The sequence below is a fragment of the Sutcliffiella horikoshii genome (assembly GCF_020524325.1).
Lineage (GTDB): Bacteria > Bacillota > Bacilli > Bacillales > Bacillaceae_I > Sutcliffiella_A > Sutcliffiella_A horikoshii_D.
On the sequence record NZ_JAIVKY010000009.1, the window covers coordinates 230687 to 286515 of the forward strand.

Annotated in this window: 70 protein-coding genes and 1 riboswitch (1 of these 71 cut by a window edge); of the genes, 16 read left to right on the forward strand and 54 right to left on the reverse strand. The window is 41.4% G+C overall.

Going from position 1 to position 55829, the window contains the following annotated elements:
- On the reverse strand, positions 1–29 hold the 5' portion of the coding sequence (locus LC091_RS15700; RefSeq protein ID WP_226682967.1) for an alkaline phosphatase D family protein. 1861 nt of this gene lie to the left of the window's left edge; the window shows 29 of its 1890 coding nt (coding positions 1–29); it begins with the start codon at positions 27–29; the stop codon falls past the left edge of the window.
- Positions 30–374: 345 nt separating this feature from the next.
- Between LC091_RS15700 and LC091_RS15705 the strand changes: the two genes are divergently transcribed.
- Entirely contained in the window at positions 375–932 is a 558-nt protein-coding gene (locus LC091_RS15705) for a nitroreductase family protein (protein ID WP_226682968.1), read from the forward strand.
- Between the two features lie 131 nt (positions 933–1063).
- Here LC091_RS15705 and LC091_RS15710 read toward each other — a convergent pair whose 3' ends face one another.
- Positions 1064–1459: a hypothetical protein gene (locus LC091_RS15710; protein WP_226682969.1), complete on the reverse strand. Its 396-nt coding sequence runs from the start codon at positions 1457–1459 to the stop codon at positions 1064–1066.
- 134 nt (positions 1460–1593) lie between these two features.
- Positions 1594–2448 (reverse strand): dimethylarginine dimethylaminohydrolase family protein, encoded by an 855-nt coding sequence (locus LC091_RS15715; protein WP_226682970.1) that lies wholly within the window; start codon positions 2446–2448, stop codon positions 1594–1596.
- 136 nt (positions 2449–2584) lie between these two features.
- Here LC091_RS15715 and LC091_RS15720 point away from each other — a divergent pair, with 136 nt between their 5' ends.
- The 5 genes from LC091_RS15720 (at position 2585) to LC091_RS15740 (ending at position 7023) form a co-directional block, all read left to right on the forward strand.
- Entirely contained in the window at positions 2585–2833 is a 249-nt protein-coding gene (locus LC091_RS15720; protein WP_226682971.1) for a hypothetical protein, read from the forward strand.
- Between the two features lie 104 nt (positions 2834–2937).
- Positions 2938–3567 carry a LysE family transporter gene (locus LC091_RS15725; RefSeq protein WP_226682972.1) on the forward strand — a complete coding sequence of 210 codons (630 nt, stop codon included), beginning with the start codon at positions 2938–2940 and terminating at the stop codon, positions 3565–3567.
- A gap of 382 nt (positions 3568–3949) precedes the next feature.
- On the forward strand, positions 3950–4363 hold the full coding sequence (gene gvpU / locus LC091_RS15730; protein ID WP_226682973.1) for a gas vesicle accessory protein GvpU: 414 nt from the start codon (positions 3950–3952) through the stop codon (positions 4361–4363).
- A gap of 93 nt (positions 4364–4456) precedes the next feature.
- Complete coding sequence (locus LC091_RS15735) at positions 4457–5641, forward strand: MFS transporter (RefSeq protein ID WP_226683097.1); 1185 nt, start codon at positions 4457–4459, stop codon at positions 5639–5641.
- A gap of 20 nt (positions 5642–5661) precedes the next feature.
- Positions 5662–7023 (forward strand): amino acid permease, encoded by a 1362-nt coding sequence (locus LC091_RS15740; protein WP_226682974.1) that lies wholly within the window; start codon positions 5662–5664, stop codon positions 7021–7023.
- A gap of 136 nt (positions 7024–7159) precedes the next feature.
- Here LC091_RS15740 and LC091_RS15745 read toward each other — a convergent pair whose 3' ends face one another.
- Both LC091_RS15745 and LC091_RS15750 read right to left on the reverse strand, forming a co-directional pair.
- Positions 7160–7372 carry a hypothetical protein gene (locus LC091_RS15745; RefSeq protein ID WP_226682975.1) on the reverse strand — a complete coding sequence of 71 codons (213 nt, stop codon included), beginning with the start codon at positions 7370–7372 and terminating at the stop codon, positions 7160–7162.
- A gap of 443 nt (positions 7373–7815) precedes the next feature.
- Positions 7816–8361, reverse strand: coding sequence for a flavodoxin family protein (locus tag LC091_RS15750; RefSeq protein WP_226682976.1), 546 nt, complete (start codon positions 8359–8361; stop codon positions 7816–7818).
- A gap of 123 nt (positions 8362–8484) precedes the next feature.
- Here LC091_RS15750 and LC091_RS15755 point away from each other — a divergent pair, with 123 nt between their 5' ends.
- Positions 8485–9369 carry a LysR family transcriptional regulator gene (locus tag LC091_RS15755; RefSeq protein ID WP_226682977.1) on the forward strand — a complete coding sequence of 295 codons (885 nt, stop codon included), beginning with the start codon at positions 8485–8487 and terminating at the stop codon, positions 9367–9369.
- A 229-nt stretch (positions 9370–9598) separates the two neighbouring features.
- Here LC091_RS15755 and LC091_RS15760 read toward each other — a convergent pair whose 3' ends face one another.
- The 3 genes from LC091_RS15760 to LC091_RS15770 all read right to left on the reverse strand — a co-directional run bounded on the left by LC091_RS15760 (position 9599) and on the right by LC091_RS15770 (position 11495).
- Positions 9599–10411, reverse strand: a complete 813-nt coding sequence (locus LC091_RS15760; protein ID WP_226682978.1) for a GNAT family N-acetyltransferase — start codon at positions 10409–10411, stop codon at positions 9599–9601.
- Positions 10399–10893, reverse strand: coding sequence for a DinB family protein (locus tag LC091_RS15765; RefSeq protein ID WP_226682979.1), 495 nt, complete (start codon positions 10891–10893; stop codon positions 10399–10401). The genes LC091_RS15760 and LC091_RS15765 overlap by 13 nt, the downstream gene beginning before the upstream one ends.
- Before the next feature lie 89 nt (positions 10894–10982).
- Positions 10983–11495, reverse strand: coding sequence for a hypothetical protein (locus LC091_RS15770; protein WP_226682980.1), 513 nt, complete (start codon positions 11493–11495; stop codon positions 10983–10985).
- 575 nt (positions 11496–12070) lie between these two features.
- On the opposite strand from LC091_RS15770, the gene ptsG reads away from it, so the two are divergent.
- Together ptsG and LC091_RS15780 are read left to right on the forward strand one after the other, a co-directional pair.
- Complete coding sequence (ptsG, locus tag LC091_RS15775) at positions 12071–14128, forward strand: glucose-specific PTS transporter subunit IIBC (protein ID WP_226682981.1); 2058 nt, start codon at positions 12071–12073, stop codon at positions 14126–14128.
- Positions 14129–14228: 100 nt separating this feature from the next.
- Complete coding sequence (locus LC091_RS15780; protein ID WP_226682982.1) at positions 14229–14579, forward strand: DUF2200 domain-containing protein; 351 nt, start codon at positions 14229–14231, stop codon at positions 14577–14579.
- Between the two features lie 404 nt (positions 14580–14983).
- On the opposite strand, the gene LC091_RS15785 is transcribed toward LC091_RS15780, so the two are convergent.
- From LC091_RS15785 to LC091_RS15930, 30 genes are all read right to left on the reverse strand, one after another.
- Positions 14984–15289 (reverse strand): DUF4190 domain-containing protein, encoded by a 306-nt coding sequence (locus LC091_RS15785; RefSeq protein WP_226682983.1) that lies wholly within the window; start codon positions 15287–15289, stop codon positions 14984–14986.
- Positions 15290–15365: 76 nt separating this feature from the next.
- Positions 15366–15575 carry a hypothetical protein gene (locus LC091_RS15790; RefSeq protein ID WP_226682984.1) on the reverse strand — a complete coding sequence of 70 codons (210 nt, stop codon included), beginning with the start codon at positions 15573–15575 and terminating at the stop codon, positions 15366–15368.
- Positions 15572–16309: an alpha/beta fold hydrolase gene (locus tag LC091_RS15795; protein ID WP_226682985.1), complete on the reverse strand. Its 738-nt coding sequence runs from the start codon at positions 16307–16309 to the stop codon at positions 15572–15574. The genes LC091_RS15790 and LC091_RS15795 overlap by 4 nt, the downstream gene beginning before the upstream one ends.
- 737 nt (positions 16310–17046) lie before the next feature.
- Positions 17047–17541, reverse strand: coding sequence for a hypothetical protein (locus LC091_RS15800; protein WP_226682986.1), 495 nt, complete (start codon positions 17539–17541; stop codon positions 17047–17049).
- A gap of 378 nt (positions 17542–17919) precedes the next feature.
- On the reverse strand, positions 17920–18192 hold the full coding sequence (locus LC091_RS15805) for a hypothetical protein (RefSeq protein ID WP_226682987.1): 273 nt from the start codon (positions 18190–18192) through the stop codon (positions 17920–17922).
- Positions 18193–18218: 26 nt separating this feature from the next.
- Entirely contained in the window at positions 18219–18506 is a 288-nt protein-coding gene (locus tag LC091_RS15810; protein ID WP_226682988.1) for a hypothetical protein, read from the reverse strand.
- A gap of 5 nt (positions 18507–18511) precedes the next feature.
- Positions 18512–19408: an ABC transporter permease gene (locus LC091_RS15815; RefSeq protein WP_226682989.1), complete on the reverse strand. Its 897-nt coding sequence runs from the start codon at positions 19406–19408 to the stop codon at positions 18512–18514.
- Positions 19409–19411: 3 nt separating this feature from the next.
- Positions 19412–20350: an ABC transporter permease subunit gene (locus LC091_RS15820; protein WP_226682990.1), complete on the reverse strand. Its 939-nt coding sequence runs from the start codon at positions 20348–20350 to the stop codon at positions 19412–19414.
- A 337-nt stretch (positions 20351–20687) separates the two neighbouring features.
- Complete coding sequence (locus tag LC091_RS15825; RefSeq protein ID WP_226682991.1) at positions 20688–20927, reverse strand: hypothetical protein; 240 nt, start codon at positions 20925–20927, stop codon at positions 20688–20690.
- Between the two features lie 326 nt (positions 20928–21253).
- On the reverse strand, positions 21254–21739 hold the full coding sequence (locus tag LC091_RS15830) for a GNAT family N-acetyltransferase (RefSeq protein WP_226682992.1): 486 nt from the start codon (positions 21737–21739) through the stop codon (positions 21254–21256).
- A gap of 4 nt (positions 21740–21743) precedes the next feature.
- Positions 21744–22505 carry an SDR family oxidoreductase gene (locus LC091_RS15835; protein ID WP_226682993.1) on the reverse strand — a complete coding sequence of 254 codons (762 nt, stop codon included), beginning with the start codon at positions 22503–22505 and terminating at the stop codon, positions 21744–21746.
- A gap of 24 nt (positions 22506–22529) precedes the next feature.
- Complete coding sequence (locus LC091_RS15840; protein WP_226682994.1) at positions 22530–22703, reverse strand: hypothetical protein; 174 nt, start codon at positions 22701–22703, stop codon at positions 22530–22532.
- A gap of 89 nt (positions 22704–22792) precedes the next feature.
- On the reverse strand, positions 22793–23305 hold the full coding sequence (locus LC091_RS15845; RefSeq protein WP_226682995.1) for an AAA family ATPase: 513 nt from the start codon (positions 23303–23305) through the stop codon (positions 22793–22795).
- A 2-nt stretch (positions 23306–23307) separates the two neighbouring features.
- A complete protein-coding gene (locus LC091_RS15850) occupies positions 23308–23832 on the reverse strand; it encodes a YcxB family protein (RefSeq protein ID WP_226682996.1) in 525 nt (174 codons plus the stop codon).
- A 75-nt stretch (positions 23833–23907) separates the two neighbouring features.
- The gene (locus LC091_RS15855; protein ID WP_226682997.1) at positions 23908–24204 is read right to left on the reverse strand and encodes a TFIIB-type zinc ribbon-containing protein; all 297 of its coding nucleotides are present in this window, start codon (positions 24202–24204) and stop codon (positions 23908–23910) included.
- 102 nt (positions 24205–24306) lie between these two features.
- Complete coding sequence (locus tag LC091_RS15860; RefSeq protein ID WP_226682998.1) at positions 24307–24867, reverse strand: GNAT family N-acetyltransferase; 561 nt, start codon at positions 24865–24867, stop codon at positions 24307–24309.
- Positions 24864–25076 (reverse strand): hypothetical protein, encoded by a 213-nt coding sequence (locus LC091_RS15865; protein WP_226682999.1) that lies wholly within the window; start codon positions 25074–25076, stop codon positions 24864–24866. Before LC091_RS15865 ends, LC091_RS15860 begins: the two co-directional genes overlap by 4 nt.
- A gap of 11 nt (positions 25077–25087) precedes the next feature.
- On the reverse strand, positions 25088–25639 hold the full coding sequence (locus tag LC091_RS15870; protein WP_226683000.1) for a GNAT family N-acetyltransferase: 552 nt from the start codon (positions 25637–25639) through the stop codon (positions 25088–25090).
- A complete protein-coding gene (locus tag LC091_RS15875; RefSeq protein WP_226683001.1) occupies positions 25636–26304 on the reverse strand; it encodes an HAD family hydrolase in 669 nt (222 codons plus the stop codon). The genes LC091_RS15870 and LC091_RS15875 overlap by 4 nt, the downstream gene beginning before the upstream one ends.
- 25 nt (positions 26305–26329) lie before the next feature.
- Positions 26330–26542 (reverse strand): hypothetical protein, encoded by a 213-nt coding sequence (locus LC091_RS15880; RefSeq protein ID WP_226683002.1) that lies wholly within the window; start codon positions 26540–26542, stop codon positions 26330–26332.
- A gap of 34 nt (positions 26543–26576) precedes the next feature.
- On the reverse strand, positions 26577–27092 hold the full coding sequence (locus LC091_RS15885) for a DUF4269 domain-containing protein (RefSeq protein WP_226683098.1): 516 nt from the start codon (positions 27090–27092) through the stop codon (positions 26577–26579).
- A gap of 95 nt (positions 27093–27187) precedes the next feature.
- The gene (locus LC091_RS15890; RefSeq protein WP_226683003.1) at positions 27188–27598 is read right to left on the reverse strand and encodes a GNAT family N-acetyltransferase; all 411 of its coding nucleotides are present in this window, start codon (positions 27596–27598) and stop codon (positions 27188–27190) included.
- 358 nt (positions 27599–27956) lie between these two features.
- Complete coding sequence (locus LC091_RS15895; RefSeq protein WP_226683004.1) at positions 27957–28361, reverse strand: hypothetical protein; 405 nt, start codon at positions 28359–28361, stop codon at positions 27957–27959.
- A 143-nt stretch (positions 28362–28504) separates the two neighbouring features.
- Complete coding sequence (locus LC091_RS15900) at positions 28505–30493, reverse strand: phospholipase D-like domain-containing protein (RefSeq protein ID WP_226683005.1); 1989 nt, start codon at positions 30491–30493, stop codon at positions 28505–28507.
- A gap of 206 nt (positions 30494–30699) precedes the next feature.
- Positions 30700–31974: a DUF5667 domain-containing protein gene (locus LC091_RS15905; protein WP_226683006.1), complete on the reverse strand. Its 1275-nt coding sequence runs from the start codon at positions 31972–31974 to the stop codon at positions 30700–30702.
- A 63-nt stretch (positions 31975–32037) separates the two neighbouring features.
- A riboswitch (cyclic di-GMP riboswitch) is annotated at positions 32038–32112 on the reverse strand.
- 159 nt (positions 32113–32271) lie between these two features.
- Positions 32272–32916 (reverse strand): peroxiredoxin-like family protein, encoded by a 645-nt coding sequence (locus tag LC091_RS15910; protein ID WP_226683007.1) that lies wholly within the window; start codon positions 32914–32916, stop codon positions 32272–32274.
- A 133-nt stretch (positions 32917–33049) separates the two neighbouring features.
- Complete coding sequence (locus LC091_RS15915; RefSeq protein ID WP_226683008.1) at positions 33050–33922, reverse strand: AraC family transcriptional regulator; 873 nt, start codon at positions 33920–33922, stop codon at positions 33050–33052.
- A gap of 136 nt (positions 33923–34058) precedes the next feature.
- On the reverse strand, positions 34059–34682 hold the full coding sequence (locus tag LC091_RS15920) for a Type 1 glutamine amidotransferase-like domain-containing protein (protein WP_226683009.1): 624 nt from the start codon (positions 34680–34682) through the stop codon (positions 34059–34061).
- A 62-nt stretch (positions 34683–34744) separates the two neighbouring features.
- The gene (locus tag LC091_RS15925) at positions 34745–35344 is read right to left on the reverse strand and encodes a hypothetical protein (RefSeq protein ID WP_226683010.1); all 600 of its coding nucleotides are present in this window, start codon (positions 35342–35344) and stop codon (positions 34745–34747) included.
- A gap of 24 nt (positions 35345–35368) precedes the next feature.
- Entirely contained in the window at positions 35369–36079 is a 711-nt protein-coding gene (locus LC091_RS15930) for a GNAT family N-acetyltransferase (RefSeq protein WP_226683011.1), read from the reverse strand.
- Positions 36080–36181: 102 nt separating this feature from the next.
- Between LC091_RS15930 and LC091_RS15935 the strand changes: the two genes are divergently transcribed.
- Positions 36182–36592, forward strand: coding sequence for a DUF4181 domain-containing protein (locus tag LC091_RS15935; RefSeq protein ID WP_226683012.1), 411 nt, complete (start codon positions 36182–36184; stop codon positions 36590–36592).
- Between the two features lie 256 nt (positions 36593–36848).
- Here the strand turns inward: LC091_RS15935 and LC091_RS15940 are convergent, their stop codons facing one another.
- The gene (locus LC091_RS15940) at positions 36849–37700 is read right to left on the reverse strand and encodes an STAS domain-containing protein (protein ID WP_226683013.1); all 852 of its coding nucleotides are present in this window, start codon (positions 37698–37700) and stop codon (positions 36849–36851) included.
- A 522-nt stretch (positions 37701–38222) separates the two neighbouring features.
- On the opposite strand from LC091_RS15940, the gene LC091_RS15945 reads away from it, so the two are divergent.
- Positions 38223–38669, forward strand: coding sequence for a hypothetical protein (locus LC091_RS15945; RefSeq protein WP_226683014.1), 447 nt, complete (start codon positions 38223–38225; stop codon positions 38667–38669).
- 66 nt (positions 38670–38735) lie between these two features.
- Positions 38736–39203: a hypothetical protein gene (locus LC091_RS15950; RefSeq protein WP_226683015.1), complete on the forward strand. Its 468-nt coding sequence runs from the start codon at positions 38736–38738 to the stop codon at positions 39201–39203.
- Here the strand turns inward: LC091_RS15950 and LC091_RS15955 are convergent.
- The 5 genes from LC091_RS15955 to LC091_RS20540 form a co-directional block, all read right to left on the reverse strand.
- Positions 39200–39733, reverse strand: a complete 534-nt coding sequence (locus LC091_RS15955; RefSeq protein ID WP_226683016.1) for a GNAT family N-acetyltransferase — start codon at positions 39731–39733, stop codon at positions 39200–39202. The two genes, LC091_RS15950 and LC091_RS15955, sit on opposite strands and share 4 nt — an antisense overlap.
- 5 nt (positions 39734–39738) lie before the next feature.
- Positions 39739–40335, reverse strand: a complete 597-nt coding sequence (locus LC091_RS15960) for a GNAT family N-acetyltransferase (protein WP_226683017.1) — start codon at positions 40333–40335, stop codon at positions 39739–39741.
- A gap of 437 nt (positions 40336–40772) precedes the next feature.
- Positions 40773–41492: a YebC/PmpR family DNA-binding transcriptional regulator gene (locus LC091_RS15965; protein WP_226683018.1), complete on the reverse strand. Its 720-nt coding sequence runs from the start codon at positions 41490–41492 to the stop codon at positions 40773–40775.
- Between the two features lie 52 nt (positions 41493–41544).
- A complete protein-coding gene (locus LC091_RS15970; RefSeq protein WP_226683019.1) occupies positions 41545–42489 on the reverse strand; it encodes a LysR family transcriptional regulator in 945 nt (314 codons plus the stop codon).
- A gap of 104 nt (positions 42490–42593) precedes the next feature.
- Positions 42594–42851, reverse strand: a complete 258-nt coding sequence (locus LC091_RS20540) for a hypothetical protein (RefSeq protein WP_226683105.1) — start codon at positions 42849–42851, stop codon at positions 42594–42596.
- Between LC091_RS20540 and LC091_RS15980 the strand changes: the two genes are divergently transcribed.
- A complete protein-coding gene (locus LC091_RS15980; RefSeq protein ID WP_319003680.1) occupies positions 42751–43998 on the forward strand; it encodes a uracil/xanthine transporter in 1248 nt (415 codons plus the stop codon). The two genes, LC091_RS20540 and LC091_RS15980, sit on opposite strands and share 101 nt — an antisense overlap.
- Positions 43999–44277: 279 nt before the next feature.
- Entirely contained in the window at positions 44278–44589 is a 312-nt protein-coding gene (locus LC091_RS15985; protein ID WP_226683020.1) for a hypothetical protein, read from the forward strand.
- A 271-nt stretch (positions 44590–44860) separates the two neighbouring features.
- On the opposite strand, the gene LC091_RS15990 is transcribed toward LC091_RS15985, so the two are convergent.
- From LC091_RS15990 to LC091_RS16015, 6 genes are read right to left on the reverse strand one after another with little or no spacing between them, the layout of a single operon-like run.
- Complete coding sequence (locus LC091_RS15990; RefSeq protein ID WP_226683021.1) at positions 44861–45241, reverse strand: VOC family protein; 381 nt, start codon at positions 45239–45241, stop codon at positions 44861–44863.
- Positions 45242–45276: 35 nt separating this feature from the next.
- Positions 45277–45978 carry a hypothetical protein gene (locus LC091_RS15995; RefSeq protein WP_226683022.1) on the reverse strand — a complete coding sequence of 234 codons (702 nt, stop codon included), beginning with the start codon at positions 45976–45978 and terminating at the stop codon, positions 45277–45279.
- Positions 45938–46498, reverse strand: a complete 561-nt coding sequence (locus LC091_RS16000; RefSeq protein WP_226683023.1) for a GNAT family N-acetyltransferase — start codon at positions 46496–46498, stop codon at positions 45938–45940. The genes LC091_RS15995 and LC091_RS16000 overlap by 41 nt, the downstream gene beginning before the upstream one ends.
- A 12-nt stretch (positions 46499–46510) precedes the next feature.
- The gene (locus LC091_RS16005; protein ID WP_226683024.1) at positions 46511–47290 is read right to left on the reverse strand and encodes a Cof-type HAD-IIB family hydrolase; all 780 of its coding nucleotides are present in this window, start codon (positions 47288–47290) and stop codon (positions 46511–46513) included.
- Between the two features lie 30 nt (positions 47291–47320).
- Positions 47321–47680 carry a YybH family protein gene (locus LC091_RS16010; RefSeq protein WP_226683025.1) on the reverse strand — a complete coding sequence of 120 codons (360 nt, stop codon included), beginning with the start codon at positions 47678–47680 and terminating at the stop codon, positions 47321–47323.
- Entirely contained in the window at positions 47619–48956 is a 1338-nt protein-coding gene (locus LC091_RS16015) for a GNAT family N-acetyltransferase (RefSeq protein ID WP_226683026.1), read from the reverse strand. Before LC091_RS16015 ends, LC091_RS16010 begins: the two co-directional genes overlap by 62 nt.
- 170 nt (positions 48957–49126) lie before the next feature.
- On the opposite strand from LC091_RS16015, the gene LC091_RS16020 reads away from it, so the two are divergent.
- Entirely contained in the window at positions 49127–49891 is a 765-nt protein-coding gene (locus LC091_RS16020) for a DeoR/GlpR family DNA-binding transcription regulator (protein WP_226683100.1), read from the forward strand.
- A gap of 259 nt (positions 49892–50150) precedes the next feature.
- Here LC091_RS16020 and LC091_RS16025 read toward each other — a convergent pair whose 3' ends face one another.
- Positions 50151–50693 (reverse strand): GNAT family N-acetyltransferase, encoded by a 543-nt coding sequence (locus LC091_RS16025; protein WP_226683027.1) that lies wholly within the window; start codon positions 50691–50693, stop codon positions 50151–50153.
- Between the two features lie 362 nt (positions 50694–51055).
- Between LC091_RS16025 and LC091_RS16030 the strand changes: the two genes are divergently transcribed.
- Positions 51056–52912 (forward strand): M4 family metallopeptidase, encoded by a 1857-nt coding sequence (locus LC091_RS16030; protein WP_226683028.1) that lies wholly within the window; start codon positions 51056–51058, stop codon positions 52910–52912.
- 44 nt (positions 52913–52956) lie between these two features.
- Here the strand turns inward: LC091_RS16030 and egtD are convergent, their stop codons facing one another.
- From egtD to LC091_RS16045, 3 genes are read right to left on the reverse strand one after another with little or no spacing between them, the layout of a single operon-like run.
- Positions 52957–53919, reverse strand: coding sequence for an L-histidine N(alpha)-methyltransferase (gene egtD / locus LC091_RS16035; protein WP_226683029.1), 963 nt, complete (start codon positions 53917–53919; stop codon positions 52957–52959).
- Entirely contained in the window at positions 53916–55178 is a 1263-nt protein-coding gene (egtB, locus tag LC091_RS16040; RefSeq protein WP_226683030.1) for an ergothioneine biosynthesis protein EgtB, read from the reverse strand. The genes egtD and egtB overlap by 4 nt, the downstream gene beginning before the upstream one ends.
- 24 nt (positions 55179–55202) lie before the next feature.
- A complete protein-coding gene (locus tag LC091_RS16045) occupies positions 55203–55829 on the reverse strand; it encodes a flavodoxin family protein (protein WP_226683031.1) in 627 nt (208 codons plus the stop codon).

The window sequence follows — 55829 nt, forward strand, 5'->3', positions numbered from 1 at the left end:
GCTTCAAATTCCCTTCTGCCATTCTTCAATGCTGTTTCCTCCTTCTAAGTTGGATTCATAAACAGAATAAAGGGGAAAAGTAAATGTGGTTTGAATTATCTGTTACAGATAAATTAAAAGCAGATTACAGGAGTGGGTTGTGGGGACAGGCACGATGACCCATTTACACTTTAAAGCACTAAACAACAATATGCAAAACAAAGAAAAAAATGTGCTGGGGGCTATTATTCCTACCTTAACCCGGCACCTCACAAGTAACACTTTCTCCTTTCCTGCCATAGATATGGCATAAAATAATAATCTATACTACAATGTAATTGAGAATGATAATCACATACAATGACTACTACAGGAATGACAAAGGGGATGATTTAATGAAATCTAATATATCAAGTTTAGCTCAAACTATTCGCGAGCGACGTTCTATAAAAACTGGCTACACCAACAAAGAAGTGACACAGGAGACCGTTCTAGAGCTCCTGAACAATGCAGTCTGGGCACCAAACCATGGACTTCGTGAGCCTTGGCGTTTTATTTTTGTTTCTTCAAGTGAGAAAAACGGATTTGTGGAAAAACTGGTGAAAACCTTTCCTCCAGAGATGCAGGAAAATAGAAGGAATTATTTTAATCAACCGGCATCCTTCTTGATCGTAGTGATGGAGGAAGACCCGAGGCAAAAGCAATGGGAGGAAAACTTCGGGGCTGTAAGCTGTCTTATCCAGAACTTCCAGCTACTTGCTTGGGAGAAGCAGCTTGGCGTTGTCTGGAAAACCAATCCACATATATACGATCCTAAGGTTCATAAAATTTTAGGCGTACAGCCTGGAGAGAAAATAGCTGGATTTTTGCATTTGGGATACTTTGAACAAGTGCCGCCAAAACGTGAACGAAAGTCCGCGGAGAGCAAATTTACGTTGTTTAAAAATAGTTAGTTGACTTGAAAAGACGCTTCCCTTTACTAAGAGGAAAGCGTCTTTTGACTTTGAGTATTGTTTTTTCCTGTGGTATTTAAGGTGGGAGTAAACACTTAGAGGTTTTGTTAGAGGATTATGCAGGGGCCACCTTAATTTTTAATATTACTTTTCATTATGAAAATCTCTTTTTCGAGTCTGTTTACTTTATTGTCTAGGAAGTCGACCTCAGTTATCCTGGACTCATTCGTTAATTCATATTGATTTCCCATTCCGTCAAGCTTTGCGTCAACTTTATCAAATCTCTCGTCAACAACATTAAAACGCTCATGCATTTCTGACTTCATGCCAGTCATTTCTGATTTCATACTACCGATTTCTGACTTCATGCCTGCCATTTCCGACTTCAGACTGCCGATTTGGGACTTAACGCCACCCATTTCCGACTTCAAACTGCCGATTTGGGACTTCATGCCACCAATTTCCGACTTCAAGCCTTTAACTTCTGAATCCAAACCTATTAGCAATTCCAAAATTTTCTTTTCCATATTATCACCTCCTCCTCTCATTATAAATGTTAGGGGGAAAAGAAACACTGTTTATACGAAAAATCCATTTTCCAATTTTAGAAACGGCATGACAGAGACCCACTGTCAAAAGTGGGTCATCGTGCCTGTCCCCTCTACCCACGAAGTATTGGCAACGTACAACAGCGAAAAGATCCTCCAGATTTAATAATTTCAATGATATCCACTTCTATTACTTCAAAGCCCCTCTTCGTGAGTTCGGCGTTCACCTTTGGATTTACGGGTAGGCTGAAGATTTTTTGGTTGCCGATGTTGAGTACGTTTGTGCCAAGGGTGAACTGTTCTTCTTTTGTTACTTCAATGAGTTCAAACCGTGAAGAGAGAATGTCTATTTCTTGCTGTGTAAATGCTTCTGGATAGTAGAGTGCTTCTGTTGGTGAAATAATATTGAACACGCAATCAAGATGTAAGTATTTTTCCTTGAATGGCACTTTCACGACTTCATAATGGGGAAGAATGCTTTGGAGATGTTTGATTGCATCCTCGTTTGTCCGGTTACTTAGCCCGACATACACCGTTTCTCCATTAATCATGACGTCTCCGCCTTCAATCATGTCCCCTTTTAAATTCAAATAAGAGATTTCCTGCTGTTCCAGCATACTTTTTAGGACTTCTTCTTCGCCCTGTCTTATTTTATTGGCCATTTCCGCAACAAATAGAATATTCCCAAGGGTGAAGCCAATATCGCGGGTGAAAACTTGCTCTGGGAACATTTTGATGGCAGGCAGGAGGATCACTTCCACTCCATGCTCCTCCAATGTTTCTACAAATTTTTTATGTTGTGCCATGGCAATTTCAATATGAATTCCTTCATTTTTAAATTTTTTCTGCGTTTCATTTATGACCTCACGAATGGTCATGTACTCTGGCTTGCACAAGATCACTTTTTGCAACACATCATACTCACTACTAGCATGCGGCTTGACCGGACTTTTAGAAAATAAAGACATACAAATACCCCCATCACAAAATATTGTTTTTATTGTTACCTAGTGAAAGGATTTTTAATTGGCAAAGAAGACGATTTTAATTTTCGGGTTAATGACATAGAATAACGATACATTATTGTTAGTAAGGAGATTGAACATGGACCAACACCAAGAAGAAAATTTGAAGAGAGCTTTAGAAAAAGCAGATAAGGCTGTGTATGCTTCACAATTAGAAAGCAACTCCGATAACATCGGCTATTCCCATCAGGCAATTGAACGTGTGGAGCAAGCGTTAAAGGATGCACCGGAAAACTCCTCGCCAACGTCTGAAGCGCAACATGCAAGAGATATGTTACGACGATTGAAAGAAACACAAGCTGCTGTGAATGCCATACGAAACGATTAGTCCTCGGAGCTCCTTACTTCTAGGGCTCTTTTCTTATGAAAAAATGTGGTACAACCCTTCCTCATTGAATAGAAATGTAAGGAGATGACGGGGAGGGCTATTCTATGAATTCTATTTTTACTTATATATTTTTAGGGGTGTCACTGGCGGCACCGATTGGACCGGTCAATGCTGCGCAGTTGGATAAAGGATTGCGACTTGGTTTTGGACATGCCTGGCTTTTCGGCGTAGGGGCACTTGTCGCTGATATATGCTATATGTTGCTTGTTTATATGGGAATGATCCATTTTATCGAACAGCCGATGATGCAAGCATTTCTCTGGCTTTTCGGCTTTTTTGTGCTGACGTATACGGGAATCGAGAGTTTGTTGAAGAGTGGAAAATCCACCTTTGTGGATGGACCTAGAGGAAAAGCAACATTGCTTCGTTCATGGACTTCCGGCTTCCTCCTTTCCATCTCCAATCCGCTTACCATTCTTTTTTGGCTTGGTATTTATGGCTCTGTCCTCGCAAAGAACGCTTCTTCTTTTTCCAGCAGTCAATTGGCTGTTTATAGTGCGGCCATAATTTGCGGGATTCTTCTTTGGGATGTGTTTATGGCTACGATTTCAAGTCTCGCGAGGAACCTTTTGCATACTAATTTTCTTGTGGTAATTTCGATCATATCGTCTTTATCGATGATTGGTTTTGGCATTTATTTTGGTGTGGAGGCTTTTAAGTTGTTGTTTATGTAAAAGATAGGTGGTATGAATGGCTGTATGGGTTCTATGCGACTATATTTTTGTTTTGGCGTGAGCTTCGGGCATATAGAGACCTTCCATTTGACGTTTTACATGTTTCGCATGTGCCTTTGGGCGTATAGAACCCCTTCTATTTGACCTTTTACGCGTTTGAGCAGGGCCTTCGGGCGTATTGAACCCTTCTATTTGACCTTTTACCTACTCTAGCACGGCCTTCGAGCATAAAAAAAGCTTTTGTTAGGAAATCTCCATCATTCCGCCTTCCCTCTCTTTCACTAACCCCACTTGCACAAACTTCCAGAATAACCTACCCCCATTAACCTATACTAACAATGTGCGCGACAAAACGGATTAAGAATAAAAGTGAGGGGTTAACTTGGCAAAAAAAGAGGAAAACGTATCCACCGATGATGCAGTGATGCAGATGCTGCTTGATTTAACAGATAAAGACGGTGTGGAAATTGGAATTACGTTAAACATTAGTGGAGCAGTAGTAGCCGGAACGCTTGTCGGGCCACATACTTATTATGAAGGAATCATCGCCTCAGCAGATGAGGTAGAAAATAGCACCCTCAAGCACGTTCTACATAAAAAATTCACGGACCTTAAAGAGGCCTATATCAGTGAACGGCAAGAGGAAGAGGAGAAGAAAAAGCAGGATATGATTGCTACTTTTATTCATTTAAAAGACGCTGAATATATCTCTGGAAACACGCACTCTTCTATCAAGAGTCATGCATGGTGGCGCGGAAGAATTGATTCCATTGATGGGTTTTCATTTAAGCTTTAAGCAGTTGAAATTATTAATCGTAGACAAGACGATGGAGGGGTAGAGGTGACAAACAAGAAAATCGGACAAGTCAGTGCTTGGTGTATAATAAGCATGGCTTCCATCCCTCTTATTATGACACTGGGCAATTCTATGCTTATTCCTGTTTTGCCAATGCTCGAGAAAGAATTGGACATCTCCTCCTTCCAATCTAGTATGATCATCACTTCTTACTCTGTTGCTTCTATTTTCTTAATACCTATTGCTGGCTATTTATCTGACAGGTTCGGCAGGAAAATGATTATATTACCTAGTTTAATGCTTGCGCTTATCGGGGGATTGATTTCCGGTTTTGCATCTTGGAAAATAGATGACCCCTACATTTGGATTATCATCGGGCGAATCATTCAGGGCGTCGGGGCTGCAGGTGCTACCCCAATCATTTTGCCGCTTGTCGGAGACTTATATCAGGATGACGATGAAAAGACCAGTTCTTGTCTCGGAATCATTGAAACGTCCAACACATTCGGGAAGGTTCTTAGTCCCATTTTAGGTTCGCTTTTAGCAGCTGTCCTATGGTACCTTCCTTTCTTTTCTATTTCTTTTTTTAGTTTAATTTCCATCTTAATGGTCCTTATTTTCATCAAAGTACCTAAGAAAAAAGACAAACCACTTGCACTAAATATTTTCATACAAAACACTAAAAAGATCTTTCAGAAAGAAGGAAAATGGCTTTATACCACCTTCATTATCGGTATTTACGCCATGCTAATCCTATTCGGCTTATTATTTTACCTATCAGACATTCTTGAAAAAACGCATGATTTACACGGTGTAAAAAAAGGATTATATCTAGCCGTTCCTTTATTCACCCTCTGTGTCTCTTCCTATATCACAGGAAAAGTGATCAAAGGCAATATTGAATTAATGAGAAAAATTCTTCTTGTCTCTCTTGGGGTCATAGCTTTAACCATTGTTTTTGTTGAATATCAGCATGAAAAGATTTTTTTGTTGCTCACCATTACGAGCTTTATCGGTATTAGCATTGGGGCGATGCTACCAACGCTAGATGCTTTGATTACAGAAAATGTAGAAAAAGAAGAAAAAGGGACAATCTCATCCCTTTATAGCTCTTCCCGCTTTATCGGAGTAGCTGCGGGTCCACCCATCATGTCCGTTGTAATGAAAAACCATCTACTAACAAGTCTATATATATCTGGTGCCTTGGCAATCATTATTGGAATTCTAGTGTTTATTTTTATCCAAAATGTTAAGCCAAAGAAAAGCACGCTCTGGTAGCCGGTTAAAAGGAGAATCACATGTCAAAAGCCTCTTGCAGTTCCAAACAAACAACAGGTGATTTAGCATGGTGGCAACTGTCACTAATAGGAATTGGTTGCACCATCGGCATCGGCTTCTTCCTCGGATCATCCCTGGGAATCAAACTTGCCGGCGCCTCCATTATCCTTTCCTTTTTGATTGGTGCTGCCGGAACCTATATTGTGTACAGCAGATTAGCCAAATTGACCGTTAACGATCCACAAGAAGGCTCTTTCTGTTACTACGCAGGCAAGGCTTTTGGAAAATGGGCTGGATTCAGCTGCGGGTGGAACTACTGGTGCTCCAACATACTAATAATGGGTAGTCAGCTGACTGCCCTAGGCTTGTTATCTCAATTTTGGTTCCCAGACATTCCGCTTTGGATTTTTTCAGCCGGCTATGCCGTTTTGTCGTTTCTAGTTGTGATGTTAGGGACAAAAGACTTTGATAAAATGGAAGACCTTTTTGCCATCATAAAGGTTGCGGCGATTGTGATGTTCATTGTTATTGCGTTGGGGATTTTTTTTGGCTGGATTAAGGGGAATGGCGGTAGTGCCGGGACAAGTCCGGGAAACTTGCCGAACACTGTAAAAGATTGGATGCCTCTAGGTTTGAAAGGGGTTTGGTCTTCGCTTATCTATGCCTTCTACGCATACGGTGGAATTGAAGTCATTGGACTCATGGCTATGCAACTGAAAAAGAAAGAAGATACCTTAAAAGCCGGAACCATCATGATGTTTTTATTAACGATTCTATATGTAGGCTCTCTTGGACTTGCAGTTAGCCTTGCTGCCTTTGAAAAATTCAATGAAAAAGAGAGCCCGTTTGTGACAGCCTTGACCAATTACGATCTTTCCTTTTTCCCACACGTATTCAACGGAGCCATCATCATTGCCGGCTTCTCCACCATGACCGCAGCACTTTTCGGCGTAACCACCCTTTTGGTGACATTAGCAAAAGACGGAGATGCCCCGAAGCTATTTCAGAAAAAATTACAGTTCAGAGAATTACCACTCCCTTCCCTTTTACTTGGGGTGGTGGGATTAGCCGCATCGGTTGTTTGTGCGTTTGTGCTGCCAGGAAAGGTATTCGAATACATTACCACAGCAGCAGGATTATTATTGTTATATAACTGGATATTCATCTTGCTGTCATTCCTAAAGTTGGAGAAGAAAGGCAAGGTGGTTTCCGTGGTAGGGCTGCTGCTCTTGCTCTTAGCCATAAGCGGAACCCTTGCAGAAAATACAGTGCGAAACGGCTTCTACATCAGTATCCTATTTGTAGCATTGATTGGGGTCGTTGCCTTGATCATGCAGAAGAAATGGAGAAAAGGCGGCGGAAAGAAGTTGAAGTATAGTTGATGAGGGGTGGGTTGGGGGGACAGGCACTGTGGCCCGTTTTGGTTTGGAGTGGCGCGCAGTGTGGTTTTACAAGAGCTACCTTCTTGGGAAAGACCTCTAATTTTTAGTTTTTTTGGTACTGAGGTCTTTAACAGCTTTATAAAGTCCATTCTCCACTACTTTTCTCGCCCCAAAGGTCTTTATCAACCTTATCATGACTTCTCCGCTCCATTTTACTCTTCGTAAAGGTCTTTACAAACCTTCTTATGACCTTCTTCGCCATAGAACTGACAGTTATACTAAACAACATTGCTGCCCCATGATAAAAAAATGGACTCCGAAGAAAAGCAAGAATTCCATAAAAAGTCATCTTCCGATCTAATATTGGCGCTAACACATTTATTTCCTTCTTAATGTATATCCAATAAGTACACCAATTATGGTTCCAATTAATAGAGAGATACCAAGGCCTAAACTTACTTCTCCGTTAAAAAATATCTTATATCCCAATAAGCCCAGTAACGAACCAGCAATCGAGAACACTAAAAATTTGCCTGTATCTTTAATTATCTTTCACTCCTATCAAAAAAATGTTACATATTTTACCTATGTATTAAGTATTTCTATTTTAATTGGGGGATTCCCTTTTATTAAGAAAGAAATTATTGGGGAAGTATTTTAAAAAAAAGAAGAACCGCTCTCCTGCTCAAGTTAGCAACCATTATTTAAAGACAAGTGGCACTAGTTGAGGTTGTAAGAAGCGGTTCTCGATTGGATTGGTAAGGTTAATTCTGTTAGTGATCAAATGTCACATTATTTTACACGTAGTTCTTCGCGAAGCTCTTCCGCTTGAAACAGCGCAACTTTATCTTGGGTGATGTCCCCTGGTTGGTTCCCTTTTCCGATGATATACCCCTTAAATTCCATGCCCATAAACTCAAAAATATAGTTGAATTGCTCCATCATTGGCAGGCCTTTTATAGAAGGAGAATCCCCTCCGACTGCAATCACATAGGCTTCTTTATTAGACATTTGGGTTTTGAAATCCGGAAAATTGTTATCTCGCATCGAATGGGACCAGCGATCAATGAAGTTTTTCATGGTCCCCGACATGCTATACCAATATATTGGCGTGGCAAAAACTAGCGTATCATGCCGAAGAATACGTTCAATCAAAGTATTATAATCATCATTTCGATCCTGAAATCCCTTTTCATCGTGACGCTTATCAATGATTGGGAGGACATTATGTTCGTTTAGGAAAATCTCTTCTACCTCAATACCTTGAGTGGCGTGTTTTGCTAAGGTTTCTGTGTTTCCATTGGGACGAGTCCCCCCATATATTACTGCAATAGACATGTTACCTCTTCCTTTCTACTATGTTGTCTTGGTGTTGGCTTTATTTTATAATGAACGTTAAAATCAATAAAGCTGATAATACCGATAACATCAATCAATAAAATTGATTAGCGAGGTTACACAATGGATATTAAACAATTAATTACCTTCCACCATGCTGCATCCACCTTAAATTTTACGCAAACTGCCAAAATGTTGAACTTTGCACAATCAAGTGTGACTGCTCAAATTAAAGGATTAGAAAAAGAAGTCGGCAAGCCTTTATTTGAGCGATTAGGAAAAAAACTGGTCCTAACGGAAGCTGGGTTACAGTTCAAAAACTATGCAGAAAAAATGATTCGTTTAAGTGAGGAAGCTATTGAGGCAGCACAAGGTGAGGAGGAGTTGACCGGTAGCCTTACCATTGGCGCACAAGAAAGCCAGTGCACATACCGCCTCCCCTCCCTTTTAAAAGACTATAAAGCTTCTTTTCCAAAAGTGAAACTCATTTTTAGACCAGCACATTCCGACGAAATGGCGAGAAAACAACTAATGGATGGGGGACTGGACGTAGCTTTCATAATGGATAAAAGCAGTCATGAAGGATCTTTGAGAATGGAGAAACTTGTGGAAGAGGAACTTAAGCTCGTTATCGCATCAGATTACCCGAAAAAATTACTTACCGTTTCTGACTTAGTTCACGAAACCTTATTACTAACAGAAACTGGTTGTTCCTACAGGGATATGTTCAGGGACTACCTGTCATCAGAGGGGATCTTCCCGTCAGATCAAATTGAATTCGGAAGCATTGAGGCCATCAAGCAATGTGTCATAGCAGGACTAGGTGTCGCACTGCTCCCAAAAATGGTCGTCCAAAAAGAACTAAAAGAAGGGAAAATGCGTGAACTTCCATTCACAGCATCCACCCCTCCTCTATTCACACACTTGGCCTGGCATAAAGACAAACAAATGACTAAACCTCTCGCAGGATTCATAGACCTTGCTAGAGAGAAGATAAAAAGTGGGTAATAGGGACAGGCACCGTGGACCATGGTCCCTCCCCGCAATATTTATAAGCCAAGTTTTCATTTTATCCGCGACTTTTTCCATTTTTTCCGCCAACTTTTCATTTTATCCACTACTTTTTCCGTTTTATCCCCCAACTTTTCGTTTTATCCGCGACTTTGGATAATACATCTTCCCTTCAACACCAAACGACAAACGCCGAGACAATCCACACCTACATCGGCGTTCCAAGTCAAAGTTTCTCCCAAATCGCATTTGTATACGCAACCTTCAACCCGGCTCGCTCCATGTTCTTCTGGCTCACGCTGCCAAAAGCCGCTTGTCCAACCAAATAGCGGCAACCTTCATCAGCCGCCTGTTTCATACGCTTTTGTATCAACGCCGTTTGCACGCCTTTATTTCTAAATTCAGGTACAGTTGCGGAAGCAGCCAATGTCGCGACGTCATTTTTCACATACAAAACACCTATTCCGGCTGCCGCCCCGCCTACACTCGCCAAATAAAAAGTCCAATTGTCACTCTCTGCAAGTACCTTGTTATTAGCCGTCACGAAGTCCTTGAATGCTGCTGGCATCCCGAAACCTCTCGTATATAACTCACCAAAAATATCAAAGTTCTCAAGATTGATTTCTTCAATTTGGACAGAGGTGTCCGCATCACCCATCACACGTTCTTCCGTCGACAATGGGCTGTATAGCGCTGTGTGAAATCCACACTGAAAAAAGCCCAAGGTACTTAGCTTTCGGAAAAGGTCAATAGAGGCATTGCCTGGCGTTACTTCGAACCGAGCGAGAATACCTCTGCTAGTATAAAATTCTAGTATCTCATCCAAATCGTCTATATTCTCTCCGCTAATCCCCTTCACCGTATTGAACGAAGGTCCCGGGATATTTTTCACAGAGAATGCCATGGCGTTTCCAAACCGCTTTAGCTCAACCCCCATTGCGTTTTCATGAAGGCTTGCAACTCTAATTAATCTATCTTCAAGCACATCAATCTCTGACAGCTCCACGATTTTCATAAGGTCTTTTGTTAGGATTGACATGTCTTTACCTCCGGAGCAATCAGGTCAGTGTCCGGTGGGCTATAACCAAGCTGCCGGCCAATTTTTACGATCTGTCCTTTATGGTGGAATTCATGGGTGGTGGTGTGGGTGAAAAGCCAAAGTGTGCTGAAGTCAGATGTTTCATTATTTTTGAAGGTATATGGAATGGTATGTTCCCAGTTCCCTTGAAAACTTACTAAAAACTCCTCCACAAGCTCGTCCGTTTTCCGAAAAAGTTCTCTCATATCTTGAACGGTTTTGATGTCTTCCGCCTCTGTCTTAGCGATTGATTTTCCAAGACCGTGCATCCCCAGCCAAAAGTGATAGCACGTCGCAATATGTACGTGAAGATTTCTGATGGAGTCCCCCCCGAAACTCTCCATCTCTTTGACATAATCGGCTTGTATCATACCCTCACAATATTGAAATAACGTTTCCCTTGTTCGTCGAATCCAATCATACTGACTTTTAAATAACTCCATTTTCACATCTCCCCGAATATATGAAAGAATATTCCGTCTTTATGTTCATAGTAACATACGGGTAGATAGACGGTAATATTTTCTACTAATTATTGAATAATAGAATTTGCGACTCTCACAAGCAATTCTTCTTTTACATATGGCTTTGAAAGTGCGCGAATATATTCGATCATGTAGTAATTTCCTTCAAATTCAAAGGATAGTTTTGAGATAGACGCGTGGTCTTTTCCTTCAATATATGAACCGCTAATGCCCTCCTTAAGAGTAACTTGTTTCGCAATATTTAATGGAATATTTTCCTGCTCTTTTTCCGCAACCCAGACTACCAAAACATCCATATTACTTGAATCAACATATTCGAGTTCTAAACTCCCTTTAAAATACCCTCTGTCATTATATCTCCCAAAAGAATGTGTCGGTTTGAAAGGAAAGGTATCAGGGGGCGTGGCGTTTAGTTTTGTCTTCTTTTCATATTGAGCTGTAGCTTTTTCAACGGTGGTGAAACCAGAATCTAAATAACTCGATGTTATAGAATCGACTTCGATATTTTGGGGGTGCAGAGATGCTACCATTAGCAAGCTGAATAAAAGGAGTTTTGTCATTGGTGTGGCTCCATTCTAGTGTTTTACAACTAGTTTTGCTTTGAATGTCGTCAGGTATTCTAAGAAGGCAAATATAAAAGTTTACCTACATACTATACAAGCGGGGGTACATGTCCACTCATCCAACTAAACGATATGTCTCATACCCAGTTGCTCCAACTAGAAATAAAATAACAGCCGATCCACTGATAAATCTCGTTTTATCAAGAACTCCATCTTCGTTAAAGAAGAAACCTTTAATATTGTGGAATAAGTCAATAAATAACGTTGCGATGTCCTCGCTAAAACGATGTCTATATATATGTAAATTTTAGCAGAATAAACAAAAACCCATGCTGATTTACGTGTATTTTTTTATTTACAAAAAGTTCGTGCCAAAACAAGGTGAGTTGATGCCAAAATGGTACGAGTTCGTGCCAAAACCAGCCAAGTTGATGCCAAAATGACCTTAGTTCGTGCCAAAAATCATTCTTGGTCTTTCGGGACAGGCACAGTGACCCACCCGTGTTTAAAACTCACTATTTAGGGGAAATTAAAACCACTTTGAACTATTACATATTTAGGAGGTACTGCCTTTGAAGAAATTATTTGGTGTGTTGCAGAAAGTCGGGAAGGCGTTAATGCTTCCGGTGGCGCTCCTACCGGCGGCGGGGATTTTGCTTGCGCTTGGGGCTGCTTTGAAAGAGGAGAATTTACTGGAGTTGATGCCGTTCCTTGGCGCGGATTGGATCCAGTTAGTGGCGAGCGTCATGGATGCTGCCGGAGGAATTGTATTTAGTAACCTCCCTGTACTCTTTGCCGTTGGGGTTGCAGTTGGACTTGCTGGTGGTGAGGGGGTTGCCGCACTTGCCGCAATCATAGGTTACCTCATCATGAATGCAACGATGGGGGTTGTACTTGGAGTGGATGACGGGATGCTTGATGACCCGGCATACGCGAATGTGCTTGGAATTAACACGCTACAGAGTGGGGTGTTCGGTGGGGTAATTGTGGGTATCCTCGGGGCCTTCATGTACAACAAGTACTACAATATCGAGCTGCCATCGTACCTTGGATTCTTCGCCGGCAAGCGGTTCATCCCCATTGCAACCGCTGCTTCGGCGGTTCTACTTGGAATCCTGATGTCCTTTGTATGGCCGCCAATTCAAGGTGGATTGAATACACTTTCAGAAAGTATGATTAATACCAACTTAACGCTATCTGCCTTTATTTTCGGTGTGATTGAACGTGCGTTGATACCATTCGGACTACATCATATTTTCTACTCGCCTTTCTGGTTTGAGTTCGGTTCCTATACGAACGAAGCTGGAGACATTGTCCGCGGGGACCAAGCGATATTCTTTGCGCAGCTGCGTGATGGAATTGAACCTACTGCAGGAACATTTATGACAGGTAAATTCCCGTTCATGATGTTTGGACTTCCTGCTGCCGCGCTTGCGATCTACCACACAGCGCGTCCTGAAAAGAAAAAAGTGGTTGGGGGAATCATGGCGTCAGCTGCTCTTACCTCGTTTTTGACAGGTATCACAGAACCAATTGAATTTTCGTTCCTGTTTGTGGCACCAGTGTTATTTGCGATTCACACTGTGTTTGCTGGGCTGTCATTTATGGTAATGCATATTTTAGATGTAAAAATTGGGATGACTTTCTCAGGTGGGGTTATCGACTACCTGCTCTTTGGAGTTGTGCCTAACCGAACGGACTGGTGGCTGGTAATACCGGTCGGGCTTGTGTTCTCGGTCATTTACTATTTCGGTTTCCGCTTTGCAATTACAAAATTCAACCTTGGAACTCCTGGTCGCGAGGAAGTGGACGAGGATGAAGATGGAGCATCTCCGACAACTGCAGGCGACCTCCCACATGATGTATTAGAGGCGATGGGTGGAAAGCAGAACATCTCCCATTTAGATGCTTGTATCACAAGGCTTCGCGTTTCGGTAAACGAGATTTCCATGGTGGACAAAGCCCGCTTGAAAAAACTTGGTGCCTCCGGAGTTCTAGAAGTCGGCAACAACATCCAAGCCATTTTTGGACCAAAATCGGATACCCTTAAATCACAAATCAAAGATATTATGGATGGCAAAACTCCTCGTCCTGCTAAAACCGACTCCAACAAAGAAGTCGAGCAGCAAATTGAAGAGGTCAATCCGGATGCGATGCAGACCAAATCGACAGAAGGAGGATTTATCGCTCCGATTAAAGGCGAAATCAAACCGCTTGACGATGTGCCAGATCAAGTTTTCTCTGGAAAAATGATGGGTGACGGTTTTGCGATTGAACCTTCAGAAGGGCTTGTTGTCTCACCTGTTGACGGAAAAATTGTCAACCTGTTTCCGACCAAGCATGCGATTGGGATTGAATCGAACGAAGGACACGAAATTTTAATCCACGTAGGGATTGATACCGTCAATCTAAAAGGCGAAGGTTTTGAAGCACTAGTTGCCCAGGGTGATACGGTGACAAAAGGTCAAGAGCTCCTTAAGTTTGATATGGACTTCATCGGGAAGAATGCTCCTTCATTGATGACACCGATTGTGTTCACAAACTTAAAAGATGATGAAAAAGTGAAGTTGAACAAGCAAGGTGAAGTAGGATTAAAAGAAGAAGGAATTGTGGAGATTTCTAAAGGATAAATAGTAAAGGCGTCTCGATTGCACCTCGAGGCGTCTTTTTTCGGCCTGCCGTGTATGTTCATGATACAATAAAGTAAAATTCACCAAGGGAGGATCTATAATGGAAAAACATCGCATCTACACGATGAGTTTTGCAAGCGTATACCCCCACTACGTTGCGAAGGCAGAGAGAAAAGGCCGTACGAAAGAAGAAGTCGATGAGATCATTCGATGGTTGACAGGCTACAGTCAGGAAGAGTTAGAAACGGTCATTGAAAAGAAAATGGACTTTGAAACCTTTTTTGCGGAAGCACCCCAAATGAACACTTCTCGAAGCTTAATTAAAGGAGTTGTTTGCGGCGTGCGAGTAGAAAACATCGAAGAACCAACTATGAGAGAAATCCGTTACCTGGATAAGCTCATTGATGAATTAGCAAAAGGAAAAAAGATGGAGAAAATCTTACGAGCTTAGGGGACAGGCACCTCGACACACCTTAGCATTCGACAAAGAGACGTGGAATTTCCCTAATGGAGAAACAAACGATTTCCCAACATACCTTTTTCAAAAGTTAATTTTCATTTTTTCGCTGAATCCCTTCTCTATCAAGGGGTTCTTTTTTTCTTTAACAAACGTTTGTTTAAAAAAACCTATTCCAAAATAAAGGTTTCCCGGGAAATTTGTCGTTTAAACATGAATAATGACAGGTTTGTGAATTATACCACTACACCTTTTTCAAAAGTTAATCTCTTAAAATAAGTTTTCTCCTTACAGCCCCATAGCTTTGAAAAATTCTTAATCAAACGTTTGTTTAAAAATTACTATATTAGTATGAAAAAAAGGACAGTCCCTTTTAACCAAAAGGCTGTCCTTTTCTATTAACTAATGTCCATAATGAAATCCGTAGACTTAAATATTAATAGACTAATTAAGATAATTATGAGAGGCAGAATGATTCCGACGAGGCTGCATATCAATCCTGCCTTCGCATATCCTCGTCCTGATTGATCCGTTTTGTGAATCTCGTTTAACCCAATCACAGCAAGGACAAAACCTGGAACTGCAAAAAGCATGCTCAAAAAACTAATAACACAACAAACGATCGATATGATACCGAGTATTAAAGAAAGAATAGCATTACTATTTAACTTTCCCGTCTCGGAATGTGAAACAGATTCATTCATTTTTTTGCACCTACCATTCTAATCCACTGAATGTTAGAAAATAAATTTTTAGACTCTTACTGCATTATAGCTCTCATTAGCTACAACACGCCACTACTTTTCTAGTATCCTTTTCCCTAATCCAGATATCTCCATGCCTAATTTCGTAATTTATTTTTGCTTGATTTAATCGTTGGATCTGGTTGTCTGTTTTTTCTGTCCAGTAAACGTAAGTATCGTTGTTCTGTGAGCTGCAGGCAGAAAGTAAGACGAGGGAGAATAATCCTGTAATGATTAGATTTTTCATGAGACGCTTTGAGATATGGTTTTCTGGTATATATGTAGAAAGCTTTCGAGTGTTTGAGAGTATAAATCCGGTTGTTCCCGATGCACTAAGTGTCCTGCAAACGGGATGACTGCTATATGGATATTAGGATTCTTTTCTTGAAAGATAATTGCAGAAGACACTTCGATGCTCTGTTTTTCTCCTACCAGACAAAGTGTAGGTATAGTCAGATTTCCTACATCCCCTATTTCTTCAAAAGGGTAAAAATCTTCTGCTTGGAACGAGTGTAATAACTCTTTCCAATCGTTATTACCATGAATGTCATTCAAAAAAGTAACAGCCTCTTCATTTTCAAACAACTGTTCATGCGCTTCAGCTTCTTCATTTGATAGCTCGTCCCAGTTATCAGGTTTAATTGGAATGATACCAGAAAAACAAAGGGTGTCTACTTTTTCAGGGTAGCTCTTTGCAAATAAAAGTGCTGCCACTCCTCCCACTGATACTCCTGCAATATGACAGGAATCAATCTGGAGATGTGCTAATGTATCAAGAATATCTTTAGCGCAGTGACTAAAATACTTCTCTATACTTCCCCCTGATTTCCCATGCCCCCTTAAATCTGGGCGTATTACCATATACCCATTTTTTACAAAGTATTCTGTTTGCTCCATATATTCAGTTGTGCCAGTCATTCCTCCAGAATGTAATAACACTAGTGGTTTGCCTTGGCCAGATATCTCTGTATGTAAGATCATTATTCCCCCCCTAATTTCATCTACAGACACTTTATTCCGCATTAGACCAGCTCAATTATTGCTATAAATAAAAACAAAATCCCTAAAAAGTAATCAGTCCTATAGACCTTCTTTTCCTCTCTGTAATAGTGCGATTCTACACCGTTCATAACATTCAAGAGTCCTACTATAAGAAAGACATAACCTAGATACGTGCCATTAAGATTATCCCTAAATCCTATGATAAATAGTGCGATCATTGCTATAGCTAATATTATTCTTATTGCCATTAACGGCTTCGAACTTTTCGTCCGTTTTACTTTTTCAAAAAACAACCCCATCTAGTACAACTCCCATTTAAATGCGGAATAGATATTCACACCTTACACCTCTTTTTTCTTATAGAAGAATGCTCGCTCAACAACTACTTCGCGTAAATCAACAGGTGTTCCTACTAACTATACGAAATTTGTTAGGAAAAAGTTCCATGAATGACCAATTCTAAAGTTGTTGGATACTGTGGGATTTTCAGGGAGCGGGTTCTCAATTACCGTTTCTCTTCTTACAAGCTGGTTTCGGGCGTTGAAAGCCCATCTCTGTTACCGTTTTCCTTCTCACATACTCGATTAAGGCTTTGAGAAGGGCTCTCTGTTACCGATTATTGTTTTCAAACTCCATTCGGGATTTGAGAGGTCCTCTCTATTACCAAACCCTTATTGAACACCAAAGTTTGCTAACAGAGGCACACCTTTTTAAAATCACCTCTGATTTGATTGAGAGTTATAACCTATTGACTTTACTAGATTGATTTCTTCTAATATCCCATCCCGATCATCAACCCTGAACACTACTTTGTCTACCATTTTCTTTATCCCGTATGACCCTCTCATTTCCACCGGCTCTTTCAAGACAATCTCAAGATGAGGAGAGTCTAGTTTCAATAAAGAATAGTACGTACTTTTAGGAATCTTCATCCCTAACTCTATTTCTTTTGCCCGGTTGATTTGCTCAATGTTGGCGATATCTAAAGTAATACTACTTTGGAAACCTAGTCGGATGATCATTTTCCCTTGCGTGATCATATGCGGTAGGTGTTTTGTTGATTTGTAAAACCCTATCAAATATAGAATTCCATACACATTGAGTAAGGTGAAGACCCACGCTATCACATCATTCCACTTTTGCAAAAGATAATGAAAAAGCACACCTTCTCCAGATATTAAAATAGCAAAAACAATTATGAAAGTTTTCATCTCTGAGCTTTGATGGTAAGTATATGCTTTTCCGTTCTTGTCAGCTGATTGAGATTTTTCAAACCAAGCTAGTAATGAAAAATAAAAAACATTGAGCTCCGTAATAACAAACTCTATTAAAATTGATTTACCTAACTTCTGCTCCAAGACTGTCCTAATTTTACTGCTGAAATCGTATTGCTCTTTGCTACTCTTATTTTTCAAACCAATAATGCCTTTTATAACACTAAAAATAATGTATGTTACAATGCATGCTTATAGTGCTATCACTATCCAGAACAGGTCGCTTAAATATGTCCTCCCCCAAAATAGTAATAGCCCTAGAGCAATTAACAGAGCGAATTTCTTTATGTTGGTAACCCCTCTTCACTAGAAAAATTAGTAACTACACCCTACCCCTAGCATCGTCAGGAAAAATCCTATCACCAATAAAATTAATGTTGCCTTAGCAAAGTTTTTTAAGTTTTCGTTGTGATCACCAAATGCTAGGACCAGTAGAACGATGAACCCAACAAATGGGATTGCGATAAGAATCAAAACAACAAGCCAAGTCCCAATTGTTACCTCACTCTCATCCCAGCTGTGGCGAGTTGGGGTGTGACCGCGGCTATCCAAATGTGATTGTTTGTAATGATAATCATTGTAATCCAATGACATCCTCCTCTCACTCGAGAAAACTAATTAAGTATCTCTAACCAACTCGGATAATCAAACTGGCCGTTAGAAATTTGAAAGAACCCTCCATAGACCCCTAAATGGGTAATACCGTGTTCCCCCGCAACTACTGGAGTGTAGGCAGAAAAGAGAAAGAAGTTCACGCGTTCCACTTCCACTTCCAGCCCCTCAGGCCACTTTTCATAAAATGGCTCCCCTGTCATCTCAAGGTACTCTTCCTCACTGGGGTTAGTGAGTACAGCTACCATCAACAAGGTAAACACCAAAAACAATAAACTATATTTCTTCACTCAGATCACACCCCAAACCGACTAAAGTGCCTTCTTAATCCCTCACCCAAAATATTAAACGTCAAAATAACATACATGATCGCAAATGCTGCGGCGGCTGGAATCCACACGGCCGTAAAGATATCTTTGCGGGCATCTCCTAAAATTGTCGGCCAGTTGAAGCTTGTGTTGACCAATTGAAACATCCCTCCAGGCGGAACCTCCACAAACTGCATCGTAATGAAAATAGAGAAAATCCCGAGCTGACCGATGATCAAAGCCACTCTTCCAATATCAAAGCAAAAATTAACCAACATGGTTGGCAGCAACGTCGGCAAAAAGTGATTCTTGGCAATGCCTATGTTTGATAGTCCGATCGTTCTCGCTGCATCAATATACGGTTTATTTTTCACATGAATTAATTGATCGCGAATGGTCACACCAACACGCCCCACTTCCACCAATGCTATGCTGAAAATGACAATCCAGAACCTGTTTTCCGCATAAATTAAAAGTGGTAGATTAAACGCTAAGATGGCAAAGAAAATTACCGGCATGCTGGAGAAAATCTGATCCCATACGTTAAGCATGTTGGAAATAACGCGTCCTCCTAGTGATGCAATTGCACCAAGTACAACACCCACAACATATCGAATGCTCGTAATTAAAAAAATAAGCAATAATGTATCCTTAGCTCCCATGACAAGAAGACTTACCATGTTTCTTCCTTCATGGTCAGAGCCAAGCGGGAAGTCTGCCGATGGTGGGAATGGCGCAGATACAATACCTCCAGCCTCTGGGAAGATTAATCGCTTGCCTTCCAATCCTTCTTTTACATAGGAAAAAGAGGAGCCGAATGTCGCCACCACCACTAACACAAACAGAAAAAATCCCCCGGTCCAAAGCGCTGTGTTTTTCCGCATCCCTTACGCTCCCTTCTGGCTGAGTTTTGTCAGCATAATCATTTTTACAATATGAACGACAAGCACGGTTGCTATGAAGCAAAGGGCAAATCCAAAAACAAGTCCCGCTTCAATATCTGAAGTACCAAATCCAACCGTGTTCTGCCTCCCACCTAATGCTACAAACATCCGGTTTCCCGCCCCAGCATAGCCAGTCAAGTATTCCACCATTAACATGTTCGAGATTACCACCATCATGATGGTCGGTAGGTGGGCAATCAGGTCTAGCGCACTGTTTCTCAAAATATGACGGTTGATGACCTGCCTGACTTTAAATCCTTTAGCAAAAGCAGTGCGGATATAGTCCTGACCGTCTTGATTCAAAAGCGACACACACGTCATGCGCGCGACATACATCGTTGGATAAACGGAGACAAGTAATGCGGGCGCTGCAAAGCTGTACCAATTCTTATTGCTGAAAATCATCCCCATCGGCAAGTAGTAGAATGCTAGATAAAAAGCAATTATTACGACGAAAAAGTCAGGAATGGACTGAAAAAGCCACGTCGTTCCGTTGCCAAGAAGATTCTTTTTCGTATATGTATTGCGGTAATCAAAGATCCCTTTTAATACGCCGAAAATAATGCTGACCACAAATCCAATCACCATGATAAGTAAACTTTTCGGGTAGTACCTGACTAGTTCTTTTTCAACAGAGGTTTCAGAAAACATGGTTCCCCCTAAACTCTGGTGTTCCCAAATATGCTGAAAGAACTGCGTGATGTTTGTTTGGTACACTTCAAAAAATAAAGAAAGTTGGAACCCTTGAAATGCCCCATCTTCTAGATTCATAGGGATTTCTCCATAGTACCCTCCTCTTGGGAAAAAGATGAGCAGGATGGTGAAAATTAAAGCCATAATAACAGAAACGGACAACTTGAGTGATTCTTTCTTTAGTTCCATTTGATCCCCCATATTTTTAAGATTCGGTCTTTTCTCTCTGCAATATAGTATTTTTCATTCAACTCGTATAGGATGAAGCTGCTGTTCTCGGTGTGTTTGTAGAGGGCTGTTCCGGGTGATAGGGAATTGCTTTCTAGATGTTGTTCTACTAACTCTTCGTCGGTCGAACAAATTCATATGCCCATGATGCTTCTTCTGAGGATTCTGTGAGGATAGGTTCTTTCGCTGAAGCGCAACTAACTAGAGTCAGAGTAAGGAAGGTTATTAATATAGTTTTTTTCAATATTATCACCTCAATGGAATAGACGGATGGTGTGTTTGGAAGGTTTCAAGAGGGCTATGATTTGACTACGTTTCTTTTACGTCGATACGTACTTGCCAATAAACCTACTAGGATAGCAAAAGGAATTTTCAGAAGAAAATAGGCTATCAGCCCTTCCACCACATATCCTTTTGCCTTTTGGAAAATCGTTGTTCCAGGCACCCAGTCAATTACATATCCAACACTAAAAATACCAGGGAGTGATAGGACGATGTAGGCAGTGATTGTGGTAATGAAAAAACGCTTCCAGGACATTCGTCTCCCTCCTTTTGTTAAGATAATCCATCTCCAATTATTTCAAAATAGATCAGATTACTCAATTGTTTTTTGAAAATTTTGTTAAAATAATTGGGATATTGTTTACAATTTGTCATATTTAAAGAAGACTCTAAATTAGGTAACTAAAAACGCTTCATTATTCTGGAGCGCCTTAAGTACAACTCTCTTTTTAATATACTAAGAGGATAGGGCCATGTTCTATTTGACATTTGAACAGGTGCTAACGGGGCTTAAGATTTATAGAAGCGTTCTATTTGACCTTTTCACCTATTCAGTCACCGCTTCGGGCGTATAAAATCTACTCATCTATCCCCCTCCTGCAACTCACGTTCAAACACCACCATATCCAGTGCCTGAATGCCATCCTCAAAAATCGGTTCCGGATACTTCAAGAAAAAATCTTTTCTTATTCCCACCATCCTAAACCCCGCTTTCTGATAGAATGCAAGGTTCGCGATGCTTGAGTTGGCGGTGCCGACAATCATTCTGCGGAAACCCTGTTCCTTAAAAATATCAAAAGCCAGATCAATTACCTTCTTCCCTACCCCATGCCCGCGAAACTGGGGATCCAATCCGATGTTTTTCAGTTCAACTACATCAGCCGACTCTTCCACAAACAAAGCAACACCTGCCACTGATTCAGCCCCAACAATAACCGCAAACATTTGCCCATCTGCAATATACTCTTTTACCACACTCTCACTCTCATCCGCCATTACCAAATACGGCAAAAACTCCAAGCGTTTCAAACTCTCAACCAACACTAATCGTACACTCTGCTCTCCCATAGCTCTACCTCCTAAACCCGCCTTCTGAGTGAATAATCTGTCCGGTCACCCATTCCGCTTCTTCACTGACAAGGAACTTAATAGTCCGTGCGACATCACTTGGCATACCTACCCGTCTGGAAGGGAACATGCCAGAAAGATCTGACTTAATTTCCTCTGTCATCCACCCTGTGTCAGTAGGACCCGGGTTAATTGCATTGACGGTAATTCCAAGCTTTCCAACCTCTGCGGCCAGCGTTATGGTCATAGCATCAATGGCGCCTTTCGTCGTTGCATACGCAAGCTCACCTGGCATCGGCCCGCGAAATTGACCGGATGTCAGGTTAACAATCCGCCCACCGCTTCCAAGGGAGAATTGCTGAGCAAATCTACTGCTCAATAGAGTGGTAGCCCGGATGTTCACAAGATAATGCTTATCCAGATCCTCCGCTGTTATCGTGCTATAATCATCGTTGGTGGAGTAGGCCGCATTGTTCACCAGAATACTTGGCTCACCAAGGTCCTCCCTCACTTTTTGAAGCAGCACATCTGCCGCTTCCACACTTGTGAGGTCAAGCTCCATCATGCCCACCGAAACGCCGAATCCCTCCAGCTCTTCTTTTAAAAGTTGCGGTTCACTGGCTTCAGACCCCCATGGCATTTCTTCATCATAAGGCGTCCAATACGTAAAAAATACAGGATGGCCTACTTTCGCCAACTCTCGGACTACCGCTGCTCCGATTCCTTTTAAACGGCTCGCCCCTGTAACGACAGCAATTCTATTCATAAAATAACCCTCCAACCTTTGGGTTTAAACAAGTATGGCCGATAAAAGAGATGTTTTTCCCCATAAAAAAACAGGTGCACCAAAGGCACCTGTTTCAAGTGGGGTATCGACTCCACAACATGTGTATCCCTTTAATGAAATGATGGACGGACAGACTGATCCCTTGGTCGGAACAGCTGATTCTATCCAGTTACTCAATTTCCTTAAAGGTTATTCCACATTGGTTGGCTTTCGATTCCCCTTCCGTACATCTCTTTCTTTTATGGTAAGAATTTCTAAGGAATCTGTCAAGAATTATAACGCGTAATGTTGCCCGCAATCTCCTCTATGATGCGGTTCGGATCCTTATTGGTCGTGTCATACAAATAGGGCGCGTTTTCTTTTTTATTTTCTAGCTGGTGGAGAAGCTCCAAGGAACGGGGAATCATGTTGATGTCACCGCGTTTGGTGATACGCTCCACAAGCACTTCCGGGTCAGCACACAGGACATAATAGTGCAGCGTTACATCCAGCCTTGCTTGTTGGAGTTCCTTGCAAAACCATTCCAGCTCATCCTCCACCACATAATCAATCACCACATTATAGCCATTCGCCAAAAAATTCTTAGTCAGGCTGCTTAAGTTTTTCCAGACGATGGAGAGCTTCTCTTCCCAAGCAGGTTGCTCCTCGCCAACAAACATAGCGCTGATGAGGTCCCCCTCAACTAGTACCGCTTTCTCTAATTTACGTGCAAGTCCCTTTGTAATAGTCGATTTCCCAACACCACACGGACCTGAAATAATATAAACATTACTCGTCATGGCTACACCGTTCCCTCTAACAATTTCACTTTCTGAGTCAATGCGTTATTATGTATAATCTTTCTTAGCTTGATCATCTCATGGTTGACCATAAAGCTTTTCGGCAACAAGACCGCCTTATTTTTCGAAACATAAAATAGGAACATTTCCTTCTGTTCATGAATGGAAAGGATATCATCCCACTCCCAAAACGCTTCTGCTTTCCGGCGCTTCTGCTCAATACCATCCTCACTGATGGTCAAAAAAACTTCAATTTGCATCAGCTTGTCGCTTTTATATTCTTTTGCAGAGCGAAAATTGATCACAACGGTTAGCATTAATTTTATGATACCACACAGGATGAGGGCAGTAATCAGGGCGAAAAACCAACCCAAATCAAGCATCAACCAAGTATACAAAAAGAAAGCAAATAACAAGATAGTCAGTATCAACCTGTTCAACGACTGAATATGATAGCCCAAGAATTTCTTGAAAATCTCCTTACTAATTATTCCACTTACCGATACTATTTCTTTCTTTTCTTCCAAAAAAATCACTCCTCTGTTACAAGGATAACATGAGTTACGGTTTGTTTTAACGGTTTAGCCTGTTAAACCAGCTGCCTACTCCATCGTCCCGTCATCAAAAAATCGCTTCTCACATCTTGGGCATACATACGCGTAAGACAGCTCGATTTCACTATCATACCTGAACGGAAGCCGCTTCTTACAGTTAGGACATCTCCAGAAAATGAGGGAGACGATAGTGAATATGATTACAATAATAATTGTTGAATAAATCAACCATTCTATGTTAAAAATTTGGCCAAAAAAATTAAAAAACGCTCCGACAATCAACATCCACACAGCAGCATTTCTTATTTTTAACGGGTTCAGGTACTTTCTCCACTTTCTCCCCACCGCGCCCACCCCTTTTTAAGGTATACGATTCTTTTGCGTATATGGTCCATTTAAATGTTAAAAAGAGTGGTAATTACGTTGGAGGACGTAAAATCACCACTCTTATTTTCTTAATATATAGTGATTATATAACTCGTCATCTATCATTTGATGCCCTTGAAAAGTGAACCCACATTTCTCAATCACTTTGTTTGAAGATGGGTTATGTGGTAAAGCTACTGCATTAAGAATCTCTAAATTTGTGTTTGTAAATAAGTAGTTTAATAACCCTAAAGAGGCCTTTGTTGCGTAACCGTTCCCATGGTACTCAGCTGAAATGGCATACATAATCTCTCTATTTGGAGCAGGAAGTTCCTCTTTTATCCCAGTACAGCACCATCCAATAAATTCATCTGTTGCACTCATAAAAACTCCTAGTTTTAAAAAGCGACCTTCAATATCACCTGTGTTTTTAACTGCTTCTAGAAATGCCTTATTGGCTGGTATTTCATAGTTGGTAACCCAATCTATCCTTTGTTCTCTAGTGGACTTCCAATCTGGTAGAAAGGTAGATATTTCAAGTTGATTGGAAATTTTGTATATACTGTCTGCATCTTCTATAGAAAACTCTTGGAGATAAATATCTCCACAATCGATTTTAAAAAGTCTTTCCGACACTCTCATTTCCCCCTTGACCTATCCTTTAAAATAAACACTTCCCTGATAAAAGCCCCCACAATGCCAGACGCTCCGACGATGGATATCAAATTGACAATCCTGACAAAAGTATGAGGAGTCGAAACAACCACGATACTTTGTAAGATTGTAGACAGGCAAAGTAAGGAAGACATTATAACCAAGTATTTAACGGTTGGCTCCTTTTTCTTAATCAATGAAATCCACCTCATACATCCCCTATACTCTCCCTTACATTGATTTTCCATATCATATGATGATAGCCTTCCCCCCAGTAGTTTTCTAGAAAATAAGAAGGCTCACCAAATTTCTTCTTCCAAATATTCTGCGCACGTGCATACCCGCTATCTAAGCAAAACTCGCGAATTCCTTTGTTCAGAAGTGTTCGATACATATTTTTTAAAAGTAAATTCCCTACTCCCTTCCTTTGGAAATCAGGATGCACAAACACCGTCCCCACCTCATGCAATTGCTTTAATGCGTTATCGGTACATTTGCATATAAGGTCGCTTGCCTCACCATGTTCAATAGTACCAATGATCTTTTCTCTTTCTAAAGCCAGCAGAAAAAATCGATTCTCTCCATTGCTTGCTAAATCATCCGTAAAGTAAGCTTTCTTATACTCAATCTCAGCTTCCAAACCCTCTAACTGATTCCCTATGCCTTCTTTGATAAATGTATCTTCAATAACTGTTCTAAAAAAATGATGTAATTCATTAATATCTTCTGCTCTTGGCCTTCTTATCTCTATCTTAATCATTTATAGACCCTGCTTCCCAGCAACATATCTTTTAATTGATCTATACTAGAAACGATGCAAGTCGGTTCCGCATCTCTTATTTCTTCCTGAGAACCGTACCCATACGTCACCCCAATTGAGTCAATCCCTGTATTCTTCGCCCCAATAATATCGTGCTTCCGGTCTCCAATCATGACAAAGTCACCGCGATTAAATTCAGAATATTTATCAAGTATGTATTGGATGATTTCCGTTTTGGATGCCCTTGTACCATCGAGGTTACTTCCGACAATCAGTTGAAAATACTTCTCTAACTCAAAATACTTTATTATCTGCTCAGCGAAAACGGTAGGCTTCGAGGTTGCCACCACTAATATAAAGCAGCACTCATTTAACGCCTCTAAAAGCAAGGAAATATCCGGATATAGGACATTTTCAAACATCCCCTTCTCCTTAAACCTATCTCTATAAAAATCGATAGCACGTATAGATTGCTTTTCATCTAAACCATAATACTCCGCAAAAGAAACCTGGAGTGGGGGACCGATAAAAGTCTCAAGTCTATCGGTATCAGATTCCACAATACCCATTTTCGCTAATGCATATTGAACCGATTTTGTGATACCTTCTTTTGGATCGGAAAGCGTTCCATCTAAATCAAATAGAATGATCTTGTATTCTGCCAAAAAGTTCCCTCCTTGTTACTACTGATTACTGCTTACGCAACCGTGAATGCCGTTTATCTGCTGCATTCAAAATAAATAAAATAGAAAAAAAGTTGATGAATACTCCTACAGAAATCATGATCCAAGTAGCAATTGGGAATAAATCTGCCAGTAGAAACAGTAATGGGGTTACTAGCACCAAGGTTAATCCTATGAAAAATGACTTTCTCTCCGGTACTGCTTTGATTTTATCTATCATTTTTTCACCTTTTCCTGTTAAGAATGGTAGCTCTTTATGGCTGTACTATTCCTTCTTCCACACCGAACAAAAGAAGGCCTTCATAAGGATCACCGCTAATGTTAAGAAGTTTACAAAAAGCCGGTTCCGTTTTATACCCCTGCTTTTTAAGGCTAATCACTTTTTCTCTTAAGTCTGGATCTCTTTCCAACAATTCATATTCAATCTTCATATGCAGGTACGCGTACTGTTTGAGTATAGGCTGAGCTTGACCGAACAATTCAAACTCGAAATCATGAAAAGTAAAATTCGCTTTCACGACTTCCTTGCCCCGGATTGTTTTTCTTTTTAAAGTGAAATTTTCTTTATCAGCGTAAAGAGTATACAATTTGTTTGCGAAAGTATCTAATTCCCTTACTTCCATAATGATGTCTAGATCTGAATCTTTCACATCAATACCGATAGGAAGTGTTCCACATACTACTAGGTTATAAATATGTAGGTCATTTAAAATATTTAACTCGATAATGGCTGAATAAGCCTTCTGCTGTTGTATATTACCGGTCTGCATTTGCTCGAAAAGATTATTCAAGTACCCACTCTCCTAAATCCTAAAAAATCTAGCGCTATTCCTGTTTCTAGAATAGCGCTAGGTTTTGAAAATATTTAATGAAACTTCGCAAACGCCACTAACGTCCCCTTATCACAAGACTCGAAGCCGTTTTTCTCATAGAAATGCCTTACATCAGGGGCTTCATCTGTTAACAAGACTTTTTGCCGCACATGTTTGTATTTCTCTAGAACCTGTTGCATTAGTTGAGTAGCAATTCCTTGATTTTGATATGCATTCAACACCAGAATGTCTTGGATATAGATAATGGTCAAACCATCCCCAACTATCCGAATCAACGCTACTAATTCGTCACCATTCCAAGCAGAAACCACTTCTAAAGAGTTATAGAATGCTTGTTTAAGGACATCTAAATCCTTGGTGTAAGCATACCATTCTACATCGTTGTATAACCTCTCTAATTGTTCTAACTTGATCGCTTTATCTCTACTAAATTTAATTTCCATTTCCTTTTCCTCCTCAAAATTATTATTTTGAAGAGTTCATCCACCATTTAACCACTTTCATATACCTCCAACTTGCTTTAATTGCATATACATTATTTCGACTTTATTCTGCAAACACCTTCATAAATTTCTAAAATCCGGATGAAGACCTGACCACTCCGTTTTTCCTTCCACAGAAGTCTTCATAACACCTATGAAGACCTGACCACTCCGTTTTCCCTTCTAGAGAAGTCTTCATAGCACCCATGAAGACCTGACCACCCCGTTTTTCCTTCCAGAGAAGTCTTCATAACACCCATGAAGACCTGGCCAGACGTTTTTTCCATCCAGAAAGGTCTTCATAAATATATAAAGCTAATTAATCCTCTTTCAAACTATCCAACAGCACATATCCAAATATCAATCCAGCGATGTTGGAGCTATCTAAATGTATAATGTCAATCGCAAACGGAAGATACTTACCTAGAAAAGTGAAAGAAAGTAGTGGGACCAAAGCTAGATAAAGGGTAGGGAGTCCAACTGCCAATAACTTTATCCAATTCACGGACCATGCTTTGTCCCGCTTAATTTCTGTTATTAATTTTGGCAAACGAAGGAGTATTCCAATTATGACTGGGAAAGCAGTCGCAAATATTGCCGCAGGCCATAAATTATAGGTCATTTGACCTTTTTCAATTAATTGTAGCTCATACCTTGAACCGATAAAGAATATAAGAACTATTGCTACAGTCCAGAAAAAATATTTTAAGAATTTACGCATCATAAAACCTCCTATATTTTGCTGGGCATCTTTAAGTATTTATACGGAGTTACAGTTAATAAGTTTCACACTTTCAAGTAAAAAACTTCCATAAATCTAAAAAGCACAACCATCGTTCCATGGTCGTGCTTCAGTAAAAAATTATTCTAGTCTATACTTCCACCTGCATTCAGGTATCGTGCATTAAATTCCTGAACGAATTGATTAACTATTTCTGTATCATGAATGATCAGCATGTTTTCATCATTGACATCATTTCCGTTGTTGCTCCAATTGGTGGAACCTACCACTACCGTTGGATCACTTGTTGTATCCGCATCAATCAACATCGTTTTGCTGTGAAGTTTCCGGTCTTCGTTAGCTTGGTAAACTGGTGCTGGATTGGCCCACCGAGTGTTCGGATTGTCTACACTGGTTTGACTAGCAGTACGGCCTGTCATATCCACACTAGCACTCCACCATTGATTCCAGAAGCTAGAGTCGAATAAACCTTTAACATCAAATCCAGTTAGTGTACCTTCTAGGTCGTTGTATGACCCCTCATATTTATTTTTCAGTTCGTCTACAAGACCTTGGTCACTCCAAGCGAAAATAGTGAAATAGCTGTTTATGTCTGCTTCATTCTTGACTAACTCTCTCATACGGCCTAACGCATCATCTCCAGTAGAGAAATAAACTTCTACCGTTTTCCCACCTATATCAAAAAAATGTTGCGTATTGTCTGTTTTTCCTGTTCCAAAATTAGAAACCATAGGATCCGGAGTCAACGAACCACTACCCCACATTTCGTTAAACTCTGTTTCATAGGCGTTGGCAATTTCAGGTGCATGAAGTTCTACCACATGTTGCTGATTTCCACCTAACACACCGTTCGCCATGTTCTCTTCTGAACCATATAAACCAGTGACAGTGAAATTCCAACTGCCTGTAAATACCCACGTATCATCTACCACTGCAAATTTATTGTGCATTTGGACTCCGGGAGAATAATAAGTCCCATCTGTCTTTTGTTCAGCGTCAACAAATAAATAGCCAGTTTGATTTGTGCTTCCAATAGTATAGGTTCCATAGGAAAAGTCATTTGGTACAGGCGGTAATCCGTGTTTCTCTCTTAATGTTGCATCTTCTACTGCTAACATGGCAGAATCAGAAAAAACGTGAATGTCGTCATTTGTTCCAACGAGTCCATCTTCTCCTCTAACCATTTCCTCTACATATAATCTCATCGTGTTAAAACGATCCGCATAATGAGGGTCTGTAGCATCCTTTGCATCTGCAATGACACGTACATCTATCCCTTGTGCGGCCTTATTTATTAACGTATCGACCACACGCGGTAGGTTAATTTCATACGTAGCAAAATCAATACTGGTTGTCGCTTGATTTAATCTTTCAATCAAACGATCTTCAAGGTTTACGTTATAGTTAGCTGAATTTCCTGTTGTAGCATAATCAGTCAATGCACATTTATTGAAGTAAACATTAATCGCAAATAGTTCACTAGATACATTGTTTAATTGTTCCGTAGTATCGCCGCAAAAATTACTTCCTGTTGTGCCACCGGTAGATCCGCCACTTCCAGAAGTTGAACTGTTGGCAGGGGTACCGTATCCACCATCATACACATCTGTAGCTGTTTTCCAACTCTCAGCAACCGTTCCTAGCCCATTCGTGTCGACCCTTTCCATCGTCGCCTTAGAAGTGTTATCCCCTCCATACCAAGCATCGACAGAATCTACTAGAACACCATTAGCATCGCGCAACTCCAGAATTTCAGCACTATTTCCAAGTGAACCGCTGTAAATCAAATCTGCTGCTATGCCTGCTACTGAATTATCATCTGTCTTTTCTAGCAAATAAAATCCGTTGGCCGGGATTTGACCTTCTAAGTTAATAGATGGAGATCCATCTTGAGCGTTAAGTGACCACCCCGTTAAGTCAATCGGCTCATTTGTGGTGTTATGTAGCTCCAGCCATTCATCGGTGTAATTATGTGTTGTTCCCATCCAAGCAATTTCGTTCAACACTACACTATTAGTAGCGGTAGCATACACGTTTTCTTCCTTTTCAAAAATTGGAACAAAAAACGAGAATATGAGTGCAAAAACCAATGATAGATTTACAGACCTTTTCATTCTTCCAACTCCTTTTTTAAAAATAAAATAATTACTATACTAGTATAAAGTAAGTTCGCTCTATTTTTGTTAAGTTACTATTATTTATCTGTTAATATTCTTAAAACAAAGACAAGAGGCATTGATATCTATCAATGCCTCTACAAAATAGATTTGAAGTATATCGATTACCTTTATCTATTCTTCTGTAGCTTTGTCTTTAGTCTTTAGTCTTCATCGCCATCGTCGTCTTCATCTTCGTTATCTTCTTCGTCATCATCTTCGTCTTCATCTTCGTCTTCATCTTCGTCGTCTGTGTTAGATTTCTCACGCTTGCGCTTATCTTTCTTTTCCGCTTCCTCACGCTTGCGCTCTTCTTCCTCTTCCGCTTCCTCACGCTTGCGCTCTTCTTCCTCTTCCGCTTTCTCACGCTTGCGCTCTTCTTCCTCTTCCGCTTTCTCACGCTTGCGTTCTTCTTCCTCTTCCGCTTTCTCACGCTTGCGTTCTTCTTCCTCTTCCGCTTTCTCACGCTTGCGCTCTTCTTCCTCTTCCGCTTTCTCACGCTTGCGTTCTTCTTCCTCTTCCGCTTTCTCACGCTTGCGTTCTTCTTCCTCTTCTACTTTCTCACGCTTGCGTTCTTCTTTTTCTTCCGCTTTCTCACGCTTGCGATTCTCTTCTTTTTCTTTTTTTTTGTCTATAGTTTTATTATTTTCTTTCACACTAGTAGCAGTTGTTTTTTCATTTTGGTCCTCTTCTGTTTCTTCATTTTCTGTTCCTTCGTCCTCTTCGTTCTCTTCGCTATCTACTTTGGGCTCTTTCTCTTTTTTCTTTATTTCTGAAGGGTTAAAGCCCAATTCTTTTGCTATTTCTCCAAATCCTTTATCTTCCTCAGCAAATAAATCCGCCACTTCCTCAACTGTTTTCCCTGATTTTTCAGCAAGGATAAACACCTGTGCAATCTGACCAAAGCCTAGTCCCTGTTCCCGTAGTTCTGCAACTTTCTCTTCAGATAGGCCTTTTACAATAGCCGGCAACTGTTTAATGATTACTGTTCTTTGTTCTAATTCTTCTTTTGTTTCGTCTTCTAATTTATCTTCTAATTCCTCATCAACTTCTGTAGCTTCTTCCATTTCATCGTGAAGCTCATTCAACTCTTCCTCTTCCATCTCTTCATTCAAGTACAGTTCAGATAGCTTTTCTTCCGCTAACTCAAGTTTGTCTATGTAGTCCTTCACTGTTTCGTTAATGAACTCTTCTTTCTCTTCTGCATTCATTTCTTTTGCCTCTGCCAAACGTTCTTTGGCAAAGTTCAACAGTAGCTCTAATTCCTTTGTATCTTTCACTGTAATGAACAGCTGCAACTCCTCCAGCATTTGATCTACCGAATACATGACGTGATCTGGGGTAATACCTCCATCCACATCCTCCGTTGCTGCTGAAGCAGTAGTTCCGAATGCTAGTAAACTTGAAAATAAAACTGGAATAATCACTCTTCTTTTCATGAATGTTCCTCCTAAATTTTTTTAGAATCAGACGATAGAAAAAAGAATGACAGATTATTCATTCTCGGCAGCTGGCTGACTCCTTGAGTCCCTATAGCTTTGCGTCCCTATATTACTAAAGGTTTGCCCTTATCGAGTTTGATTCCACGACTTTTATATCGGTGCTAGAACATTTTTATTTAGAGGCTTTCTTCATGCGCTATTTGTATTCACAAGTAAAAGGCTTCTCGGTCCATAATATTTCATAAAAAAATGGCCTGAGTATAGTCACTCAAGCCATTTTTGCGTATGAATTTTTTAGACATTCTTTAAGATATCAATAACTTTACCTGGCTCTACACGTTTTGTATAGTCAGAATCGACATCTGCAAAAACAATGTTACCTGACTGGTCAATCACAAATGTAGCTGGTTTTGGTAGTTCCCAATCATCATTACCATTATGGTCCGGAACCATTAGCCCTGAACCTTTATATATCTCTACTAAATAATCCGGCATTTTAAATACTAAATTGAATTGTTCTGCAACTTGGTTACCTTCGTCACTTAGAACCAGAAATTCCAGTTCATTTTTTTCCTTTGTTGACAAGGTAGCATCAGGTGTTTGAGGACTGATGGCGATTAATGTTGCGCCAGCATCTTTGATAGAGTTTAATTCTCGCTGATAGGCTTTTAATTCAAGATTGCAGTAAGGGCACCATCCGCCGCGATAGAATGTCAGGATTACCGGACCTTTTTCAAGCTCTTCCTTAATGGACACCATTTTGCCAGTCGCGTCAGGAAGGGTAAAATCAGGTACTCTCTCTCCCTCTTTTAGCCCTTGTGCAACTCCAGACTCCTCTAGTTCTTTTGTTGCTTGCGCCATCAAGCGTTGTTTTTCCTCGGGAGCCTTTTGTTTAAATACCTCTTTATATGCTTTAATTTCTTCGAGCAATGTAGACATCCTTATCTTACCTCCTTATGATCTGTTCAAAATAACCATAACAAATTAAAGTTTTCTTTACCTCTAATTTGCTTGAAGGTAGAAATCCATAGGAAAACGCAGGAGATTATCCCCTGCGCTTTACGTCATTTATTCACTTCTTTAGAACCGGAATCCATATTTCACATTTCACTGATGGTGCTGATATATCTTTATTTTTAATCGACAACATTTCAGGCCCTTCTGCTACTTGGTAGTTCGAAGATGGGAACCACTCAGAATAAATTCTTCCCCAAGTTTCCTGGAGGGTTTGAGGAAATGGTCCTGCTGATTCAAATATGGCCCAAGTCAAAGCAGGGACTTGAAGTTTTGAAAAGTTTTCGGGATTCTCTTGCGTTGTTGCGACTCCAATATACTGATCCAACTCACCTTTCTCTTCCATCCGTCCTTCCGAGAAGTTAGTAGATGCTTGAATCATGCCCATGGGTTCAACATTGGAGAGTTTTTGTAAATGAGCTATCTTATCTGCATCCAGGGATTTCCACATCTCTGTTATTTCCGGATTTTCCCCTTGAAAAATGATGGGAACCCGCTTCATGATTCCAACGATGTTAAATGCTTCTTTTTGTTCTATTCGGAAATTCATTTCATTACCTCCTCTTATTGATAATTGAAAGGTCATACTTGGATAAGCTTTTAGTTGGTGACCATTTTCTCTGGCCTCTGATGGTGTAATGCCGTGTAAATTAAAAAAAGCTCTAGTAAAAGAATCCGGCGAATTGTATCCATACTTTATCGCAACATCGATAACTTTTATCTTACTATCATGAAGCTCCAATGCCGCCAAACTAAGTCGTCTGCGGCGTATATATTCTGATAACGTAATTCCTGCAAGGAAAGAAAACATTCTTTTGAAATGATATTCAGAACAATGAGCTATCCTTGCCACCATCTTAAAATCTATTTCATTAGTAAGGTTTTCCTCGATATACTTCATGGCAGTATTCATGTCCTTAAGCAAATCCATTTGTATGCCCTCCTTTCATCAATAGAATAACAGGAGTTTATTCTCGTCATCCGATATTTTGTGCACCATTTTGTAGGATTATCTATTTGTTTTAGGGCTAAAACTGCTTCCAATGTCCTTCGGAAACAACTTCTACCTACCCGTCTATTACTTTGATAGCGGTCATGTCATCAATGGCATATGCTGGCCCTTGCATTCCTGCGGCCCATTTCTCTGCGGCAGCCATAGTGTTACCCGGCAACATCTCGTGGTCCAGATGCGGGAACATGGCAAAATCAACGAGCCCCAGCGTTTTATCTTCACCGTTTGGTGGAGTCCAGCCAACGAAGAATTCCCCAATATTCGGAGCCATCACCATGCTCCCTGCGCTCATTCCCACATAAACTGCCTTGAGCCCCGGCAAGAGGTCTGCCAGCCCGGATTGCTTCATCCAGTGATACAGATAGAGAGCATCTCCTCCCGATACCAGCAGGACGTCCGTCTCTCGGACAAGTGGCACCCAGCGGGCTTCATCTATACTTGGCAGAGCTGTGAGCTCAAGTATGCCGATGGACTTCCACCCCAGACTGACCATGGGATTATCAGAACTACCTCTAATGAAATCCCAAGCTTTTTCGCCAGGTCCGACCCAGGGATGTCCATACATCGCAGTAGGAATACACAGCGCGTTGGATTCGGCAATCGGCTTGTCCAGCATGTCAACCAACGCGTCGTGAATACTTTTGTTATTGACTCCTCCAGATGTTAGCAATAGTTTCATAACTACACTCCTTTTTTTAGTGTGATATTTCCCTTTATTCGAGGCAAAGGCATTAAGTGGGCTTACAGTTTAAAAACTAATTCTACATCTGTCGAATTTTTTTCATGTGGTAATTTCACTTTCTTGAAGATCATCTTGATACCCTGAGGATCATCCGGTAATGGTGGGTCCACGATGAAATTGAAAGAATATTGACCAGATGACCCACTTCCCCCTTGCATTCTGGCATGGTATTCTTTGCTTCCTTCTATTGCAAGCTCATATAAACCGGGGTCATGCTCTTTCGGAGAGTTTTCTTCCCAATCAATATTTAAATAAACCACTGTAGCGTTCTCATATTGACGAAGATACGCTATGTAGTACATTTTTTCATCAACAATAGTAGATTTGAAAATCTGAACAATTTTTCTAAAACCTGTTGGTTCTAAAACTGGACGATAATAATCATCTCTCATTATCAAATTAAAAAGAGCATGCAATTGAGATTCATAATGTCCATACTCTTGTGCCCATTGGGATATGTAATCAAGTGGAGGGAAGCCCGGATTACCATTTGTAACCTCCCGCCTAGTTTTTAATAGTTCACAAATTTTTTCATCAATTCCAAGTGCTTTATTATCATAATAATCAGTGGGACGTTCAAACGGCATAGATTTCCACATGTCATATTCTCTCCTTCAAAATGCTTACCTGACTATCTTATAAATCCCTTTCTTATCACGAAGCTCACAACCATTTTTCTCAAAAATCTTTATCATATTGGCATTGTTCACATCCGTGCTGCCGACATAGTAGGTTGCATGGAAATGCTTGAGTAAATGCATACTTATTAGGTGAATATTCGCTCCAATTCCTTGACCTCTTAGGGCTGGCACTACTCCGAAATAAAATAATCTCCCTTCATCTTTCGTGCCCATTTCAATATGAGGGATGCTGATTCCTGCAAAGGCTCCGTCTTTCAAAAAATAATAGCAATGCTTGCGCCATTCCTGTCCTAGTTCATTTTCTAGTGAACTCATCACCTGGGATATTGGTTGTTTCGTATTTTTGTTAGCAGAGACCGACCGGCAAAGCTCATAAAGCTCTGCATATTTTTGATCATCCATTAACCCTTCTGCAAGAGAGTGCGGAACTATTTGATTTTCCGTACTCTGCAATTCCTTTAAATCTCTTGTGTATTCAACGATACTTGAAATCTTACTGAACTTCCTCTCAAGCAACCAGCTTTCAAATTGTTCATCCATTAGCAGGGACAAATATCCAATCTCTAAACGCTCCCAATTCTCTAGGATAGCTGCCAATTCGTGTATGTATGATTCAGTTGAACCTTCTTCCTTTTTGATTTGATCAACAAGCCAATACTCCTGTTTATTTTTGATGACATTAAATAAGTTCATTTTTTCTCCTCCCACTCAAAAAATATCATATTAAAATATGGAAATCTAGAAATTATTGGAATACACTTATTGAGTGAGAGTTTTCTTTAATGGAGGGTACATATGTTTTGGTTAAATATGTTGTTTATGTTTATTATCGTTTTTTCCATCATGTATCTAGCAAAGTGGTTTTTACGGAAACTATTTAACATCAAAAAGACTAAAAAGAAGCTCTTTTCTTACAATCATATTAATAAATGGCACGCCAAAATTGATTGGGGAATAAGGATCGTTACTGTGATTGTAAACTTTATTCTTATTTTCCTGATTTCTTATGAGCGTATTTCTATTTTAAGTATCTCATTGGTTCTTGTATTAATAATTATTTCGGACTATTTGGTGCGGGCTTTCTTTGAATGGAGATATACTGATAATCCAAAAGAAGCGATTTTAACCGTTAGTGACATGGTTATATTACTTGTTTCTGTCATCCTAGTTTTTGGGATGAACTTATTAAATTTAAATGTTACCTAAAGCGGAAAAAGCAACCATCATCTTGGTTGCTTTCAGGATTTGGACTTCTAAAATTGCATGCTGCAGTGCAGTAGGCTTTTTTTTGCTGTAGGTGGTGACGGAAGTGGCGGATATCAAGAAATTTTGCGATATATCAAGAAATTCAGGGTGGATATCAAGAAATTTCGTAATTTATCAAGAAAAACAAGATAGATATCGAGAAATTTCACAATATATCAATAAATCCCTACACATTTCAACAAGCTTAAAGCAACCATCACCTTGGTTGCTTTTTCAGGTAGGTGCTATCCTTTAACAAACTAAACCCAATTTTCTTTAAAGCATGTTCCAGGTTGGACTGAACAAGGATATCACCTGTCTCAAATCCAATACCGATTGCTTTTATGGCAACATCCGGGGTGATTCCGGTTAAGATTGGTTTTACTCCTATTATATGGAGGAGGTTAACTATCTTAAGTAAAGAGTAACTGACTAATTCATTTATTTTCCCTATACCAGAAAGGTCGATAATTAAATAGTCCAAGGCTAGGTCCTGACTTTTTTCTAAGGCAAGGGTAATGATGTTGTCTGCTCGTTGTTCATTGACATTACCTGTTATCGTAAGGGCGGCAACACCTTGTGTGATCGGTATGAATGGAACGGACAGGCTCCGAATTTGTTGATATGCCTCATCTAGTTCTAGAACATATGTAAGCAACGACCCCATTGTTTCAAAAACTTCGATAAGCTCTTCTCCCAAATTATGCGGCCTAGTATCCAATCCACATAGTGTTCCATAGTTTCCCCCATCCTCATAGTAAATAGGGATTCCTATAAAGCAACCGCCGCCCAGACTTTTGGTCACCATCATGTCCTTTGTCAGGTCACTTTGCGTAATGTCCGGAATGATTAGAGGCTTACTCCCGTGGTCCACAGATAACTTGCAGAATGTCTGCTCAAATGGAAGGGTGCCACCTTCTTCTAGCAAAATATCCTTTTTATTGAGAACTTTCATGATTTTGTTCGTGCATCGGTCGTTTTTGGCAATGAAGAGAGTATTGATGTCGAGTAGCCTGCTCATCATTTTCAGGATATTATCTGCTGCTTCATCAAAATTTTTGTAGATCATTTTTTGTGTGCTATAAGAAGTGTTTTGCATTACACGTTTCCCTTCTCTGGATTATGCATCCTATCTCTATAAAATAATTATGTAATAATAAAGTCCATCTTATTCCCCTTTCCCTATTTTCTATCTTTTTAATCTACTTATTTACATCAATTTCGCTTTAATCTATGAATTTATCAGAATATTTTCTAATAAACTAAATACTAGGTCATTGTTCACGATATTAACTAAAAGGGGCGATGGTTAAAATGGGATTGCTGGTTAAATACCGGTTTCTAATTATAAGTATATTTTTAATACTCTGGTTTCCACAGGTTGTTAACGGGGAGGCAGCATCCACCGCTATTACTTCCTCCGAGTCCCAGCCGAACAAATTCATAGTCATTTTATGTACGCTTGCCGTGATTCTACTTTTCTCTCTTTTTAAATGGTGGAAAGACAGAAAAACTACTTAGGGAGAAGTCCAAGCATGCCAAGCCAAGTCTCATATCCTATAGGAAAGACTTTTTATGGGAGTGAAATGGGATGGGAAATGCATGTCTGGATTTCAATATCAGAGCACAGTTTACTTTTTCTGTGAGTGACCGGGATCTGAGCCGTATCTTAAATGGACTAGCTGAGGAAAGCGTGAATATCAATGGCTATTTCCAGACGCTTGCCGGCAAGAAGTTCAATTTTGTCCGCATGGTTGTAGGTACCTCGATTGCAGAGAGCGAGCGCGACTTTAGGGCGGTTCGAAAGGTGATGAAGCAAGTTGGTGTTCGTTACAGGGAGAATCAGGTCATTCAACTGCTTGATAGTATTTCTGGTGTTCCCGGTCAAGTCAATGCCATATTTGGAACGCTGTGGTGCAAGATGCAGGTTCGCGCAATTTATCTTGGGGAGGATAATAATATTTATTTGGATGTTTCCAATATTGGATACGCCATTCGGTTGTTGTCGGAAGAGAACCCGCCTCGTTGTTTAGATTGAAGTAATGCCTTTTCCTCGTGTGCTGCATATTATAAGGTAAAACTCAGGTTGAGGGAGTTGTCTGCGATGCGTGAAATGCCGGAAGTAGTGGAGTCTTTTGATTATTTGATTCGGACGCAGTTTTCTTTCCAGGTGGACGATTGGGCATTAAGTTGTATTTTGGATGGTTTGGCAGAGCAAGAGATTAATGTAAATGCCTACTTTCATACGAAACTGGATGAGGATACACATCTTGTAAAAATAGTACTTGGCAATAGCAATGGCGAAACAACAAGAGATCTACAGGGAGTTCGTAGAGTTTTGCGCGGGTACGGCATTCCTTTTAAAGAAAGACAGGTTATTCAGGTGGTAAAGCTGCCGGCTGGACAGTCCGGACAGCTTAACGACCTTTTTGGTGCGCTCTGGTGTGAATTGCAGGTGGAAAGTATGTATATAGGTGAGAACACTAATGTGTTCCTCGATACTTCTGATTTGGAACGAGCAATCGAGATTTTATCACACTCTGATTTAATTCTCTGTCCAAAAAATTGTTAGAACGGGACGTGGTCCTCGATTGGCGTTGTTATGTTTTGCTCCCAATCCTTGCGTGTGATGGCATAGCCGACGGAATCAAAAAGCTTATCGTTTTGTGGCCAGGCACTTCGGTGGTAGGCTTCTTTGACGTACCCGCTGTTGTGGAAGGTTTTGCGCATCGCCAGGTTGTCGTGGCGGGTATGACCTTCGATTCTGATTAGGTGCGGGTAGGTGGTGAATGCAAATTCAGTGAGCCATTTTACAGCATGGGCGCCGCGGTTTTGACCTCTTGCTTGTTGTTTGAGTCTGATGTCGAACAGGCAAGTCGGATCTTCAATGTCGAAAAGTCTGAACATACCGATGACGGTATTGTTTTTGTCTTGGATAAGGAAAGTCTTTGTGTCAGCGTTTGTGTAGTTGCCTTGTTGGATGGAAGCTTGTATGGCTTCCTCTGTCGGGTTTTCGGTTCCATGGTATGGCCAGGTTTCTGTTGTCAGCAAATGGACAAGGTCTCGTTCATTCGCTTTGGTGAGTTCAGTGTATGTTTGCATGGTTTTTAGTTTCCTCCTTTTTGGGTGGATTCCATTTGCTCCCATTCCTCGCGCAACATGCCCATCCGGATGGAATCGTACAACTTGCCCTGGTAGGTTCGAACATTTCGGATGCGGGCTTCTTGGGTAAAATTCAGTTTGGCACCGACTTTTACCATGCGATGGTTGCCGGACCAGGTTGTGTAACCTACTCTCGGAATTTGCGGTTTTGTTTGGAAAAGGTGGTCGGTCCATAGTTGGATGGCCTCAGTTCCAAAGCCGCCGTTCCAGAATTCCGGCAGGTAGATGATGATGCCCATTTCAAGCCAATTGGAAGGTTCGTGCTCCCAGTAGTAGATGACGCTGCCAATGGTTTGGGGTTCTTCGTTAGTTGTTTGGATAAGGTAAATGGAGTCCAGACCTTCGTTTAGTTGTTTCGTCATCTTCGATAGGTAGGTTTCCTCGTCGATCATTTCAAGTGGGAAGTATGGTGCGTCCCATTTTTTGTATTCTGGATTTGGGTCGCCGTACATTAGGTGATAGAGTAGCGGCAAATCTTGGATGGTGAGCTGTTTTAGTTGGATTTTGGTTCCTTGGATGGTGGTTTGAGTAGAAGTTGTCATACGTAAAGGCTCCTTTGAGTTAGGTAATTAAGTAATTTACGTTTTTAGTAGAGTTTTAGTTTCATTTTATTGTTTGATTAAGATTTTTTCGTGGGAATATATGGATTCTCGATAAATTGAAGTGTTTTTTCGATAAATTGAATAGGTTTTTTGACTAATTGGACCGCTTTTTTGACTAATTCCCCTCGTTTTTCGACTAATTCCCACCAAAGGATTCAGCGCTGCACAATTTCACAAAAAACCAATCGCCCAGCCAGAGCAACAACCTCTTATAGTAGCATAGCAATTTTTAAACAATCGTTTGTTCAAGAAAAAACTAGCCTCTTGCCTCCCAACGGTTTCACACAAAAAATCAAAATTAACTTTTGAGATTACTATATCACAAACAAAAAACAGGCCTCCATCCCTAAAGATAGAAGCCTGCTCCCAAAATTAACTTATTCTCCCAAGTCCACATTATGATACACACGTTGCACGTCGTCGCAGTCTTCCAACGCATCGATCAGCTTTTCAAACTGCTCTTGCGCATCTCCTGGAAGTTCTACTTCGTTTTGCGCTAACATTGTCAACTCTGCTACGGTGAATTCTTCTACGCCTGCGCCTTTTAACGCTGTTTGCACGGCATGGAATTGATCCGGCTCTGCGTACACGATTACCGTTTCCTCTTCTTCCATGATGTCACGTACGTCTAGATCCGCTTCCATCAACACTTCAAGCACTTCGTCGGAAGTTTTTCCTTCGAATGCAAATACAGCCGTTGCGTCGAACATGTAAGCAACTGATCCACTTACGCCCATGTTACCGCCATTTTTTCCGAATGCTGCACGCACTTCGGATGCTGTACGGTTTACGTTGTTTGTTAGTGTGTCTACAATTACCATTGATCCGTTTGGTCCAAACCCTTCGTAACGAAGCTCGTTATAGCTCTCTTCTCCGCCGCCTTTTGCTTTATCGATTGCGCGGTCGATGATGTTACGTGGTACGTTGTACGTTTTCGCACGCTCTAGCACGAATTTCAACGCCATGTTGGATTCTGGATCTGGCTCGCCTTGCTTTGCTGCTACATAAATTTCAAGAGCAAATTTAGAATAGACTCTACTTGTATTCTGATCCTTTGCCGCCTTTTTTTCCTTAATGTTGTTCCATTTACGACCCATATATATTCACTCTCTTTCAGAAATTAAAAGATATAACTTGTTCTATTATACATCAACTTCCCAGAGGGTTTCGAGTGATTTCCTTATACATCTCGAGAAATCTGGTTGCAACCTTTGATAAATAGTATTTTTTCATCCAGGCAACCCCGTATTGAGACGTCAGATCCTCATCCTCCACCAAATACGAATGGACTTTTGCTCCAGAAAATATATGCATGGCACTCTCTGGAACCAAGGTTGTTCCAAAGCCTTGCTGGACAAGACTCGATAGCAACGTTAAGTCCGAACTCGCACACACAATGTTTGGTTCAATTCCTCTTTGTGCAAAAGCCTGCAGAATATAATCGAAAAGGCCTTGTCCTTTTGTGCTTGGAAGAACCAGTGATTGTCCAGCAATCTTATCTAAAGTCAATGATTCGTGCCAAGCTTCCCTACTGACAAAATAGAATGGTTCCCTCTTTAGCATAAAGTGGGCAAATTCATCTGATTGTACGGGAAAACGAATCACTGCCAAGTCTATTGCACGTTCACGTAAATGTTGAAACAAATGACCTGATTCATTTTGATGAATTTCATAGGTTACCAAAGGATACTTTTCTTTGAATGCAAATAACAATCTGCTAAGCGAAATTTCAGACAGCGTGTTCACCCCAATTTTCAAAGAGCCCTTTAATCCCTCACCTACTTCCTTCACTTCCTCCATTCCTTCTTCCATCAGTTTGGTGACCTGTACCGCATGGTGATAAAGCCTTTCTCCCGCTTCAGTCAGCCTAAGCTTTTTTCCTTCGCGATGTACAAGACTTACTCCCAATTCTTCTTCCATCAACTTTAATTGTTGGCTTAATGGAGGCTGGGACATATGTAATTTCCGTGCAGCCTGTGAAATATTTTTCTCTTCCGCAATGACAGTAAAATAGCGCAATTGCCGGATATCCATCCAGATTTCATCTCCTATATTTTTTTCATATGATTCCACAACAAAACAAATATCATCCATATGGTTTTACATATGATACCATATATTTGGAGAGAGGCAGGAGAATAGAATGAGAGCGATTCTAATTCTTATTATACTTAACTTAATAGTGATGATTGCTTTACTTATTGATGCAAAATCGACATCTGAAGGAACCAGGGTCCATGTAAATCAACATTTTTATGCGCACGTTGAACTACAAATGCAACTAAGAAAGGAACTTCTATGAATAAATTATTCTCATCGTTTACGATGTTTTCTTCCATACAATGGCTCTTTTTCATTTTCGCCAATACAGTCGTGGTTCCGTTATCGGTCGGGGCCGCTTTTGATGTGTCACCGGAAGTAAGCCGGATGATGCTGAGCGCCTCCCTGCTGTTCACGGGGCTGGCATGCATCTTTCAGGGCTGGTTGGGGCATCGTTACCCGTTGCTCGAAGGACACTCTGGTTTATTATGGGGCGTCATGTTGAACCTTGGACTTACCGCCTCGTCACTCGGTATGAGTTTCACGGAGATTGGTGGAGGCGTTGCGACAGGACTGTTGCTTGCGGGTGGATTTACGATGCTGCTTGCAGTCTTCGGCTGGACATCCGTACTGCCACGGATTTTCACGCCGATGGTCATGACGGTGTATCTTTTCCTATTAACCTTTCAATTGATGATGGTATTTTTCCAAGGAATGCTTGGCATTTCAGAGGATGGCGTAATGAACGTACCTGTCAGCATCCTTTCTGTGATGCTGGTCATATTTGTAAGTGTGTTAAAAATAAAAGCACCAAGGGTTATCGGGAACTTCGCGATTCTCATAGGGATTGTCGTCGGATGGATTGCCTATGTGCTGCTGTTCCCTGGTAGCGGTCAGGATGCGCCAGCTGCAGCTTTTGCCTTTGACCTGTTCCCGCTTGGTGCACCGAACCTTGAATACGGTATTATTGCCGTCGCATTTTTCGCCGGGGTGTTGAATATGAGTAACACGATCGCCTCCGTTCAAGCGGCGGCAGACCTTTACGGTGAGACAGCCAAACCGGGACAATTCAGAAACTCCTTCTTTTTTACCGGTTTGTTTTCTGTCATCGCATCCTTGTTCGGCCTTGTCCCGTACACACCGTTCACGTCGACGATCGGATTTTTACAGAGTACGCGAATATTGGACCGAAAGCCGTTTTTCATCGGTGGTATCATGCTTGCCGCTATCGGGCTTGTACCACCGTTGACCTCGTTCTTGGTGACGATGCCGATGACAGTCGGGAATGCAGTGCTGTTTGTGGCGTACCTCCAACTATTCGGGACTGCGTATGGGAGTTTGCGAGGCGCTGTTTTCAACTCGGATACCATTTTCCGTTTGGCCGCGCCTGTATTATTGGGAGTTTGCTTGATGAACACTTCGCCGGCCGTGTTTGGTCCTTTGCCCGTGTTATTGCAACCGTTCCTTGCGAATGGCTTGATCATGGGCGTGCTTCTTTCGATTGTGTTGGAGAAGGTGACGAACTGGGGACAATTTGAGGATAAGGCAGTTGAGCATAGCTGATCCTGGGGGATTGGCTATGCTTTTTATGTTTCCCTCACCCTTTCTAGTGGTAATATAATAATCACAGAGAACTAGGAGGATACCATCATTCGCCAAATAGAATTTACATACGAAGTCACAAGACACGCTTTATCCGCGCTGGTTGATCACTTTAAACCTTGGCGCTACGGGAGAATCCTCTTTTATGTAGGGGCTTTTATTTTCAGCATTTATTCTTTAATTGATTTGCTTAAAATGTACGGAGAGGTGCCTACTGGAATATTTGCCCTGTCCACCGTTATGGCATTTCTTGTTCCGTTAGTGGTTGCGTTCCTTTTAATAAAAGTCGTCACTTTTGTTGCTGGAGTCATTTTGTTAAGGAAGCCCATTTATGAGGATGAAATGGTGGTGCACTATCAGGAGGGGGATGATTTCTTCCTTGCGGGTCATGCAAAATTCCACTTAAACGACCATTCGAAAATAGAAACCAAGGACTACTATATCTTTTATAAGGGAAAGCAGTTACAAGACGGAATTGCGATTCCAAAGCTGTCATCGCTTGATGAAGGCTATGAGGAGCGAGTTGGGTTTTTGATTAAGAGAGTAAAATGAGCAAGAAGCCTTTCGCGGATGTGGAGAGGCTTCTTGATTTTGTGCAATAAGGTCTTTTTAAAAGTGGTTTTAGGTAATTAGCTTGGTTTTTAAGTGACTGAGTCTATTTTTCGGATTGGCACCACCCAATTGAAACGTGAAAATGAGGATATCCATTGTAAATTCGTTTTATCCATTGTAAAAGTAATATATCAATTATATAAATGATATATCCATTGTAAGGAGCAATATATCCATTGCAAAAATGATATATCCATTGTAAGCTTCCACCTTAAGAATCCTTTGCCGGTACAGGCTCCTCCTCAAAATAACAAACCCCAAGAATATGGCCGTCCGGATCCTTAAACTCGAATGACAAAACCGTTCCGTAATCCACGACGTCGTCTACCGGAACTCCGCGCTCCCGCAGTTTCTGATGCGCATCATATATATCTGAAGAATAAAAGTTCAATAGACAATGAGATCCCGGCGTCACTTTTTCCGCCCGCACAAGCGTCAGTGGTGTCTCCCCCATCTCAATTGCTGCATACCCATTCTCCACATCATGCCACCTGACCGAAAAACCAAGTACATCTGTGTACCATCCAATCGATTTCTCCATATCAGTTACCTCAAGGAATACCGTATCAATTCTTTTGAATAACTCACTCATGCAAACCGCTCCTCACCATAGATTCTTCGAAAGCTTTATTTTCGATATAACACTAAATACTCTCCGAGATCCTCGGCACTTTGAATCCTTGAAATCTCCTCCTCCTGCAGTTGGAGCGTCCGATTCTCATAGCTAATGCCAAAATGATGAAGGGGAACTCCTTTTTCTTTTAAGGCTTGTAAAAGGAGAAACGCCCTCTCTATTTCCGTCTCACTGTTAGCGCTGTTCACTTGAATATTATCAAGTGAGACACCTACTTCAACTGTTGCGTGCTTTTTATAATCGGCTCTAATAACCTCTTTTGGTTCAGTTTCAGGTAAGATCAAACTAACACCATAGTTAAAGTGGTCTGGATAATATTTTTCAACAATTGGACCAACTTCTTCTTTTGCTTTAAAGCTCCAAACCTCAGATGCATACCCATCTTCCGTCTGACCTGTATACCTATTCTGCCCCACATAAAACAAAAGATTTGGTTCGTCTTTTACATAGGCATAAGCGTTATATTTTCTCGTATTGAAAAAATCAAACGAGATATCCTCAATCACAAAATCCTTTCCATACTTTTCTTCCAAATAGACTTCAAATGCCTGCTTGTTCGTCCATATCCCCCAAGGAGAACCCCAAAAGACTAATGACACAAGCAAGGCCAGGACGATTCCCCCTGACCCCCACCATATATATTTTCGTTTCAGCTTACATTCCTCCAGCTTTTCGTTTTTTCCAATCTTCCGCAAGCATTCCGTACACCGCATGATCTACATGATGGTCATACAGCCATTCCGCTTGGCGAATCTTCCCTTCCAACGTAAATCCGAGTCTTTCTGGAATCGACCTGCTTTTTACATTCTCCACCGCGGCACGAATATCGACGCGGTTCATTCCAAGCTCGATGATGGCATAGTCCGTCAGTGCTTCCGCCACCCTCGTCATGATGCCATTTCCTTGATAATCCTTATCCAGCCAGTACCCGATGTATGCCACTTTGTTTGTCCAGTCGAGTGTGTTGTAGCTTGCCGCTCCTACTATTTCACCCTTGTAAAGAATCATCGTTGTCATCGCTTGATTTTCCGCGTAACTTTGTCTGGTTCCTTTTATGAAATTTCTAGAGTCCTCCACCTTCTTAGTGAAGTCAAGCCAAGGCAACCACTCACGCAGATAATCCCTTGAATTGTCGGTCAGCTCAAACAGTCGCTCCGCATCTTTTTCCTCTGCTAGTTTCAAAGATAGTTCCTCGTCAATTTTATGTATGAACATGGTTTTGTCCCCCTAAATGATTTGTAGTTTTTTCAATGCATACTCAATTCCATCTTCACTGGATTTTTTCGTGACAAAGTCAGCAACGGATTTCAACCTGTTGCTGCCGTTGCCCATGGCGATACCATAGCCAACAAGCTCTAGCATGTCGATGTCATTCTCCCCGTCCCCAAATGCGACCGCATCGGACTTTTCGATACCGAAGTAGTTTAATATTTTCATAATGGCGACAGATTTGGACACATCTTCTTGTAGGACGTTCAAAATGAAAGGGTGCCATCTTCTGAATGTTAAGTGTGGGAATCTTTCTTTATATGGATCCATCATTTCTTCCGCAGCAAATAAGCACATGAGATAGACTTCCTGCTCCTTGCTGTGGTCCATTACCGAAAAGTCCTCTAAACCTAGTACCCCAAGTGTTTCTTTCAAGGCTTGGGAGATTCTTGGCTCCTCCACTTCGTTCATATGAAAGCCTTCTGTATAAAAAGAAAGACCATGATTTTGTTCGGAAGCAAACTGAACTACTTCTTCCATCACCTTTTTGTTCAGCGGAATTTTGTGAACGACCTCTTCTAAATGCTTGGCATACCCTCCATTGGCTGTGATAAATGTATCAATTCCAAGCTCCCGAATCTCTTCACACATCGACAGCGGGCGGCCCGTTGCAGCAACCACAATGATTCCTTTATCTTTTAACGCTTGGATGGCGGCTTTTGTTCTCTCTGAAATACTGCCGTCCTCGTGATGCGTGATAGTGCCATCAATATCGAAAAATACTATTTTGCAATCCATAACATTCCCCTTATAAAACCATTTTTCTTTTTATCGGCTCAAATGCTCATGAATCAACTTCCATTCTTCCTTTTCTTTTACAAAAACATTGGTTGCGCGTCCGCTTCCTGAGATGAACTCCCCGTTCATGTATCCTTGAAAATAAAAAGTATAGAGGCACGTCGCGGTGCGCTCATCCACCGCTATCCACTTCACATCTTTAGCAGCGTATACTTCCTCTTTGATGGTGTCCCATGCGTTTTCAAAAAAGGCACGGATTTCTTCTGTGGTCGTGCAGGATTTATTTGTGAACCAGTAGACCACATCGTTGTGGAGCATTCTTTCCACATTATCGAAGTTGTGTGTGTTGGTTGCTTTGATGTATTGATTTAATGCGATTTGATAATCCATAGTCATTCTCCTCTAACCTTAGTCGATACACATACTGTTCTCCCATCCGTCCCATTACTCTTTTTCCACTGTCTTCAAATCCCGCTCTTAGGTACACCCGTTGTGCCGCTTCATTCCGTACGTTTACTGCCAATACTACCTCATCCACATGAGGGAAATTACCCTCCACATAATCAGTTAGCAACTCTAGTGAAGTACCTGCAATTCCCTTTCCTTGAAAAGGAACCGCAACCGAGTAAGCCCGTAACAGCATAGCATTAGGATTATCGGTGTAGCTTGGAAGCTCCGCCCCCTGATATAGCACAAAAAAACCTGCAGGCTGCCCTTTCTCCAAAATAACTATGGGATGCCGCCTCTTATCTGTTTCACAAGCTAATAACGCATCTTTAGGGTGTGAGGTGAATTCTAACTGACTTTCAGTAAGCTCATATTTTAATAGTTCTTCTAAATATTCTGGTCGATAGCCTTCTAGGATTACCTCTCTTTTAGTAAGATCTTTTTGATTACAAGAGCTAATCAGCTCTTTAGCAAAATGGATGGTTGCGTTTACTCGTTCTTCGTTCGTAGTAAAGATTCTGTCTTGATTGCCTTTCCTTATATTCATTGCCTCTTGTATGAGCCCCTGCCATTTAGGTTCAAGTTCACGCAGTCCATACTCCCCTGCAGCTAACTTGGAGATGATATCCTGCTCCCTCAATGTGTAAAATTGTCGCAGCAACCCCAGCACTGTCCATTCCATTTCGGTTTCAATAATCTCGACCGGGTATGTCATTAACTGTTCTTTTTTCTGTTCCATGGCAGAAGTTCTTTTGGCCCAGTATTCATTCATGTTTTTTCGTACACAGGTTGAGAGATCTTCCGTTGTTACGTCATGGGGAAGTTCGCTAGCGGCCGGCCCCAAGATCGTTACGCCTTTGTTCTTGAGCAACCACCACGTAATTGGAGTATCGTGGACCGCTTTACCAAAGGTCCCTTCGTTATAAAAATAACCCTCAGCTGCTAAGTCAGCAGATTGCACGTATATGCCATCCAACTGTGGCTTTTTGCATGTTTCTGCAAGTTCCAGATGGATATTTTTCAAAGTAGCTGCGTCGTCATTTGTTAGCTTCCTGCTGGTCACCGCAACAAAATCAATGTCACTTTGCCCTTCTATGTACGCATCAATAACAATAGATCCGTGAAGGTACATACCTTCTAGCAATCCTGGTAACTCTTTATTGCACTTATCTATAAAAAGGGCTAAAACCTTTTGTACGTTTTCTGGAATTCTGTACATCACTATCACCTTTTCTTTCAAAATACACTTTCTACACTTTTCGACTCTTTGCATGTTTTATCCTTTTTCAAACCCGAAAACAGAATAAAAAAGCTAAAACACGAAAATTATCATTGAATAAACATGAAATAATTGGAATGAAGTTGAAACTAAACATCGGGGTGATGATTTTGTTTACAGATGAAAGACGGGGAGAAATTTTGAAAGTTTTAGAGCAGGATGGAAGAGTGTTGGCTAAGGATTTAGCCGATCAATTCCATATGTCCATTGATTCCATCCGCAGAGACCTATCCATCATGGAAGAACAGGGGTTATTGAAAAGAACCCACGGGGGTGCAATTCCAGTTGCATCCGTTCGTACCATGCCACGCCCACCTGGGGAGCGCTTTGGGGACGGCACGGAACACCAAAATGCCATTGCAAAAGTGGCTGCCGCGTATGTAAAAGCTAACCAAACCGTTTTTATCGGCGGGGCTTCGATTCATTATGTGTTACTCAAATATTTGCCAAAGGATATTCCGTTCACGGTGCTGACTAACTCGCTTGAAATTGCGTATGCTTTACGAGCTTCTGAAAACATCTCCACGTTTTTGATTGGCGGGAATGTGAAAAGCTCAGGTAACATCACAGATGCATTGGCCAATGAATTTGCGCGACAGTTCACCGTAGATTTATGCTTTGCAACGGCAGGGGCACTTTCTGTAAAAGGTCTGAGCACTGCAACGCCAGAAGTGGCGATATTTTATAAAACTGTTTATGACAATTCGAAGAAACTAGTCGCCATGTTTGAGCACACGAAGGTCGGCCAGGAGATGTTTGCCGGTATGTATCCGACTGGGAAATTGGATGTGGTGATAACGGATTCGGAGACCGATAAGGAGAAAGTTGATGCCTTGAAGGCTGCCGGGGTAGAGGTTTTTGTGGCTGGAGTATAGATTTATAAGGAGAAAGCGACAGGGAGGATGGGTACTGTCGCTTTTTTTAATGAAATGTATGGATATTAAGCGATGATTTCACTGTAATTCGCTGAGTTGATGCGGAAATGCACAAAGTTCGTGCCAAAACGGCCCGAGTTCATGCCGAAACACCTCAAGTTCGTGCCAAAATGCTCAGAGTTCATGCCAAAACACCCCGAGTTCATGCCAAACTCTATTTTCCACCAGCTCTGCTCTCCAAGAACGATTCCCAAATCAACTACTCTCCCCTCTCATACTCCTCCCGCAACAACCCATAATAAGCTAAATCCACAAATTTTCCGTCCCGCATCGCATGCTGGCGCCAGGTTCCCTCGTGCTTCAAGCCTACTTTCTCCATAATGCGCCAAGACCCGGGATTATCAACGAATGCACCCGCGAACACCTTGTTTAATCTCAGCGTGTCAAACCCATATGCAACCATCGCTCGTGCCGCCTCTGTCCCATACCCTTTTCCCCAGTAAGGACGGCCAATCCAGTATCCAAGCTCGCCGCGTTTAAAAGCAAGCGTCTGCTTGATATTAATGATCCCTACTAGACTTTCGCTCTCTTTTTCCACCACCGCAAAAACCACTAACCCTTTCTCCTCTGCTGCCCACATGCTTTGAATGAAGTCTGCCGCAGATCCCACAGGATATGGATGCGGCACGTTAAGCGTGGTTTTTGCAAGTTCATAGTCACTTGCCAGTTCTTCGACACGACGGGCGTCTTCCAACTTTAATCTACGTAACAATAGTCTCTCTGTCTCCAAAAAATTCGTCATGCTCCTAAACGTCTCCCCTCATAAATATAGAAAATCCAAGTAATATTTTCCTATTATATACATCTTCCCGCCACTGTCCATACTCCTAAACTATCATTTATCCAAATTTTTACTAGTCACTCAAAACTCTCCATTCAAAAAAACAGGGAAATTTCCCCACACACTTTACCACGTTACCGCATCTTAAGTCATAGCAGATCCTGTCAAATCTTATCGTTTCAACACCGTTCAAGTTCTCCTGACCTTAAAAATAGTCTGAATAGTCTGTTTACCAAACCTTACCATACCATTAAGATGAACTTGTCGAAATATCGAAACCCGATATTTTCGTAACACTAAATATTTAGAGGGGATGGGTTTATTTGAAGAAAATCTTTATTTTAGCTGCAGTAGTATTCCTTATTTTCGCCGGTCTATTCTCCGGTGGACCATCGTCGAACGCGGCGAGTTCCTTACAAGAGTTCAAAAGCAAAGGAAAAGTAAGGGTCGTTGATACTCAAGGCAAGCAAGGTCCACCATCCTTTGTTGCTGGAATTCTATCAGAAAAGCAAGCAAAGGCAGATGCGAACAATGCGAAAAAGTTCCTTGGTAAGCATAAAGACTTTTTCCACATGAACAATCCTGAGAAAGATTTGAAAGAAGTAAGATCAACAACCGATGACCTTGGGATGACCCACGTACGCCTGCAACAAACAAAAAATGGCGTTCCAGTCGATCGAAATGAACTGAATGTGCATTTTAACAAAAAAAATGAAATTACGACTGTAAATGGAAACTTCGATACGAAATTAGACTCCTTAGAAATTAACACCACACCTTCCATCCAAGCGGACAAAGCGGTAACAGAGGCAAAGGCAGCGGTTGATGCTCCTGCAGAAGTTCCGGTTGAGTCATCTGAGCTAGTAATCTATCCACTTGAAAAAGACTACCATCTTGCTTACCGAGTAAATCTTGAGTTTTTCGAAGGCGATGCTGGTAACTGGTATGTGTATGTGGATGCCCACACTGGAAAAGTGTTAGATCAATTTAACGCGATGACTGGCTTTGGATTCTTTGAAGACATCATTGGAACGAACGAAGTAGAAGGTTCTTCCGCTTTAAAAGTAGAGCAAGGTCCAAATCCGAAAGCCGTTGAAAATGCTGGGGAATTAAAGCCAGCGCGCGGTTCTGGCTTAAGTACGACTGGTTTAACAAAGCTGTTGAACCTTGCACATGGAAATGTTCCTGGCAGTGGCGAGGGATCCCAGTTCTTCTTGGCTGATTACACCACTCCAGATATGGATGGAATTTTCACTTATAATATGAAAAACACATCCAACCAGATGTGGTTATACTCCAACAAGAATGCTTCATGGAAAGATGTAGAATACACGGGAGACAGTAGCACATGGGAAACAGTAGGACAAGGTCCGGCAGTGGATGCGCACTCCAACTCCCGTATTGTGTATGATTACTTCTTAAATGAGCATGGCCGCAACTCTCTAGATGGGAACGGGATGGCAATCAATTCTCGCGTTCACTTCTGGAAAGAATACAACAATGCCTTCTGGAGTAATGGAATTGCGATGATGACGTACGGAGACGGCGACGGAAAACAATTCATTCCTCTAGCTGCTCTTGATGTAACAGCCCACGAAATGGTACACGGCATCACTCATTACAATGGCGGACTTCGCTACCGTTTTGAAACGGGTGCCATTAATGAAGCATATTCTGATACCTTTGCGGCACTAGTGGACGATAGCAACTGGGATATCGGCGAAGATATCATGGGTGAAGAATGGTTAGCAAACGGCAGAACGGCCCTTCGAAGCAACGAAGACCCAGGGAAATTCCCGACAGGTGCTGTTTACTGGCCTTACAGCCTTGACGGAGAAGGTCGCTATCCTGCTCACATGGATGAGTATTACTACCTGCCTGCCAACATGGATAATGGTGGCGTACACATCAACTGTACGATCCTTCAGCACTCCGCCTACCTTGTAGCGGAAGAGTACGGCATGGGCAGAACAGTGGTTGCGGACACTTGGTACCGCGCGTATGATTACCTCCACTATGACGCTTCCTTTGCAGAGTTCCGCGAAGCGATTTTACAGTCTGCCATCGACCTATATGGTGAGGGCAGTGACGAATACAACGCGTTCTTGGGAGCATTTGACGACATCGGCCTTTATGAGGGCTGGTCTGTGAATGATAATCCAAGAGCACCACAGTTTTAAAACGAAAAAACAGTGCCGATTCTAAACTTGGCACTGTTTTTTCTTTATTTTTCTAAATAATGCACACTAAATTTCTCTTCATCATCCGTCCACACTTTCCTCGGCTTGAAACCGCACTCCAATGCCATCGTCTGAAACTGACCAATGGAGTATTTATAGGAGTTTTCAGTGTGAATGGTTTCGCCTTCTTGGAAGAAAAACTCGTTTTCCCCGATTATCACGGTTTGATTACTTTGGCTCTCAAGGTGCATTTCGATTCTACCCTGATGCTCGTTATAGTACGCAAGGTGCTCAAATTGTTTTTCGTTAAAATTTGCCCCAAGCTCTCTATTCAATCTGGTCAGAAGATTGAGGTTGAATGCAGCCGTAACGCCTTTCCTGTCATCGTATGCCCGTTCCAGTGTTTCCGTATCTTTTTTCATATCAACACCGATGAGGAATCCATCACCATCATCCAACAACTTTGCGGACTTCATCAAGAAATTCCGCACCTCCACCGGCTCGAAGTTTCCAATCGTAGACCCTGGGAAAAATATCACCTTCTTGCCATCCGCCTCTAATGGCAAGGTAAGTGGACCGGTGTAATCCCCACAAACCGCCTTTATCGTGATATGAGGGAACTGCATCGCAAGCTCTAGGCTAGATTGGAAAAGAAAGTCCCGAGAGATATCGATGGGCACATATTCTTTCAGACTCGCAAAATTGTGAAGCAGTGCCTTAATTTTGTTGCTGCTTCCACTGCCATACTCAATCAAAGTGTGAACATCGCCAAAAGCCATCGTAATTTCTTGTATCTTTTCGTTAAAGATCTTCATTTCCGTCCGCGTTGGATAGTACTCCTCAAGTTCCGTTATCATCTCAAATAACTCTGATCCCCTATGGTCATATAAAAACTTAGAGGAAATGGTTTTCACTGGAGCTGAGAGACCTTTTACGATTTCATCGCGCATGTTCTCTTTTTCTATATAAAAATCGTAACTCTGAATATTATTTTCTAATAATCTCATAGCGCATCCTCCGCCAATCGGAATCCGCTGAACTGCCAGCGTTTGTCCGCTGGAAAGAAGTTGCGGTAGGTGTTTCGAATATGATTTTGCGGTGTGGCACAGGATCCGCCGCGCAGCACCATCTGGTTGCACATGAATTTAGCGTTATATTCGCCAAGTGCCCCTTCAAGCGGCTTGCTGCCCGGGTATGGGGAGTAGGCGCTTGCTGTCCATTCCCACACATCGCCAAACATCCTCGATCCGGCTGATTGATTGGATGCTGCTGGATGATAGTTGCCGGTATCCATCGTATTCCCGTTTATCTCAAGATCTCTTGCGGCATGCTCCCATTCCTCTTCTGTCGGAAGACGCTTGCCTCTCCATCTGCTGAAGGCATCCGCCTCATAGAAGCTGACATGCACAACCGGTTCATTTGGATCTAGCTTCTTCTTGCCTGCGAGCGTAAAGATGGACCACTCTTCGTTTTCTTTACTCCAGTAAAGCGGAGCCTGCCAATCGTTCTTTTTTACTGTATTCCAGCCGTCGGACAGCCAGTAATAAGGCTTCTGATATCCTCCTGCTTCAATGAATTCCAGGTATTCCCCGTTCGTGACAGGGTGATCGGCCAACTTAAACGGCTCCAGCCACACTTTATGGTTCGGGCTTTCATTATCAAAAGCAAAGCCATCACCGTTATGACCGATTTCAACGAGTCCTCCGTCATAAGTGTGGAAGGATGGTTCTCTTTTTTGTGATGTTGTGGAGTTGGATTCTTTATAGACTGGATGCAACGGATTAACGAAAAAATTGTATTTTACATCCATCAGGATTAACTCTTGGTGTTGTTGTTCATGCTGCATGCCGATTTCTATGAGGCTATGGATTTTGTCCCTCTGTTCGGACTTGGACTCCTCGTGTTGCTCGAGAAGATCCACGACATAATTATCAATAAAACTGCGGTATTGGAAAATGTCTTGGATGCTTGGTCTTGAGAGGACGCCGCGTTGATGCCTTGGCTGAAATGGCCCAACCGTTTCGTAATAGGAATTGAAAAGAAAATCGTACGTTGGATGGAATTCTCGGTAGTTCTCGAAATACTCTTTGAGGACAAAGCGCTCAAAGAACCAGGTGGTGTGGGCCAGATGCCATTTCGGCGGGCTGACATCCGGGTGTGATTGAATAATGAAATCCTCTGTTTCTAATGGTTGAACAAGCTTCATGGTGAGGTCACGCACATTCATAAATCGTTGGGAAATTGATTTTATCGTCTGTGTTTCCATGGATACCGCCCCTTTTATTGGATTCTAGCTTTGTTCAACTACATTTCCCTCTGCAGGGATTGGCTGGTTTTGGAGCATTTTTGAAAAATGTATTAGGTTATATGCCATAATTTTGGCATGCTCCATCGTGAAATTATTCTTATGTCCTTCCGCTTCAATATACGACTCACCCGGTCCCGCTTCGCCAACCCAGTATGTATCCACATTCGGCGGAATCGTAAAGCCCATATGCGTCAAGCCGTATAAAATAGATGCAGCCGCATGCTTCGCGCCATCTTCGTTCCCTGTTATCACCACACCTCCCACCTTGTTATAGTAAATATATTGACCTTTGTCGTTCGTTAGTCCACTTCCGCCATAAAGCCTCTCCATCACCATCGTTGCGACACTGCTCTTCTCACCAAGCCAAAGCGGGGTTCCGATGATGACAATGTCCGCACGCATCACCTTGTTGAACACTTCCGGCCATTCGTCACCGTAACCTTCATCCTCGCTAACGCCGAACTTAATATTGTAATCTGCAATTCTCACAATTTCGGATTCTACGTTTTCATTGTTGAAATGCTTGATGACCTCTTTCATCAGAGCTTCTGTATTGGATTCTTCGCTGGAAGATTTGAGTGAACAGTTAAGGAAAAGCGCTTTTGTCAT

Excerpts from the sequence above, each read along its gene's own strand:
- LC091_RS15755 (WP_226682977.1), top strand. The coding sequence starts at position 8,485 with ATGGATATTAAACAATTAATTACCTTCCACCATGCTGCATCCACCTTA.
- LC091_RS15815 (WP_226682989.1), bottom strand. The coding sequence starts at position 19,408 with ATGCGGAAAAACACAGCGCTTTGGACCGGGGGATTTTTTCTGTTTGTG.
- LC091_RS15845 (WP_226682995.1), bottom strand. The coding sequence starts at position 23,305 with ATGACGAGTAATGTTTATATTATTTCAGGTCCGTGTGGTGTTGGGAAA.
- LC091_RS15915 (WP_226683008.1), bottom strand. The coding sequence starts at position 33,922 with ATGGATTTGCTTAAGGACATGAATACTGCCATGAAGTATATCGAGGAA.
- LC091_RS15940 (WP_226683013.1), bottom strand. The coding sequence starts at position 37,700 with ATGATCTACAAAAATTTTGATGAAGCAGCAGATAATATCCTGAAAATG.
- LC091_RS15965 (WP_226683018.1), bottom strand. The coding sequence starts at position 41,492 with ATGGGTCGTAAATGGAACAACATTAAGGAAAAAAAGGCGGCAAAGGAT.
- LC091_RS15935 (WP_226683012.1), top strand. The coding sequence starts at position 36,182 with ATGTTTTGGTTAAATATGTTGTTTATGTTTATTATCGTTTTTTCCATC.
- LC091_RS15765 (WP_226682979.1), bottom strand. The coding sequence starts at position 10,893 with ATGGAGTTATTTAAAAGTCAGTATGATTGGATTCGACGAACAAGGGAA.
- LC091_RS15770 (WP_226682980.1), bottom strand. The coding sequence starts at position 11,495 with ATGACAAAACTCCTTTTATTCAGCTTGCTAATGGTAGCATCTCTGCAC.
- LC091_RS15880 (WP_226683002.1), bottom strand. The coding sequence starts at position 26,542 with ATGATAGATAAAATCAAAGCAGTACCGGAGAGAAAGTCATTTTTCATA.
- LC091_RS15735 (WP_226683097.1), top strand. The coding sequence starts at position 4,457 with ATGGCTTCCATCCCTCTTATTATGACACTGGGCAATTCTATGCTTATT.
- LC091_RS15885 (WP_226683098.1), bottom strand. The coding sequence starts at position 27,092 with ATGCAGACCGGTAATATACAACAGCAGAAGGCTTATTCAGCCATTATC.
- LC091_RS15890 (WP_226683003.1), bottom strand. The coding sequence starts at position 27,598 with ATGGAAATTAAATTTAGTAGAGATAAAGCGATCAAGTTAGAACAATTA.
- egtD (WP_226683029.1), bottom strand. The coding sequence starts at position 53,919 with ATGAGATTATTAGAAAATAATATTCAGAGTTACGATTTTTATATAGAA.
- LC091_RS15870 (WP_226683000.1), bottom strand. The coding sequence starts at position 25,639 with ATGATTAAGATAGAGATAAGAAGGCCAAGAGCAGAAGATATTAATGAA.
- LC091_RS15790 (WP_226682984.1), bottom strand. The coding sequence starts at position 15,575 with ATGAAAAATCTAATCATTACAGGATTATTCTCCCTCGTCTTACTTTCT.
- LC091_RS15725 (WP_226682972.1), top strand. The coding sequence starts at position 2,938 with ATGAATTCTATTTTTACTTATATATTTTTAGGGGTGTCACTGGCGGCA.
- LC091_RS15720 (WP_226682971.1), top strand. The coding sequence starts at position 2,585 with ATGGACCAACACCAAGAAGAAAATTTGAAGAGAGCTTTAGAAAAAGCA.
- LC091_RS15785 (WP_226682983.1), bottom strand. The coding sequence starts at position 15,289 with ATGAATGAATCTGTTTCACATTCCGAGACGGGAAAGTTAAATAGTAAT.
- LC091_RS15960 (WP_226683017.1), bottom strand. The coding sequence starts at position 40,335 with ATGACAACTTCTACTCAAACCACCATCCAAGGAACCAAAATCCAACTA.
- LC091_RS15740 (WP_226682974.1), top strand. The coding sequence starts at position 5,662 with ATGTCAAAAGCCTCTTGCAGTTCCAAACAAACAACAGGTGATTTAGCA.
- LC091_RS15930 (WP_226683011.1), bottom strand. The coding sequence starts at position 36,079 with ATGAACTTATTTAATGTCATCAAAAATAAACAGGAGTATTGGCTTGTT.
- LC091_RS15905 (WP_226683006.1), bottom strand. The coding sequence starts at position 31,974 with ATGAAAAGAAGAGTGATTATTCCAGTTTTATTTTCAAGTTTACTAGCA.
- LC091_RS16005 (WP_226683024.1), bottom strand. The coding sequence starts at position 47,290 with ATGGATTGCAAAATAGTATTTTTCGATATTGATGGCACTATCACGCAT.
- LC091_RS15760 (WP_226682978.1), bottom strand. The coding sequence starts at position 10,411 with ATGTCAATCCTAACAAAAGACCTTATGAAAATCGTGGAGCTGTCAGAG.
- LC091_RS15780 (WP_226682982.1), top strand. The coding sequence starts at position 14,229 with ATGGAAAAACATCGCATCTACACGATGAGTTTTGCAAGCGTATACCCC.
- LC091_RS15860 (WP_226682998.1), bottom strand. The coding sequence starts at position 24,867 with ATGAGAGTGTCGGAAAGACTTTTTAAAATCGATTGTGGAGATATTTAT.
- LC091_RS15910 (WP_226683007.1), bottom strand. The coding sequence starts at position 32,916 with ATGTCTACATTGCTCGAAGAAATTAAAGCATATAAAGAGGTATTTAAA.
- LC091_RS16000 (WP_226683023.1), bottom strand. The coding sequence starts at position 46,498 with ATGTTCATACATAAAATTGACGAGGAACTATCTTTGAAACTAGCAGAG.
- LC091_RS15985 (WP_226683020.1), top strand. The coding sequence starts at position 44,278 with ATGGCATTTCTTGTTCCGTTAGTGGTTGCGTTCCTTTTAATAAAAGTC.
- LC091_RS16015 (WP_226683026.1), bottom strand. The coding sequence starts at position 48,956 with ATGTACAGAATTCCAGAAAACGTACAAAAGGTTTTAGCCCTTTTTATA.
- LC091_RS16025 (WP_226683027.1), bottom strand. The coding sequence starts at position 50,693 with ATGACGAATTTTTTGGAGACAGAGAGACTATTGTTACGTAGATTAAAG.
- LC091_RS15710 (WP_226682969.1), bottom strand. The coding sequence starts at position 1,459 with ATGGAAAAGAAAATTTTGGAATTGCTAATAGGTTTGGATTCAGAAGTT.
- LC091_RS15925 (WP_226683010.1), bottom strand. The coding sequence starts at position 35,344 with ATGTGGAAATCTATGCCGTTTGAACGTCCCACTGATTATTATGATAAT.
- LC091_RS15920 (WP_226683009.1), bottom strand. The coding sequence starts at position 34,682 with ATGAAACTATTGCTAACATCTGGAGGAGTCAATAACAAAAGTATTCAC.
- LC091_RS15715 (WP_226682970.1), bottom strand. The coding sequence starts at position 2,448 with ATGTCTTTATTTTCTAAAAGTCCGGTCAAGCCGCATGCTAGTAGTGAG.
- LC091_RS15750 (WP_226682976.1), bottom strand. The coding sequence starts at position 8,361 with ATGTCTATTGCAGTAATATATGGGGGGACTCGTCCCAATGGAAACACA.
- LC091_RS15795 (WP_226682985.1), bottom strand. The coding sequence starts at position 16,309 with ATGATCTTACATACAGAGATATCTGGCCAAGGCAAACCACTAGTGTTA.
- LC091_RS15825 (WP_226682991.1), bottom strand. The coding sequence starts at position 20,927 with ATGTCCTGGAAGCGTTTTTTCATTACCACAATCACTGCCTACATCGTC.
- LC091_RS15820 (WP_226682990.1), bottom strand. The coding sequence starts at position 20,350 with ATGGAACTAAAGAAAGAATCACTCAAGTTGTCCGTTTCTGTTATTATG.
- LC091_RS15705 (WP_226682968.1), top strand. The coding sequence starts at position 375 with ATGAAATCTAATATATCAAGTTTAGCTCAAACTATTCGCGAGCGACGT.
- egtB (WP_226683030.1), bottom strand. The coding sequence starts at position 55,178 with ATGGAAACACAGACGATAAAATCAATTTCCCAACGATTTATGAATGTG.
- LC091_RS15895 (WP_226683004.1), bottom strand. The coding sequence starts at position 28,361 with ATGATGCGTAAATTCTTAAAATATTTTTTCTGGACTGTAGCAATAGTT.
- LC091_RS16010 (WP_226683025.1), bottom strand. The coding sequence starts at position 47,680 with ATGGATTATCAAATCGCATTAAATCAATACATCAAAGCAACCAACACA.
- LC091_RS15990 (WP_226683021.1), bottom strand. The coding sequence starts at position 45,241 with ATGAGTGAGTTATTCAAAAGAATTGATACGGTATTCCTTGAGGTAACT.
- LC091_RS15800 (WP_226682986.1), bottom strand. The coding sequence starts at position 17,541 with ATGAAAACTTTCATAATTGTTTTTGCTATTTTAATATCTGGAGAAGGT.
- LC091_RS15945 (WP_226683014.1), top strand. The coding sequence starts at position 38,223 with ATGGGAAATGCATGTCTGGATTTCAATATCAGAGCACAGTTTACTTTT.
- LC091_RS15835 (WP_226682993.1), bottom strand. The coding sequence starts at position 22,505 with ATGAATAGAATTGCTGTCGTTACAGGGGCGAGCCGTTTAAAAGGAATC.
- LC091_RS15950 (WP_226683015.1), top strand. The coding sequence starts at position 38,736 with ATGCGTGAAATGCCGGAAGTAGTGGAGTCTTTTGATTATTTGATTCGG.
- LC091_RS15955 (WP_226683016.1), bottom strand. The coding sequence starts at position 39,733 with ATGCAAACATACACTGAACTCACCAAAGCGAATGAACGAGACCTTGTC.
- LC091_RS15900 (WP_226683005.1), bottom strand. The coding sequence starts at position 30,493 with ATGAAAAGGTCTGTAAATCTATCATTGGTTTTTGCACTCATATTCTCG.
- LC091_RS15830 (WP_226682992.1), bottom strand. The coding sequence starts at position 21,739 with ATGGGAGAGCAGAGTGTACGATTAGTGTTGGTTGAGAGTTTGAAACGC.
- LC091_RS15745 (WP_226682975.1), bottom strand. The coding sequence starts at position 7,372 with ATGACTTTTTATGGAATTCTTGCTTTTCTTCGGAGTCCATTTTTTTAT.
- LC091_RS15970 (WP_226683019.1), bottom strand. The coding sequence starts at position 42,489 with ATGGATGATATTTGTTTTGTTGTGGAATCATATGAAAAAAATATAGGA.
- LC091_RS16045 (WP_226683031.1), bottom strand. The coding sequence starts at position 55,829 with ATGACAAAAGCGCTTTTCCTTAACTGTTCACTCAAATCTTCCAGCGAA.